Origin of the sequence: Lentzea albidocapillata (assembly GCF_000719115.1) — a bacterium.
In the GTDB taxonomy this organism is placed as follows: domain Bacteria; phylum Actinomycetota; class Actinomycetes; order Mycobacteriales; family Pseudonocardiaceae; genus Lentzea; species Lentzea albidocapillata.
In genome coordinates this window covers 56,640-114,310 of the sequence record NZ_JOEA01000030.1, presented here as the reverse complement: position 1 = coordinate 114,310, position 57,671 = coordinate 56,640, and the positions used below count along the sequence as shown (strand labels likewise).

Genomic DNA, 57,671 nt, shown 5'->3' with positions numbered 1-57,671 from the left:
CCGTCCGGATCCAGCGCCTCGACGTGCCGCACCCCGTTGGAGTACGTCTCGACGGGCTCGTGCCGGACCCCGTGAGCGCCGAGCCGTTCCAGTGCCTCGTCGAACTCGCTCAGCGCCACCCCGAACGTGACCATCGAGCCGCCCACGCGGGACGACCGCACGGCACGGGCGTCGAGCACGATGTACGCGTTCTCCCCCACCTGCCACAGGTGCTCTTCGCCGATGACCTCGTCCGCCTCGCGGCCGAAGAACACCCCGTACCACTCCAGCGACCTCGCCAGGTCGCTCACACACATCACGCTGTGCAGATCCACGCGGTCCACCCTCCCGAATCGTCTTGGAGGGGTGGACCAGCGCCGCGCTCCGAACTCATCGCTGTTCTCCCGGCACGAAGGTCGATTCGTCCGATTGGTCCAAGCAACTGGTTCAACCAATTGTTTACACTCGTGAACCAGGGCCGCCGACCCGTCACGCGAACCACCTCCCTCGCGGAGGTGTTCGCCACCTCCGCCTGCCAGGAGGCGTTGTGAAGACACGTACCCGGCTTGCCCTAGCAAGCCTGTCCGCCACCACCGCGGTCGTCGTCGCGTTCATCGTCCCCACGACGCCCGCGATCGCCCACGGCACGATGTCCGATCCGGCCAGCCGGGTCTACACGTGCAAGAACGAGGGTCCGGAGACCCCGAAGTCCGACGCGTGCAAGGCGGCCGTGGCCGCCGGTGGCACGCAGGCTTACTACGACTGGAACGAGGTCTCGCTGCTCGAGGCCGGCGGGCGCCACCGCCAGCTCATCCCGGACGGCAAGCTCTGCAGCGCGGGCCGCGACAAGTACCGCGGTCTCGACCTGCAACGCGCCGACTGGCCCGCCAAGCGGGTCTCGCCCGGTCCGCTGACCGTGACCTACCACGCGTCGGCACCCCACTCGAACAGCAACTTCGAGTTCTACATCACCAGGGACGGCTGGCACCCGACGCAGCCGCTGCGCTGGTCGGACCTCGTGCACATCCAGACGTTCAACGGCCAGAACCCCAGCACGTTCACGAACTGGACGCTGAACATCCCGAACCGCTCGGGCCGTCACATCATCTACTCGATCTGGCAGCGCGTGGTCGGCAGCAACGAGGCGTTCTACACGTGCTCGGACGTCGACTTCGGCGGCGGCACCACCAACCCGCCGACGACCACCACGACGACGACCCGGCCGCCGGTGACCACGACCACCACGACCCAGCCGCCGGTGGGCGGGACGTGGGCCGCGGGCACGACCTACTCGGTCGGCAACCGCGTCACCTACAACGGTGTGAACTACGAGTGCCAGCTCGCGCACACCGCCATCTCCGGCTGGGAACCGCCGGCCACGCCCGCCCTGTGGCGACGCCTCTGATGCGGTTCTTCTTGCTGGCGCTCGCCTTCGTGGTGTCCGGCTGCGCGGCCACGCAGCCGGACGCCGTGTTGCGCGGCGATCCGCTGGACGTGATGTTCCTGCAGATGATGCTGCCCCATCACCAGCAGGGAGTGGAGATGGTCGCCCTCGCGCGGGACCGGGCGCAGAACGAGGAACTGCGCATGCTGGCGGCCGCGATCGCGCAGACGCAGGCGACCGAGGCCGAGACGATGAAGGGCTGGCTGACGTCGTGGGGTGAACCGCTGACGGCACCGCCGGACTCGCACACGGGTCACGGCGGCATGCGGCAGTCCGATCCCGAGGAGGTCGCGAGGCTGACCGCGTTGCGCGGCGCGGAGTTCGACCAGCGCCTGCTCAACGTCATGATCGCCCACCAGGACGACGCCGTGCAGATGGCGCGGTGGGAGACCGGCAGTGGTGCCGACCCGGAGGTGAAGGACCTCGCGGACCGGATCGACAAGTCCCGCACCGCGCAGATCGGCATGATGAAGAAGTTCCTCGACCGGGCGTAACGGGGTACCCCATGGCGGACCGAAGGAGGCCGACATGCAACCCGTCCCGTTCGTTCCCTGGGTGTGGCGCGATCCGTCGTGGACCGGTGAGCCGGACCGCGAGCAGGACCTCGCGAATCGTCCCGACACCGGCCTGATCGGCTACGAGGTCGAGGCCACCGACGGCGGTATCGGCAAGATCGACCAGGACAACGCCAAGGTGCCGCACGACTGCCTGATGGTCGACACCGGCCCGTGGATCTTCGGCCGCAAGGTCGTGCTCCCGGTCGGCACCGTGCGGCACGTGGACCACGAGGAACGCAAGGTCCACGTCGACCGCACGAAGGAGCAGATCAAGAACGCGCCGGAGTACGACCCGGACGACCACGAGAGCTACCGCAAGCGCACCGACGAGTACTACGCCGAGAGCTATCGGCTGATGCCGCCCATGCTCTAGACCCGGTCCTCTGTGGACGCGGCAGGCAGGCCTGTCGCGTCCACAGCACGGATGGATACGCGGGCGATATGGACTTTGTTCTAACCTCGGGGCCGTGGACAGGGCACCGGGTTTGAGCGTCCGCCTCAAACTCACCATCAGCTACGCGGGCTTCCTCCTGGTCACCGGCATCCTGCTGATGGCCGCGGTGCTCCTCTACTACCTCTATTTCCTGCCCGACGGCTGGCTCCACACTCCCACCGGCAACTTCTGGATCCGCCGCGACCGTCTGCTGGCCTCCTTCGGGCCCTTCATCGCCGGGGTGCTGTGCTTCCTGCTGGTGTTCGGGCTCATCGGCGGCTGGTTCCTGGCGGGACGCGTGCTCGCCCCGCTCCACCGCATCACGCACGCCACGCGCGTCGCCGCGGGCGGCTCGCTCTCCCACCGCATCGAGTTGCCGGGGCGCGCGGACGAGTTCCACGAACTCGCCGACACGTTCGACGCCATGCTCGCGCGGCTCGAGACACACGTCGCCGCGCAGCAGCGGTTCGCGGCCAACGCCTCCCACGAGCTGCGCACGCCGCTGGCCATCACCCAGACGCTGCTCGACGTGGCGCGCAAGGACCGCGACGCCGACGAGCTCGTCGACCGGCTGCACTTCGTCAACGCACGGGCGATCGACCTGACCGAGGCGTTGCTCCTGCTCAGTCGCGCCGATCAGCGGACGTTCACCCGCGGCCGCGTCGACCTGTCGCTGCTGGCCGAGGAGTCCGTCGAGACGTTGCTGCCCCTGGCTGAGAAGCACGGCGTCGCCGTCGAGACGTCCGGCGACATCGCCTTCGCCGCTGGTTCTCCGGCGCTGTTGCTGCAGATCACGACGAACCTCCTGCACAACGCGATCGTGCACAACGACCGCGGCACCGTGTGGATCAGCACGACCGTCGGGCCCGCGTTCGTCACGCTCACCGTGGAGAACACCGGTGAACGGCTCACGCAGCGGCTGGTGTCGACGCTGACCGAGCCGTTCCAGCGCGGCACCGAACGCGTCCGTCGTGACCACGCGGGAGTCGGCCTCGGCCTGGCGATCGTCAAGAGCATCACGCAAGCGCACGACGGCACCCTCACGCTCACGCCTCGGGCCGAAGGTGGACTGCGTGTCACGGTGCGGCTGCCCGCCGCACCGTGACACGACCGCTCAGCCGATCGGGAAGTCGAAGTAGGTGTCCGGATAGGGCTCGTCGACCAGCGTGTAGTGCCACCACTCGCTGTCGTAGCGGCGGAGCCCGCAGGCCTCCATGATCGAGCACAGGTGCTGCCGGTTCGCCGTCTCGACCTCGCCGACCGCCGCACCGTGGTGCGAGATCGGGTCCATCAGGTCGTGACCGCCGCCCATCGACGCGAGCTCACCGGTGTCCAGGTGGTAGAGCGTCAGGTCGACGGTGCTGCCGCGGCTGTGGCCCGACTTCGCGGCCACATAACCCTGTTCGAACATCTCGGCCCTGGTGATGCGCGGGTGGTAACGGGCCTTGGTCCGGCCGTCCTCGGGCTGCTCGGCCCAGCGCAGGAAGCAGTCGACGGCGCGTTGCGGGCGATAGCCGTCCCACAGCAGCAGGCCGAAACCGAGCGACTCGGCCTTCTCGTGCGCCATCGTCAGGGCCGCGACCAGCGCCTTCGTGCCGACGATCCGGTTGACCAGGTAGCCGTCGACGGGTTTGCCGGTGAAGTTGTCCCACGTGGCGTACTTGGCGTCCCAGCGGATTCCGGGCACGTCCACGAAGACGAAGCCGGCGTTCACCGGAGTTTCCCCGTCAGCGCCAGCGACACCAGCCGGTCGATCACGTCGCCGAGCGACAGTCCCGCGGCCGCCATCATTCTCGGGTAACGGCTGTAGGAGGTGAGGCCGGGCATCGTGTTGACCTCGTTGAGAACCACCTTCCCGTCCGGTGTCAGGAACATGTCCACCCGTGCGAGGCCCGAGCAGCCCAGCGCGCGGTAGACGACCTTCGCCGTCTCCTGGACGAGAGCACGCGACTCCGCCGGGATGTCCGCGGGCACGATGAACGTCGAGTTCTCCGAACCGGTCTCGGGAGTGCTCTCCTGGTGGATCCGGAAGAAGCCGTGGGTCAGCGCGACCCGGTCCAGCTCGCCGACGACCAGGTCGTCCCCCGCGCCCAGGATCGAGCAGCCGATCTCGCTGCCCGTCACGGCCTCCTCGATCACGACCTTGGAGTCGTACTGCCGGGCGACCTCCAGCGCGACCTGCAGTTCGTCCTCAGTGGACACCTTGGTGACGCCGAACGACGATCCGGAGCGGGCCGGTTTGACGAAGACCGGATAGGCGGGCGAGTCCGGTGTGCCGGTCCAGAACGTCGGCGTCGCGACTCCTGCGCTTCGTGCGACGACATAGGTGAGCGACTTGTCCATGCACAGCGCGGAACTCTGGACGTCGCACCCGATGTAGGGGATGCCCGTCACCTCCAGCAGGCCCTGCACCGCGCCGTCCTCCCCCAGCCTGCCGTGCAGCACGGGGAACACGACGTCCAGCCCCAGCGCCTCGAACCTCCCGTCGCCCAGGACGAGCAGGCCGTCGGGCGAGAGCACGACCGGGCGGCCGTCCTCCGCGTCCGGGCCCGCGCAGAGCTTCCAGTCGCCGCTGCGCGTGATCTTGATCCAGAACGGGTCGTACTTCGCGAGGTCGAGGCTCCGCGCGACCTCCCCCGCGGACTTCACCGAGACGGGATGCTCCTCGAACGTCCCGCCGAAGATGATTCCGATCTTCACCTTGGTCACTGCATTCCCCCGTTTGCAAAGCTCAGGCAGTTGATGAGACTGTTTTCGACGGTGTCGCTCAGGGCGTGGTCCGTGTAATAGGCGGTGTGCGGAGTGATCAGCACGTTCGGCATTCTCCGTAGTCGCAGCAGCGCCTCGCTGTCGATGTCGCGAGCCCGGCAGTCGGTGTAGAAGATTCCTTCCTCACCTTCGACGACGTCCAGTGCCGCGCCGCCGAGACTGCCGCTTTCCAATGCCTCGACCAGGGCCTTGGTGTCGACGATCGGGCCACGTCCGGTGTTGACGACGATCGCGCCGGGTTTCATCAGCGCGATTCGGTCACGGTCGAGGAGGTGATGTGTTCCCGGGTTCAGCGGGGTGTGCAGCGTGACGATGTCGCTCACCCGCAGCAGTTCGTCCAGCGGCACGTAGTCGGCCGAGTTGCGGGGCCGGCTGTCATGGGCCAGCACGCCGCAGCCGAAACCGCGCAGCCGGTCCATCACCGCCACGCCGATGCGGCCGGTGCCGATCACGCCGATCGTCAGGTCGCGCAACTCCCTGCCGCGCACCGCGTTCAAGCGGTAGTCATGCAGGTCAGCGCGCCGGAGGACGGATCTCACGTCGCGCACGGCCATCAGCATCAACATCACCGTGAAGTCGGCGACGCTGTCGGGCGAGTAGGCGATGTTCCCGACGGTGATGCCCAGGCTCTCGGCGTACTCCACGTCGATGTGGTCGAAGCCGACGCTCCTGGTGGAGATGTACCGGACGCCCACGCGGCCGAGCGCCAGAAGGGTGGAATCGGTGACGCGGGTTTTGTGGCCGACGCTGACGCACTGGTTTCCGCGGGCCAGTTCGGCATTGGCCTCGGACACCGCCGACTCGGTGATGGTCGGCGTCACGCCGCAGCGGGGTGCCATTCTCCGGAACAGGACGGCCTCGTCCGGCTCGCACCCGTAAATCGTGATGCCTGTTGCCATGTCTCCCAGTCAAGAAGACGTGGCGTTGCCGGTCCGTATGCGGTTTTCGATATGTTCGCGATACGGCCGCTATTCGGCCTTGGTCACCAGCAGGTCGATCACGGCGGGCAGCTCGGTGCGCAACTGCGCAACGGTGCCGGCGTTTCCGGTGAAATGGTGCAGCAGCGCCCGCTGGAAGATGCCGTCGAGCGTCAAGTAAGTGGTGCCCGGCGACGCCGAGGGCGTGCCTCCGACCAGTTCGGCGTAGCGGCTGACGACCCGCCACACCATGTCCTCGCGGTGGCCGTCGATCTCCAGCACGTCGGCGCGGAACGACTCGTCGAACAGGCTCTGGTTGCGCAGGTCGTACCAGAGGCGGTGCAGCGGCGCGTCCTGACCGAGGGTGTCGAAGAACATCGCCACGAACTCGGCGCGCAACTGCTCCGCCGTCGTCGACGTGGCCACGACCTCGTCGTAGCGCGTCACGCAGACGACCTCGTACTGGCGGACCGCCTCGGTGAGCAGGTCGCGCTTGTCCGCGAAGTAGTAGTGCAGGACTCCGTGGGAGAACTCGGAGTTCTGCGCGATCTCCCGCAGACTCGTGCGGGCGTAGCCCAGCTCGGCGAGCGTGTGCAGCGTCGCCACGGCGAGCTCCGTCCGCCGGGCGTCGAACTTGTCGACCTGCCGGCGGGCGATCCGGTCCTGCTTGCGCGAAGCGACCTCTGTCACCCCCAGATCCTATCGCCCGCTGCGACAAACCTTGACCATTCGTCCAGAAAATCTTGGACAGTTGTCAAAGAAAAACTTGACGACTGTCAAGGAATAGCTAGTGTGTGGGCCATCTCACCGAGGAGGCGACTCAATGACGAGCTATCAGCTGAGCGGACGGAAAGCACTGGTCACAGGCGGCGCACGAGGGCTGGGCGCCGGCATGGCGCAGGCTCTCGCGGCGGCCGGGGCGTCGGTTCTGATCGGCGACATCCTGGAGGACGAGGGCAAGCAGACCGCCCAGGCGTTGCGTGACTCGGGGGCGACGGCGGAGTTCGTGCCGCTGGACGTCACCGACGACGCGAGCTGGGCCTCAGCGGTGGCCACGGCCGTCGACGCGATCGGCGGCCTCGACATCCTCGTGAACAACGCGGGCATCGAGATCACCAGCCTGATCACCGAACTCGACTCCGCCGACGTCCGCAGGATGCTGGACGTGAACGTGCTGGGCACCGCGCTCGGCATGAAGCACGGCCTGCGCGCCATGCGTCCGGGAGGAGCCGCGGGCAACGGCGGCTCGATCATCAGCATCGCGTCCGTCGCGGCGACCATCGCCTTCCCCGGCATCAGCGTCTACTCGGCGACCAAGTCGGCGATCGACCGCCTGACCAGGGTCGCGGCCGCGGAGTCCGGCAAGCTCGGTTACGGCGTGCGGGTCAACTGCATCTACCCCGGCCTCACGCCCACCGCGATGGGCAACCAGCTGGCCGTCGACTGCGCCCAGCTGGGCCTCTTCCCCTCGGTCGAGGCCGCCGTCGGCGCGGTCGTGGAGCTCACGCCACTCGGCCGGCTCGGGCAGGTCGACGACATGGCCGACGCCGTGGTGTTCCTCGCGTCGGACGCTTCGAAGTTCATCACCGGGGCGGGTCTCCCGGTCGATGGCGGAATGGGGATGTGACCATGCCTACCGACAAGCCTGTCGTCGTCTACGGTGCCTCCGGCTACACCGGTCGCCTGATCTGCGAGTACCTGCGTGAGTACGGCATCCCGTTCCTCGCCGTCGGCCGCGACGGCAAGAGGGTCAAGGAGGCCGTCGACGCCGTGCCCGGCATCGACACGGTCTGCTACGACGTCGTGGAGGTCGAGCACACCGAGGAGGCGCTGACCGAGGCGTTCACCGGTGCCAAGGTCGTGCTCAACACCGTCGGGCCGTTCTCCCGCTACGGCCACGAAGCCGTGCGGGCAAGCCTGAACGTCGGCGCGCACTACACCGACACCAACGGCGAGCAGGACTGGATGATCGACGCCGAAGCGCAGTACGGCGCCGAGTTCGCGAAGCAGGGCCTGCTGATCTCCCCCGGCATCGCGCAGATGTACACGGTCGGCGAGATCGCCGCGCAGATCTGCCTGGAGCAGCCCGGACTGGACACTTTGGACATCGGGGTGTTCTGGAAGGGTTACCCCACCGTCGCCTCCACCAACACCATCCTCACGAACGCCGCGTTCTCGAAGGCGTACTTCCTGGAGCAGAACGAGTACGTGGAATGGCCCGCGGACGCGGGGCTCTACGAGCTCACCGTTCCCGGCCAGCACGAACTGGGCCTGGCGCTGCCGTGGGGCGGCACCGCGCATCCGGTGTGGTTCAAGAAGGACCCGCGCGTCGCGTCGGTGCGGGCGCTCGGCGGTGTGTTCAACCGGCCGTTGATGCTCGGCGTGCCGCAGATCGTCGCGGCGGCGCTGGAGCAGATGGAGGGCAAGTCGGACGCGGAGAAGTACGAGATCGTCGACGCGTTCTCCGCGCAGGTGCGCAGTGAGATGCCGCCCCGCGAGAACCCGCGGATCAACATCTCCCTCGACTCCGTGCACGCCTCTGGTCCGCTGGGCCGCGCGCACTGCGTGATCCACGGCAACTGCAACTACAAGCAGACGGCGCTGCTGAACGTGCACGCCGCCGTGCACCTGCTGCAGGACGCGCCGCGCCGGACCGGGTTCGCGTCGGCCTGCCAGGCGTTCGGGCACCGGGAGCTGCTGGGCGCGCTGCGGTCGTTCGGCCTGGTCCTCGACCCGATCCTCGAAGTGCACCGCTGATGCAGCTCTGCGACTACCTGGACAAGGGGGCGTCGCTCGGAGGCGACGCCCCCTGTCTGACCATCGACGGCTCCTCGCAGAGCTACGCCGAGGTCCAGCAACGCTCCCGAGCCATCGCGGGAGCGTTGCAGGGCAGCGGAATCGGGCCGGGCGACCGGGTCGCGGTGCTGTCGGCGAACGACCCGCTGGCACTCACCTGCGTGTTCGGCATCTCGCGGGCCGGGGCGGTGTGGTGCCCGGTCAACCCCCGCAACGAGGCGGCGGAGAACCGCGAGCTGCTCGACCTGTTCGGGTGCCGCTGCCTGTTCTTCCAGGCGAAGTTCGCTCCGCTGGTCGACCGCATCCGCGGCGACCTGCCCGCGCTGACCACGCTGGTGTGCCTGGACGGCGAGGTGGAGGGCGCGGTCACGTTCACCGACTGGCTCTCGCGCTTCGGACGTGAGCCGGAACCGGTGACCGTGGCCGACGACGACCTCTGCGTGCTGGCGGGCACCGGTGGCACGACCGGGCGGCCCAAGGGCGTGCGGCTGACCGGGCACAACCTGGAGACCGCGACCGCGCTGACCCTGATGAGCTACCCGTTCGGCGACCGGCCGCGGTACCTGGCGCTCGCCCCGCTCACGCACTCGGCGGGCGTGCTCACGTTCCCGATCATGTCGCTGGGCGGCGAGACGGTGATCATGCCGGCGCCGGACCTCGGCGAGTTCCTGCGGCTGATCGAGCACCACCGGATCACGCACGCGTTCCTGCCGCCGACGGTGATCTACGGCCTGCTCGACCACCCCGCGCTCGACTCGACGGAACTCGGTTCGCTGCAATGCCTCTGGTACGGCGCGGCACCGATGTCCCCGGTGCGGCTGACCGAGGCGCTGCACCGGATCGGGCCCGTGATGGGGCAGCTGTTCGGGCAGACCGAGGCGCCGAACATGATCGCCACGCTGGCCCCCGCGGACCACTTCCTGCCCGACGGCTCGATCGCGCACGAGCGGTTGTCGTCGGCGGGCAGGCCGACACCGCTGACCCAGGTGGCGATCATGGCCGCGGACGGCGCGCTGCTGCCCGCCGGCGAACGCGGCGAGATCGTGGTGCGCGGCCCGCTGGTGATGGCCGGGTACCACGAGAACCCGGCGGCCACGGCCGAGGTGAGCACGCACGGCTGGCACCACACCGGTGACATCGGGTACCTCGACGCCGACAACTACCTGTTCATCGTCGACCGCGCCAAGGACATGATCATCACCGGCGGGTTCAACGTCTACTCGGCCGAGGTCGAGCAGACGTTGCGGGCGCACCCGGCGGTCCAGGACAGCGCGGTGGTCGGGCTGCCCGACGAGAAGTGGGGCGAGCGGGTGACGGCGGTCGTGCAGCTGCGTGCCGCCGGCCACGCCGATCCCGCCGAGCTGATCGCGTTCGTGAAGGAGCAACTGGGCGGCGTGAAGGCGCCCAAGCAGGTGGAGATCTGGCCCGACCTGCCGCGGTCCAAGGTGGGCAAGGTGCTGAAGGCCGAGATCAGGCAGCGACTCGCAGCACTCGAGGTCCCTTGACCTCACTGCCGAGCGGAGATCGACGGGTAGCGTTCGGGCAGTGGAACCTGCCGCGCTGCCGCTGGGCCGTCCTCGCGAGGAGCGGGCCGATGCCGCGCGCAACCGTGCTCACCTGATCGAGGTCGCCCGGGAGATGGTCGCGGAACTGGGCGCGGACAGGGTCACGATGGACGGCCTCGCCGAACGTGCCGGACTCGGCAAGGGCACGGTGTTCCGGCGCTTCCGCACCCGTGCGGGCATCTTCCACACGTTGCTGGACGAGGAGGAGAAGCTCTTCCAGCAACGGGTGATGGCCGGTCCGCCGCCGCTCGGGCCAGGGGCCTCGGCGACCGAACGGCTGGTCGCGTTCGGACGCGCACGGCTCGAGTTCCTCGTCGAGCACACGGTCCTGGCGCGCGCGTCCCTGGACCCCGGCCAGCCAGTGCCCGCCGGCGACAGTCCCTCGCTGTTCCACGTCCACATGCTGCTCACCGAGGCGTGTCCGGACGACGCCGCCAGCGGCACCCTCGCGTTGCAGCTCGTGGCGGCGCTGGAAGGGCCGATCCTGCTCTACCTGCGGGCTCAGGACGAGGACGCGCCCGACCCGGAAGCCGTGGTGAACAACCTGATCACCAGCTGGCAGGTCCTGGTCGAGCGCGTCTGCGGTTAGGCCTTGGTGCGCACGGTGAAGCGGTCGATCGTCAGCGCACCCGCGTCCAGGCGCAGGCCGAGAGCAGGCGCCCATCCCGCGACCACCGATGGATCCACCACGGACCCGATCGGCGCGGAGCGCAGCAACGTCCACCGGCCGGCGTGCTCCTGCCAGCTGGTCAGCTGACCGTTCTCGACCACGACGGCGAGCCGGTCGCCCGGTGCCCAGGTCAGGGTCGCGCAGCAGCCGCCGGTGGCCTCGTCGCCGCGGCGAACGCCCGCCACGGTCACGTCCACGCCCGAAGCCCTGCCCGCGTTGTTGAACCAGGCCAGGGCGAAGTCGCGGTTCCCGGCGATCTGGCCGAGGAACAGGCTGTCCTCGGGCGCCGAGCCCGCGAACGACCGGGGTTCGACGACGACCGCCGTGCCTCGGGCGGCACCGGTGACCGGCGCGGCGAGCACCGCACCGGCACGCGTCCCGGCGCTCGCGGTCAGCACGCCGTCCGCGACCTTCAACGCCGGTGGCGGCTCGCCGAACGGACCGTCCACGCGGTACGAGACGAGACGGTCCGTCTCGTAGGTGTCGTCCCAGACGATGGTGGAGTAGGCGGCGGGATCGAAGACGGTCTGCGCGGAGCTCAGTGCCGACGTGACACCGCTGTCGCCGGAAGCCGTTGCCAGCAAACGGATCGGCGCCCGCTCACCCAGTCCCAGGCCGGTAGGTGCCGTAACGCGCCACCGGGTGACGAGACTCCGGCCCGTCCCGAGCTGTGCGGCGTAGGCCGACGACAGTGGCACCGCCGTCCACCCCGGCGGTACGGCGAGCGTCGCCCGGACACCGCGCAACGGTTGCTGTGCCTGCAAGGTCGTGGTCGTCTCGACCGTTCCGGCGCGGACCGCGAGATCGTCCGGGATGGAGGCCCGCAGCCCTCGCACCGGCGACCGCCACGACGAGAACGACGTGATGCCGACGGCCCCGCCATCCGCGCGGCGCGGCAGGATCCGCACCCGGCTGGTGGTCACCGCCGGTTCCACCAGGACGCGGTTCAGCTGACGTGCCACCGGTTGCGCGGGAGTTCTTCGCTGGCCGGGGATGTCCCGCCACTGGCCGTCCCAGTACTGCAGGTCGAACGTCGCCGGCACGCGCACTCCCCCGCCGTCGTCGTAGAACACGACGCGCAGATCCGAGATCGGTGCCGGCACGCCGAGGTCGACCTCCAGCCAGTCCGCGGAGTTCGGGCTGCCGTACGACGTCCAGCGCGTGCCGGGCACGTCGAGGTGGAAGTCCTGGCCGTCGATCGCCTTGGCAGGCGGGTCGGCGCTGTAGCTGTGGGACGCGCGGGCGGTGGGGAACCCGGTGCGGCTGACGTTCGCGAAGTCGTCGACGAGCTCCGGGACGTCCGCCGAGGTCCGTGCCGGGATCGTCAGGCGCACCGGTGCGAGGCCGGCCTGGGTGTGCGTGAGCCGACCGTCGAGCCAGACCCGCAGGCCCGCGCCCTTGCCGTAGCGGCTGCCGTCCCTGTCCCACAGCACGGTGAGGTTGTGCCCGTGGTACGGCACGTTCTCGGCGGCGAAGTGGTTCCAGGAGTCCGGGACCAGCGGAGCGATCGACACCGCGGTCCCGAGCTGCGGCCGGATGCCGAGCAGGCCGGACAGCACGTTGTCGTTGAACGTCGAGTGGTTGTAGTCCTCGCTGTGGCCCTTGCCGTCGTACAGCCAGCGGTTCTCGTCGGGGTGGTGCGCCTCGGCGACGTAGGGTTCGCCGTTCTTGCGCTGTGTCAGCGCATAGCCGCGCAGCACCGCGAGGTAGTCGTCGCGGTCGACGTAGGACTGCGCCGGGTAGTCGATCAGCAGGTTCGCCAGCGCGGTCAGGGTCTGGCTGGTCGCGAACGGCCAGCTGGGGCCGTTCCAGCGGCAGCAGCCGTTCAGCGCGTCCCGCATGAACCACGGGCTGCGGCGCTCGGCGGTGGTCGGCCCGTACGGCGCCGCGAACCCCTGCGGGTCGGTCAGTTGCGCCCACGCAGCGCTGTTCGCCGCGGGCGGCATGTGGAAGTACCACGGCACGAAGCCGATCGCCTCGCGGTCGGCGAGCTTGGTGCGGCCGGGGTTGTCGTCGCGCATGACGTGCTTGTAGAACTTGCCCGCGTCGTCCCAGAGCCACCGCTCCTGGCTCGCCCGCAACGCGTCCGCGGCCTGGTCGAAGGGGCGCGCGCCCGCTGCGTCTCCCCGCGCCTTGAACAGCTGCGCGATCGCCCGCGCGTCGCCGTACTGGTAGGCGTTGAGGGTCGGCCGGAAGCCGTCACCACCGTGGTACGGATCGGGGCTCTGGTACGAACTGGCCGTGTACTCCATCGCGTCCCACACCGGCGTCTGCCAGTAGAGCCCCAGGTCCTGGTCGAACTGCGGTGACCAGCGCTGCCACTGCCGCACGAGCTCGGGCAGCCGATCGGTGGCGAACCGGGAGCGGCCGTCGACCGCGGCACGTGCCGCCACGGCGTCGGCGGCCCAGAACGAGTACTGGTGGGCCCAGTCGGTGGTGTTCTTGTTGAGGAAGTCGGTCGCGGGCTTCGGACCGGCGCCGGAGCCGCGCAGCCAGTAGTCGACGTAGTCGTCCAGATAGCGGTGGTCACGCAGCCAGCGGCCCTCGTAGACGTGGTGGCCCGCCGCCGCGACGATGCCGCCGTTCGGGGCCGAGTAACCGACCGGGCCGAGGAACTCGGAGACGATCCAGCCGTCCTTCGGGCCGGTGTACTTGAGCGCCTCGCGGTAGGTGCGCCAGCGGTAGTAGTAGGTGTCGCGGATCTCCCGGTCCGGGAGGTCGACGAACGGGATGTTCGCCTCGTACCAGGCCGGCTCCGGGACGTTCCCCAGCAGCCCGGCGTGGTCGAGGAAGTTCGTGCCCGCACCCACCGAGGGGTACGGGTCAGGTGCCGCCGCGCGGTCCTGCCGTGCCACCGCCGGCCCTGCCGTCGAGATCGTCAACACCGCCACCACGAGCATCGTCATTGACACGCGCATGGGTCCATTGAAGTGGGAGCGCTCTCAACGCGCAAGACTCAACGCAGTCCGACATACCTCCACAGGATCTCGAACATCGTCGATCGTCGCCGCCGCCCGGGCCGCCGCGGCGGCGAAGCCCGGATCGCCCAGGACCCGCGTCACGGCGTCCCCCAGACCCTCCACAGTGGACGGACGCACAACGAGCCCGCTCCCCTGCCGCGCGATCCGGCACGCCATCTCCCACTGGTCACCGCCACCGGGCACCACCACGACGGGAACGGCGGCCCGCAACGCCTTGACCAGCATCCCGTGCCCGCCACCGCACACCAGCACCGCGGCCTGGCGCAGCAGCGCGTCCTGATCACCCGGCCCGGACCGCGCCCACGACGGCAGATCGGCCGGCGCGGGCGCGAACGTCGACACCACGGCCCGTACACCCTTGTCCCGCAACGCTTCCAGCGTCATCTCCGCCATGCCCCGCGTCCCGGTCCACGCCGTCGAGGGGGCGATCATCACCAGCGGAGCGTCACCCGGTGGCGGGGTCAGCGTCTCCTTGCTCGCCTCCCACAGCAGCGGCCCCACGACGTGCGCGTCCCGCGGCCAGTCCGGCCGCGGCACCTCCAGCGCGGGCAACGTCGCGATCAACCGCGCCGCCGGTCCCGTTCCCTGGGCGTCGAGCCCGATCCGCTGCCGCACAACGGCACGCTGGCGTTCGCCCTGCCTCAGCGACCTGGCCGTCAGCGCCCGCAGCACCGAGTCGCGCAGCTTTCCGCGCACGCCGGTTCCGGCCGCCAGCCCGCTGCCCATCGGCGGCAGCCACTTCGACGGTTCGTAGAGCGGATGCGGCGACAGCTGCACCCACGGCACGCCGGCCAGTTCGGCGGCCATGCTCGCGCCCAGCGCGAGAACGTCGCACACCACCAGATCCGGTTCCAGCGCGGCGAGTTGAGGGGCGAGGGCCAACGCCAGCGTCGCGGCCTGGTCGTGCAGCGCCCGCCCGAGATCCGGCACGTCCTTCAGGTCGTCCAGCGACAGGCCGGGCACTCGCGAGGCCGCGATCCCCTCGGCGATCGCGGGTTCGACCCAGCGTTCACCGGTCAGCAGGACCGGGGTGTCGCCGGCCTCCGTGAACCGCAGGCACAACGCGATGGCCGGCACCACATGACCGGGATCGCCCCCGGAGACAACCACGACTCGCACCGGGCAGATCTAGCCTTCTTCGCCCGGCCTGTCCAGTGTTCGCGCCGGCTGGACGGCATGGATCTCACCGGCCAGCATGAATCCAACCGTGCAGCCGGAGCTGAACAGTTCAGCGCACGCGGTCCGTAGCGCAGCCGACGAGGAGCATCACCAGGACGGCCGCGAGCGCGTGGTCACCGCTGAGCGCGAACACGCCCGCGAGTGTGAGCCAGAGCACAAGCCTCATGGGTCGAGGTTAGGGACCGTACGACGAGGTCCGCATCTCATTTGGGCAAGGCTTGATGGTCCCTTAGGCAAAACTGAACTGTGACGACACGTGAGTTCTGGGACCAGCACGCAGCGACGTTCGACGACGAGCCAGACCACGGGTTGCGCGATCCACGGGTGCGTGACGCCTGGGCTCGGCTCCTCCTGCCGCTCGTACCCGAGGCGTCCTGCGTCGTGGACCTCGGATGCGGCACCGGCAGCCTGTCCGTGCTGCTCGCCGAAGCCGGCCACGACGTGCACGGCCTGGACCTGTCCGAGGAGATGGTGAGGGCCGCACGGGCCAAGGCGTCGGCGGCGGGCGTGGCCGTCGAGTTCGGCACCGGCGACGCGGCTCACCCGCCGCACCCGAAGGCGTCCTTCGACGTCGTGCTGGCGCGGCACGTGCTGTGGGCGTTGCCGGATCCGGCCGCGGCGCTGGAGGAGTGGGTGTCGTTGCTGGCGCCGGACGGCGTTCTCCTGCTGGTGGAGGGCCGGTGGTCGACCGGCGCCGGACTGACCTCCGCGCAGACCCGCGAACTGGTGCTCGGCGTGCGCGCGGAAGCCGTCGTCACCCCGTTGACGAGCGAGGACCTGTGGGGCCGTTCGATCGACGACGAGCGCTACCTCCTCGTGAGCCGGCGGTAGGGCAGCAAGCTGCGCACTAGGCCGAATTACTCCAGAAAGTTCTTGCAACGCTTTGCCGGGTGTGCCTGCGGATGCTACGACCTTCAGTGAACCCCTGCAGCAAGGAGACAACGTGGTTTCCTCGGCTTCGCGCACCCTGCTAGCGGTGCTGCTGATCGTCGGACTGTCCACACCGGTGCAAAGTCTTGCGGCGCCACCGGGCGCCAAGGACATCACCGTCACCCTGTTCCAATGGCCGTTCGCCCGCGTGGCGGCGGAATGCACGAACGTTCTCGGCCCCAAGGGCTACGGCTACGTCGAGGTCTCGCCCGCGACCGAGCACGTCCAGGGTCCGCAGTGGTGGACCAGCTACCAGCCCGTCAGCTACCGGATCGCCGGGCGTCTCGGCGACGAGAACGCCTTCCGGAACATGGTCGGCACCTGCCACAACGCGGGTGTGAAGGTCATCGCCGACGCGGTGATCAACCACATGAGCGCCGGATCGGGCACGGGTACCGGCGGCACCGGCTATTCCAAGTACAACTACCCCGGTGTCTACAGCGACTGGGACTTCCACCCGTGCCGCTCGCCGATCAACAACTACCAGGACCGCTACAACGTCCAGAACTGCGAGCTCGTGAGTCTGTCCGATCTGGACACCGGCAGCGACTACGTGCGCGGGGCGATCGCCGCGTACCTGAACCGGTTGATCTCGATGGGCGTCGACGGGTTCCGCATTGACGCGGCCAAGCACATGGCCGCCGGTGACCTCGCCGCGATCAAGGGCAAGCTGAGCAACCCCAACGTGTTCTGGGTGCACGAGGTGATCTACGGCGCGGGCGAGGCCGTGCAGCCCGGCGAGTACACGGGGTCGGGTGACGTGGACGAGTTCCGCTACGCCTACGACCTCAAGCGGATCTTCCAGAACGAGAACCTGGCCTACCTGAAGACGTTCGGGCAGCCGTGGGGCTTCTTGCCCAGCGGTCAGGCACGGCCGTTCGTCGACAACTGGGACACCGAGCGCAACAACTCCACCTTGACGTACAAGGACGGCTCGACCTACACGCTGGCGAACGTCTTCATGCTGGCGTGGAACTACGGTGCGCCACAGGTGTATTCGGGTTACGAGTTCAGCGACAAGGACGCCGGTCCGCCCGGCAACTCCGTCTGTTACAGCGGCTGGAAGTGCCAGCACGCCTGGACGCAGATCGCGAACATGGTGGCGTTCCGCAACACCGTCGCGGGCACGGACGTGAACAACTGGCAGGACAACGGGTTCGACCTGATCGCGTTCGGCCGCGGCAGCAAGGGCTTCGTCGCGATCAACCGCGAGACCTTCGCGGTGACCCGCACGTTCCAGACCGCGCTGCCCGCCGGGAGCTACTGCAACGTCCAGGAGAACGGCTGCGTCCGCGTGACCGTCGACTCCTCCGGCCGGTTCACGACGACGCTCGGCGCCGGGACCGCCCTGGCACTGCACGTCAACGCACGCTGAAAGAGTCACCGGCTGTCCACCGCTTCACGCGGTGGACAGCCGGGAGTTCTCATCAGGCGGTGTGCAGCCTCAAGCCGTAGACGTTGAGGATCTCGTTGATCGGCTGGAACCACGTGCGACCGCCGCTGGTGCAGTTGCCGTAGCCGCCGGACGTGACGCCCTGGGCCTGGTCACCGGTGATGAACGAACCACCGGAGTCGCCACCCTGGGCGCAGACGCTCGTGCCCGCCATCTGGTGCACGTCGCCCTGCGCGTAGCGGATCGTCTCGTTGCGGCTCTGGATCACGCCGCAGTGCCACTGGGTCGTCGAACCCGAGCGGCAGACCGAGGTGCCGACCGGCGCCTCCCACGAACCGCGCACCAGCGCGTCGGGAACGCGGCCCCAGCCGAGCACGACGGGCACGGTCCACCAGCCGCCGCCGATGCGCACCCACGCGTAGTCGTTGCCGGGGAACGAGGAACCGGCGAAGTTGCCCTGGTAGGAGCGGTCCCAGCCGTAGACGGCCGCGCCGTTCCCGCCACAGTGGCCCGCCGTGACGTAGCCGCCGTGCACCGAGAAACCGATGGAGCAGCGGACGTTGCCGGTGTAGTACGGGTCGCCGCCGACCGTGCCGGCCGCGAACGGCTGCGGCTGCTGCACACCATCGGTGCGCACGGTGATGGAGCCGAGCTGACGTGCCTTGTCCAGGAACGAGGCCACCTCAGCGGTCTGCTTGCCCGCCTCGACGTTCACCACCACGGTTCCGGTGCGCGGGTCGGGGTGCCAGCTCGCGACGGCGGACGGCACCGAACCGGACGCGGACAGGGCGTCGAGGCGGTTCTTCTGCGCCGTCATCGACCCGGCCGAACGACCGACGACCACGGCTTCGGCACCGGTGGCCTCGACCTTTCGTGCGGCCGTCCGGTCCGTCACGGCCACGACCAGGCGGTTCTTCGCCTCGTCGAACCAGCTGCCGGCGAGTGCGGCACCGGCCTCGCTTTCGGCGCGCGGCGCGATGACCGACGCGCGTTGTTCCTTCTCCAGACGCAGCCGCGCCTGGGCCTCGGTCAGCCCGAACGCCGAGCTCATCGCGGTGAGCAGGCCGGGTGACATCTCCTTCTCCGACGCCTGGGCAGGCACGGTGAAAGTGGATCCGACCAGCACGAGTGCCAGCGCGGGCACGATTCTTGGCATGGTGAAGCGCATGCTCTTCTCCTTGTCCGTGCAGGGATCGCTACCCGCCCCGTTGCGGAGAGCGACGAACATGAGAGCGCTCCCACCGTGGCGCAGACAGCCCTCGGTGGTCAACAGCTGACACCGGAACTGTCCTGCCCGATTCGTGCCCGGACGGACTGAATCGGGCATCACCGCATGACGACGACCTGTCGGACGGCCTCTCCGGAGGCGAGCTTCGCGAACCCGTCGTTGATCTCGTGGAGGCCCAGCCGCCCGGACAGCAGGCCGTCGACGGGCAGCCGTCCCGCGCGGTAGAGGTCCACGAACCGCGGCACGTCACGGCGGGGCACGCACGAGCCGAGGTAGCTGCCCTTGAGCGTGCGTTCCTCGGCGACCAGGTTCAGCGCGGGCAGCGACACGGTGCGGTCGGGGTGCGGCAGGCCGACGGTGACGGTGGTGCCACCGACGGCCGTTGCGGCGTAGGCCTGTTCGAGCACCGCCGCCACACCGGTCGTGTCGATGACCTTGTCCGCGCCGCCACCGGTCAGATCCCGGACATGCGCGACGACGTCCGGGCCTCCCGCGGCCTCGTGCGTCGCGCCGAGCGTGAGGGCCAGCTTGCGCTTGTGTTCGACCACGTCCACCGCCACGACCTGCGTCGCGCCCGCCGTCACGGCCGCGAGCACCGCCGCCAGGCCGACACCGCCGAGACCGAACACCGCGACCTTCTCCCCCGGCTTCACCTCGGCGCTGTAGAACGCGGCGCCCGCACCGGTCAGCACGGCGCAGCCGAACAGCGCGGCGACGTCGAACGGCAGGTCCTCCGGAACTCGGGTGGCCGACCGGTCGGAGATCACCGTGTACTCGGCGAACCCGGACACACCGAGGTGGTGGTGCGGACGCGTACCGTCCGGGAGGGTCCAGCGGCGCTGACCGCTGAGCAGCGTGCCGTCGCGGTTCGCCGCGGCACCGGGCTCGCACAACGCCTGGCGGCCCGACGCGCACCGGCGGCAGGCACCGCACGCGGGCACGAACGACAGCACGACGTGGTCGCCTGCCCCGAACTCGGCGTTCGGGCCGGCCTCCACGACCTCACCCGCCGCCTCGTGGCCGAGCACCATGGGCAACGGCCGGATGCGCGAGCCGTCGATCACGGACAGGTCGGAGTGGCACAGGCCGGTGGCGTGCACGCGCACCAGCAGTTCACCGGGACCGGGCGGGTCGAGTTCGAGGTCCACGATCTCGAGCGGCCCGCCGACTCCGGTCAGCACCGCACCTCGCGTCTTCACGCCACCACCAGACCTTCCATCGCCGAGCGCAGGTGTGCGGGGATCTCCACCGGTTTGCGGGTCTCGCGGTCCACGAACACGTGCACGAAGTGGCCCTCCGCCACGACGTCCTCGCGTCCCTCGAAGAAGAACCCGACCTCGTAGCGCACGCTCGACCGGCCGAGGTGCCCCACCCGCAGCCCGGCGTCGAGCGCCTCCGGGAACGACACCGAGGCGCGGTAGTTGCAGTGGGACTCCACGCACAGCCCGATCTGCTGCCCGGCCTGGATGTCCAGCCCGGCGCCGATCAGCCACGTGTTGATCACCGTGTCCATGAACGCGTAGTGGACGACGTTGTTCACGTGGCCGTAGACGTCGTTGTCCGCCCACCGGGTCGGGATCCGCTGCCAGTGCCGGTACTGCTCGCGCACACAACCTCCATCGTCAGTCGAGTCTCCTGGTGAGCTCGACCCTCGACCGCACACCGAGCCGCGCGAAGATGTTGCGCAGGTGGTGCTCGACGGTGCGGTGGCTCAGGAACAACCGCGCGGCGACCTCGCGGTTCGTGGCGCCCTCGGCGACCAGCCTGGCGATCTGCGCCTGCTGCGGCGTCAGGCCGGGGTGGTCCCTGGGCTCGCTCGTGGAGTCGCCGGCCGCGCGCAGTTCGGCGCGGGCCCGCTCGATCCAGTGATCAGCCTGGTAGGACTGGAAGATGCGCACGGCGTCGCGCAGGTGTTCGCGCGCTGCCTTGGGTCTGCGTCCGCGGCGCAGCCGGTTCCCGTACAGCAGCTCGGTCTTGGCGAGTTCGAGAGCCGTGCCGCTGGCGCGGTGCAACCGGATCGCCTCCTCGAAGTGCTCGTCGGCGGTGCCGCTCTCCAGCAGGCCGCGGCAGCGGTGGGAGAGCGCGAGGCGGGCCGAGCTTCCCGTTGTGCCCGCCCACTTCTCGAACGGAAGCAACGCTCTGTCCGCTGTGGACGGTCTGCCGCAGGCCACGGCCGCCTCGACCACGTGCGGCGCGGCCATCACCTTGATACCGGCGTGTCCTGGCTGCAGCCGGAGCCGGTCCAGCGCGTCGGCGGGCCGGTCGCGCGCCAGGTCGACGCACGCGAACGCCCAGGCGCCGAACGTGCCGGGCCGGGTGAGGCCGCGCTGGGTGATCTGCTCGGTAGCGGTGTCGATGCGGTGCAGCGCCGTGTCCGCGTCGCCTCTCAGTGCCGCCAGCAGCGCGAGGATCGTCAGGTGGTCGACCACGGCGTTGTGCTGCCCGATCGCCGTCGCCGCGTGCACGCCCTCGGTCGCCGCGGTCAGCGCCGCCGCGTGCTGGTCCAGCAGCAACGCCGACAACGCCCGGTACACCAGCGCCCACGGGACCAGCGCGGTGAACCCGCTCTCCCGCGCCGCCGTGACCGCGCTGGTCGCCATCTCGTGCGACCTCGTGGCGTCCCCGAGCACGTAGGCGGCCTGGCTTGCCCAGATCCGCGCCTGCGGCCCGGGGACCTGGTCGGCGAGGTCCACGACCGTGCGCAACGCGGGCAGCGCCTCGTCATGCCTGCCGTCGAACGTCGCCAGCATCCCGGTGAGGTGGTCGAGCGTGAGCCGGGTGGCCGGTGGCTCGTCGCCCCGGCGGATCTCCTTCGCGAACTCGGCGACGGCGGTGTAGCGGCGGTGGTCCCCGGCGATGCTGGCCGCCTCGCCCGCGAACCCCAGCGCGGCCACCGCGAGCTCCCGCCGGGTGCCGACCAGGGCTTTCGCCGCGCGGATGAGCCGGTCCGCCGCGACGTCGGGCAGGCTCTCGCCGAGGTCGATGCCACCGACGACCAGGTCCATCAACGCCCTGAGCTCCGGCGTGCAGGTCATCTTCGTCGCGGTGCGCAGGACGGCCCGCGACCGGTGCGGCGCGCCGCGCGCCCAGTGGTCGGCGGCGGCCTTGAGCAGGTGGTGCGCCTTCTGTTCGGGATCGGTCGTGAGGCGGGCGGCGCGGTCGTGGTCCCGGGCGGCCGTCGCGAAGTCGCCACACCGTCGCGCGTGTTCGGCGTAGGTGGTGAGGACGTCCGCGAGCCCGGCATCCTGCGTCGTGACCGCCTGGTGCCACGCGCGGCGGGCACCAGGCGGCAGGGTCTCCGCGAGTACGGCGTGGGCGCGGCGCCTCAGCGGCAACGGCACGTCCGCCTGCAGCGCGGACCGGACCAGCCTGCGCGAGTCGAACAGCGGCCTGGCCTCGGTCACCGCGGCCAGGTCGAGCGTCTCGGCGTCGACCTCCTCGTCGACCGCCACCATCGCGACGACGTGCTGCGCTTCGGGGGACAACGCGGCGAACCGGGCTCGCCACCTCAGCCGCAGCGAGCTGTTCTCCGGCAGTACCTCCGGCGCCGGCGCGATGCCGCCGAGCTGCGCGGACGAGAGTGATCCGGCCAGCTCGACCAGCGCCAGCGGGTTCCCGCAGGCCAGCTCCACGAGGTCCGCGGCGAGGGTGGAGGGCAGGCCGGGCACGAGGTCGTGCAGCACGCGAATGCTCGTCACGGCGTCCAATGGATCGAGCGTGACGCTCGGCAGCCCACGTGGCTCACCCTCGGTGGCGATGAGCAGCGCGCCCCTCGTGCCTCCTACGTCACGCGCAAGCTGCAGGAGGTCGTCATCAAGCTCGGGGACGTCTACGCACAACAACGCGTCGTAGTCGTCCTCCACCGCGTTGAGCAGCGCAGTCTTGCCCGAACCAGCCTCACCACACAGCACAAGCACTCCGCCGCACCCAACGCGCGCACGCTCCACCAACGCGTCCACGGCGACGCGTTGCCGCTCTCGGCCACGCAGCATCGGCCCAGTCTTACGGCGGTGGCCGCTCCTCCGGAAGGGGTAGGCGGCAAATTCACCTACCACCGTTAGTTTTGCCACCGAAGCTGTTCACCGAGACCGGTGGTTGCACCGATGCGCACGTGGAGTCCGTGGTTGCAGGGTCGAGGTCGTTCCTCCCCCTGTTCCCTGCCGAATGAGGTGTACAGCGCTGTGCAACTCCGCACCCTGATCCCCATCGCGCTCTCCATGGTGCTGCTCGGCGGCACCGTGGCCCAGGCCGCCGACAACCCGTACGAACGCGGGCCGGCCCCCACCAACTCCAGCATCGAGGCCAGCCGCGGCTCGTTCGCCGTCTCGGAGACCTCCGTGTCGTCACTGGTGAGCGGCTTCGGCGGCGGCACGATCTACTACCCGACCAGCACCTCCGCCGGCACGTTCGGCGCGGTGGCCATCTCCCCCGGCTACACCGGCACCCAGTCGACCATCTCGTGGCTCGGCCCGCGCCTCGCCTCCCAGGGCTTCGTGATCTTCACGATCGACACGAACTCGCGCTACGACCAGCCCGACAGCCGGGCCTCGCAGCTGCTGGCGGCCCTCGACTACCTCACCCAGCAGAGCTCGGTCCGCACCCGGATCGACTCGTCCCGCCTGGGCGTCATGGGTCACTCGATGGGCGGCGGCGGAACTCTGCGTGCCGCCAGCCAGCGCCCGTCGCTGCAGGCGGCGATCCCGCTGACGGGCTGGCACACCACGAAGAACTGGTCGTCCGTCCGCGTCCCGACCCTGGTCGTCGGCGCCGAGAACGACTCCGTCGCCTCGGTCTCGTCCCACTCCGAGCCGTTCTACACGAGCCTGCCGTCCACTTTGGACAAGGCGTACCTGGAACTCAACAATGCCTCGCACTTCGCGCCGAACTCGCCCAACACGACGATCGCGAAGTACAGCATCTCGTGGCTCAAGCGGTTCATCGACAACGACACCCGCTACGAGCAGTTCCTCTGCCCGGCGCCGGGACGCAGCACGCTGATCGAGGAGTACCGGGACACCTGCCCGCACTCCTGATCATCTGAACACGGGTCGCGGCGCTGACCGAGCGCGGGGCGCCGCGACCCGACCCACGAAGTCAGCCCACGCCGTCTCTTGGGGCATGATTGGTGTCCGAACGGATACCGAGGAGACGTGCGTGGCGCAGGAGCCAGGCGTCGCCGTGCGAGCGACCAGCAAGTTCCGCATCGACGTCCCCGTCACGCGGAGCGCCTATCTGCATCAGGTGGTCCAGATCGCGCCCGCCGACCTGATCGGACGCGAGCACGAACTGGCCGAACTCGCCGAGTTCTGCACCGCGCCGACCACCTCGGGCCGATACCTCTGGTGGCGAGCGGAGGCGTGGTCCGGCAAAACCGCCCTTCTGTCGTCGTTCGTGCTGGATCCCCCCGCCGGCGTCCGGGTCGTCTCGTTCTTCATCACCGGACGGCTGAGCGGCCAGAACGACCAGACGGCGTTCCTCGACAACGTCCTGGAGCAACTCGTCACCCTGATGGGGGCCGAGATCCCGGATCTGCTCACGGAGACCACCAAACATGCTCACGTGCTGCGCTTGCTGGACGCCGCGACCGCCGGCTGCCGATCCCGCGACGAGTCCTTCGTGCTCGTGGTCGACGGCCTGGACGAGGACAACGGCGCCGGCGGGCACAGCATCGCGTCCCTGCTGCCGGCGCGACTCCCAGACGGCATGCGGGTCGTCGTGGCCGGCCGTCCCAACCCACCCGCAGACGCCCCGGACGACCACCCACTGCGATCGGGTGCGGCGGAGATCCGTGCGCTCGTTCCGTCCCCAGCCGCGGTTGCGATGCGGCGGGAGGCGGAACGCGAACTCAAAGCCCTGCTGCACTCCAACGACTTGGAAAAGGACCTGCTCGGCCTGATCTGCGCGGCAGGTGGTGGCCTCACCGCAGCAGACCTGGCCGAGCTGACCGAAACCTCGCCGTACGAAACCGAAGGCCGCCTGCGCTCTGTCGCGGGACGCAGCTTCGCCCGCCGCGACAACGCCTATCTCCTGGCGCACGAAGAGCTGCGGGTGATCGCGACAGAGATGCTCGGGCCGCGTCTCACCGGATACCGCGACCGACTGCACGCCTGGGCCGACGGATACCAGGACAACGGGTGGCCCGAGACGACTCCCGACTACCTCCTGCACCAGTACCCGCCCATGCTGCGCTCGCTCCCAGATCCTGCGCGCCTGGTCGAACTGGCGACAGATCGGGCACGTCAGGCACGGCTGCTACGGCGGACCGGTGGTGACGCGGCCGCACACGCGGAGATCCTCGCCACCCAGCAGGTGATGACCGATCACGACTCCGCGAACCTGCTTGCCATCACGAGACTCGCCGCGACACGCGGGGACCTCGACGCTCACAACGGAAGCCTTCCCGTCGAGCTGCCCGCCGTCTGGGAACTGCTCGGACAGAGACGGCGTGCCGAGGCACTCGCTCACGGCTTCGTCAACCCGCTCACTCGATCAGAGGCGTTGTCGCTGTTGACCGCCGCCATCACGGACTCAGGAGATCTCGACCGAGCGCACAACACGGCCAACAGCATCACCGTGCCACTGTGGCGAGCGCTGACGTTCACCGACCTCGCACTGACCGTCGTCGGCACCGGTGACGACCAGCGCGCCGGCGACGTGCTCAGGGAAGCCGAGAAGTCGGTGAGCAAGATCCAGGACGACGACAGTCGAGCTCGCGCCCTGATCGGCCTCGCCGGTGTCTGCGACCGGCTCGGACAGCACGACCGGGCGCAGACGTTGCTCGACGAGGCCGAACCGGAGACCGTGGGTGAATTCACCCTGCTGACGAGCGAACTCACCAGGTGCTCCGAGATGATCGGTGACTCCCGAAGAGCCGACCGCTTGGTGGCCGCCGCCTCCGAGCCGCTCGAGCGGGCCATACTGCTCGCTGAGATGTCCTCGTGCGCACTGGCTCGCGGCAATTCCGGGCGCGCCACGAAATTGCTCGACGACGCGGAGGCTCTCGCAGCGCACCTCACCCACTTCGACGACCAGCTCACCGCAACGGCTGCGATCACCAGGTCCGCGGCCGACTTCCCGGATCGCTCATCCATATTGCCCGATCTGGATCTCGAGGTGCCGGAAGACGTGGAGGATGCCGGTGAGCGGGACAGTTTCCTGCTCGCGCTCGTGGACTGCACTGTGGCGCGCGGAGATCTGAAGAACAGTGAGCGCGCTGCTCGCCTGATCAGCCCATCAGTGGACGCCGCTGCGGCACTGGTCGAGGTGGCTCAGCTCGCACTCACCCAGGGCGAGCGCGAGCGCGCTGACGCCGTGATCGCGACCCTCACCAGCTCTCACAAGTACGAAAGTCTGTTGGGCGATCTCGCGTTGCACGCGGCCAAGCTGGGCGAAACCGCGGACGCCGAGGTGTTGGCCGAACTCGCCGAGACGATTTCCCGACGAGGTGGCGCGCCCTACCGCGAGAAGGTCGCGACTGACGCGGTGTCAGCCCTGTGCTCGCTGGGCTGGTACGACGACGCAGAAGACTTCGCCGCCACAACGTCTGTGACTGTGCACGTAGCGCTTCTCACCGTGATGCTCGCGTCAGTCGACCCGGTGAGTGAGCAGGAGCGGTTCTGCCGTATTGCCGACGCTGCCGTCTCCCTCTGGCGGAAAACGACGAAGGCGGATTCCGACAAGCTCTCTCAGAAGCTCGCGGGCGCCTTGGCCGCAGCAGGAGATGCCGGCAGAACGACAGCAGTCATCAATTCGATTTCTGACTCGGTCACACAGGCGACAGCGACAGCGAGCGCCGCCCTCGCGGCCGCACCCGTCCACGTGAAACTGGCCGTCGAACTCGCCCTGCGCGCCTTCAGACAGATCTCACGACTCGATTTCATGGACCAGCTCTGGCCGATGTCTGACGCCTCCTCCGCCCTCATGATCGCCGACGACTCACCTCGCACGAGGATGATGATCAGCAACATGCTGACAGGGGGATGGAACTTCCTCGACCGGTCGACGTACGAGATCGCCAAGGCCTCGGCGTTGGCCGGCCACTACGAACGTGCGATGAAGCTGGCCGAGGACATGGGCGAGTCCGACCGCGAATCCGTGCTCGGGCACTCGGCAGCGGCCATGGCGACAGCCGGCCTGATCACCGACGCCCAGCGCATAGCCAACACCCTCGAAGGCCAGTCAGGTCGGGACAAAGCGATGTTCGCGATCACGATCGCGGTCGCCAAGACACGTGAGTGGTCACTCGCGCGGAGCCACGTCGGCTCCTTGCACGACGGTGATACCCAGGCCCACCTGCTCGGCGAACTCGCGATCGTGGCAGCGGACACCGGGGAAACCGCCATGGCGAAGAGGTTCGTCGCGGAGGCCGTCACGACGGCACGCTGGTCCGTGCCCTTGAGGGCACTCGGCCGAGTCGACCCCGATGCCTTGCGAGCGATGGTCGCCTGTATAAGGGCAGGTTGGAGCCAGCCGGATCACTCGAGCACGCTCATCCGCACGTCGCCGGACAGCCGATAGGGCCGCGTCTCCACCAAGGCCCCCAGCAACCGCCGCAACCGCGACACCTCCGCCCGCACCGTCACCACGTGCTCGGCGTCCCCGTACAGCGCGTTGCTCAACGCCTCCGCGGACAGCCCCTCCCGACCGGCCCGGTGCAGCAGCACCAGGATCTCCGCGTGGCGCCGCGTGACCGTGCGGCGCCAGTCCGCGTCACCGCCGGAGAGCCGGACCTGCGGAGTCCGCGTCAGATCGAGTTCAAGGCTGACCGTCCGGTCCACAGAGGACGGACGGATCAGCCACCCTCCAGCGAGGCGTTCCGGCACGCAGGCCCCGAGGCCCGGCACCGCGACGGGCTGCCCGGCCACCGGCACGGCGATGCGCGAGCCCACTGCCACACCGTGCGCGGCCGCCACCCAGCCGTGGTCGTCCACGATGAGCGACGGCCCGGACAGCAGGGCCGCGGCGCGCAGGCGTTCGAGACGTTCCTGGTGGTACCGCCACAGCCGCGACTCGGCCAGCATGCGGCCGGTCTCGACCAGCGCGCCGATCGCCGGATGCAGGGTCAGCGCGGGCCCGCTCACGTCGATCACCCCGAGCAACGCACCGGTGCGCGGGTCGTGGACGGGTGTCGCCGTGCAGTACCAGGGGTGCTGGCCCTGCTCGAAGTGCTCACCCGCGAGCAGTTCGACGGGGGCGGCCTCGGCGAGAGCGGTGCCGATGGCGTTGGTGCCGACGCGGCGTTCGGTCCAGTCGGCGCCCTCGAAGAAGCCCAGCGAGTCGGCACGCCGGCGAACGGCCGGGGTGCCGGAGCGCCACAGGATGACACCCTCGTCGTCGGTGACGACCAGCAGCAACTGCGACGCGTCGGCGAGGGAGCCGACGACAGCGCGCAGGTCCGGCACCACCTCGCGCAACGGCGAAGCCTCCTGGCGGCGGCCGATCTCGGACGGGCCCAGCCAGTCGCGGGTGTTGACGTCGTCGGCTCGCAGGCCCAGGTCGAGGACGCGGTTCCAGGAGCGGGAGACGAGGGCGCGCGGGCGCAGGGCGGAGTGACTGCCGGCGATGACCGCGTCGTGCATGCGCACGAGTTCGCGGGCATACGTGGGCAGGTGCTGACCGGGCGGCACTGCCCTGGGCACGCTCACCGGTCGAGCATGGACCAGGGATGCAATCCGGTGCAACGGTTTCACCGAAGCGCGGGAAGGGGGTGAATGCAACCACGACGAGCGACGAGGAGTGGCGATGACGCAGACCATGGATCGCACGGCACAAGCTCGCGTGGACGCCTGGCTCGAGCAGTTCGAGGGCGCGCTCAAGGCACGGGACGTCGACGCCGCCGCCGGGATGTTCGCCACCGACAGCTACTGGCGCGACCTGGTCGCCTTCACCTGGAACATCAAGACCGTCGAAGGCCGTGAGGGCATCGCGGACCTGCTCAGCGCGTGTCTCGACGGCACCGATCCGGAGAACTTCCGCACCACCGAGACGCCGACGGAAGCGGACGGGGTCGTGGAGGCGTGGCTCGAGTTCGAGACGGCGGCCGGGCGGGCGCGCGGACACCTGCGGCTCAACGACGAGGGCGCCTGGACGTTCCTGACGAGCCTCTACGAGCTGAAGGGCTTCGAGGAGAACAAGAAGGAAACGCGGTCCAAGGGCGTGCGGCACGGTGTGATCGAGGATCGCCTCTCCTGGGCCGAGGAACGCGAGCGCGAGCAGGCCGAACTCGGGTACGCGCAGCAGCCCTACGTCGTGGTCATCGGCGGCGGCCAGGGCGGCATCGCACTCGGCGCACGGCTGCGGCAGCTCGGCGTGCCCGCACTGGTGCTGGAGCGCAACGACCGGCCAGGCGACTCGTGGCGCAAGCGGTACAAGAGCCTCTGCCTGCACGACCCCGTCTGGTACGACCACCTGCCCTACCTGCCGTTCCCGGACAACTGGCCGGTGTTCGCGCCCAAGGACAAGATCGCGGACTGGCTGGAGATGTACACGCGCGTGATGGAGGTGCCGTACTGGACCCGTTCGGAGGTCAAGTCGGCGTCCTACGACGGTGCACAGTGGACGGTCGTGGTCGACAGGGACGGCGAGACCGTGACGCTGCACCCGAAGCAGCTCGTGTTCGCGACCGGCATGTCCGGCAAGGCGAACGTGCCGTCGTTCCCCGGCGCGGAACTCTTCGAGGGCGACCAGCACCACTCCTCGAAGCACCCCGGCCCGGAGGCCTACGCGGGACGCAAGGCCGTCGTGATCGGCTCGAACAACTCCGCGCACGACATCTGCGCGGCGTTGTGGGAGCACGGCGCGGACGTCACGATGGTGCAGCGCTCCTCGACGCACATCGTGCGTTCGGACTCGTTGATGGACATCGCCCTGGGCGACCTCTACTCGGAACGGGCCGTCGCCGCCGGCGTGACGACCGACCGCGCCGACACGATCTTCGCCTCACTGCCCTACCGGATCCTGCCGCAGTTCCAGATCCCGGTGTACCAGCGGATCAGGGAACGGGACGCGGACTTCTACGCGCGGCTGGAGAAGGCCGGCTTCGACCTCGACTGGGGCGACGACGACTCCGGGCTGTTCCTCAAGTACCTGCGGCGTGGCTCCGGTTACTACATCGACGTGGGCGCCTCCGAGCTCGTGGCGGACGGCAAGATCAAGCTCGTCCGCGGCCAGGTCGACCGCCTGACCAGGAACGCCGTCGTGCTCTCCGACGGCACCGAACTGGAGGCCGGCCTCGTCGTCTACGCCACCGGCTACGGCTCCATGAACGGCTGGGTCGCCGACCTCGCCGGGCAGGAGATGGCCGACCGGGTCGGCAAGTGCTGGGGCCTCGGTTCCGGCACGACCAAGGACCCCGGCCCGTGGGAGGGCGAGCAGCGCAACATGTGGAAGCCCACCCGGCAGCCGGGGCTGTGGTTCCAGGGCGGCAACCTGCACCAGTCGCGCTACTACTCGCTCTTCCTGGCACTGCAGCTGAAGGCGCGGTTCGAAGGGGTGCCGACGCCGGTCTACGGCCTGCAGGAGGTACACCACCTCAGCTGAGCAAGCCGACCTTCACAGTCATGCGTCGGTCACGCCGACCAGCGCCTCCTCGACCACGTCGGACAAGGAACGCAGGTAGGTGGCGCTCACGTGGTTGTCGTCGAAGTTGACCAGCAGGTCGCCGATGACGGGCGGGCACTGGTCCTCGGTGCAGAGGTGGTCACTGAAGTCGAGGAACGACACGTTGGCCGGCACGTCGAGGTAGGCGTAGGGCGGCACGGGTGCGAGCAGGTCTGCACGGGGCGCGCCGCACCGGGGCACCGGACCGTGCACCTGCACGCAGTCGAGCACCGAGAAGCCGTACCGGGGGTTGTCGCGCACCGCGACGACCGGGATCTGCTCGGCGTCGAGCTGGCGCCAGCGTTCGACGAACCCCTGCGGCGTCACCTCGGTCAGTCCCACCTGGACGTCGCGGGTGGCGAGGGTGAAGACGAAGTCGGGGCGCAGCTTGATGATCTCGTTCGCCGCGCTGTCGTTCCACCGCACGCAGCTCTGGTCGCCGGTATTCTTCTCCGACCTCGTGGAGAACGGGCACGCGCCCTTGAGCATGGAGATCAGCTGCCAGTTCCGGCGTTGCGCTATCGGGGCGAAGGCGGCCAGGTACTGCTGGACGTGCGAGTCGCCGACGAGCACGACGCGCTTGGCCGGTGTGCCCTCGGCCGGGCCGTAGCAGACGTCGAGTTCCTCGACTGGCACCGGTTTCTCGCAGTGCTGGCCGTCGAGCGCGGCGAAATCCGTGGCCGGGAGGTGCGCGGCCACCACCTCGCGCGGTCCGACGGGCTGCAGGACCGCGGCTGCCGCCAGGAGCGGAACGAGCAGCGCCGCGGTGAGCGTGCGTGCTCTCCACCGAGACCTGCGCACGGGTTCCTCGACCAGCAGATGCGTGGCGGCCGCGAGCACGAATGACGCGCCGATGACCGCCACTCCGCCGAGCAGGCCGACCTCGCCACGGCCGCGCAGGACGAGCCAGCCGACCAGCACGGGCCAATGCCACAGGTAGAGGGCGTAGCTGAGGTCTCCCAGGTAACGCAGTGGCTCACTGGCCAGCAGGCGGTCCGCGCCGAACCGGCTGCCGGTCGCGCCGGCGACGATCACCGCGGCGGCGCAGGTCGTCGGCCACAGCGCCAGGTAGCCGGGGAACCCGGCGCCCACGTCGAGCACCATCCCGCAGACCAGGAGTCCCAGCAGGCCCACCCACCCGAGCACCGTCCTGAATGGACCGGCGAGGTCCACACGCGACACGACCAGCGCGAGCAGGCCGCCGAAGGCGAACTCCCAGATCCGCGTCGCCGTGTGGAAGTAGGCCAGCGGCTGGTCGACGGCGGTGAGCCACACCGAGAAGCCCAGTGACACAACGAAAACTCCGAGCAGCACGCGGAAGAGCGAGCGGCGCAGCAGCGTGACCGCCAGGACGAGCAGGGGCCAGAGGAGGTAGAACTGGCCCTGGATCGACAACGACCAGAAGTGCTGCACGACGCTCGCCTGGTCGTGCTGGGCGTAGTAGTCGGTGGAATCCGAGGCCAGCTGCCAGTTCTCGACGAACAACGCCGAGGCGATCACCTCGCGTACCGTCTGCGGCCAGCGGTTCTCCGGCAGCAGCACCGCCGCGGCCACCAGCGTCACGCCGAGCACGACGAACGCGGCGGGCAACAGCCGCTTGGCCATCCTGCTCCACAACGCGCGCAGGTCGAGCCGTCCCCGCGCGGTCGCCCGCACGAGCTGGCCCGTCACCAGGAACCCGGAGATCAGGAAGAAGACGTCGACGCCACCGGACACGCGGCCCAGCCACACGTGGTAGACGACCACGAGCAGTGCCGCCACCGCCCGCAGGCCCTGCAGTTCCGGACGATAAGGCCGCTCTGGTGATGGCGAACTGTGATCACTTCCCGACACGCCTGCGAGGGTGACGCCCGGCCGCGCACCTGTATATCCGTGGCAACACCCATCTTCACCCGGGACCAGCCCTCCTGACGGCCGGTAGTTGAGTGACAGAACGGATCGTCAGAGCGACGGCGACCAGGAATCGTGGGCGGCACACCACCTCCGACCGCTGCCGGGAGGCGCCGTGGTCCGCACCGACCGACCTGCCCGCACCCGACGGCCGCTGAACTGGGTCCTGCTCGGGGTCGCATTGGCGCTGCTGATCGCCGGAATCGCCGCGCCGCACGCACTTCTGGTCGCCGCCGGACTGATCGTGGCGGGCCTGATCGGCCTGGGTCACCAACGCTGACCACACGTCCTCACCACACCAGGCCGGAAAGGGAGGCGACCATGTCCACAGTGGCTCAACCGGCCGGACGCACCGAACGGGCTGATCCCATGCAGGCACGCGACATCGCCATCAACGTTCCGACCGTGACGGTCGACGACCCGGTCACCAAGGCGGTGCGGGTGATGGCGGTCAACCGGCTGCCGGGACTGATCGTGGTGGACGACCGCGCCCGCCCGTGGACGGTGCTGCCCGGCACCCAGGTGCTGCGGCTCGCGGTGCCGCAGTCCTACCAGGACGATCCGGCGCTCGCCCGCGTCGTCGACGAGGGTCACGCCGACCTGTTCTGGATGGAACTGGGCGACCGCACAGTAGGTGACGTGGCGCCGCATCACCGCGCCAAACCCGCGACCGTTCGCGCCGACGCGACCCTGCTGGAGGTCGCCGCGCTGATGGCCCGCCAGCACAGCCCGCTCGTCGCCGTGGTCGACGACGCCGGAGTGCTCGTCGGCGCCATCACCCTCGACCGTCTCATCACCTCGCTCGCGGTCTACACCGCCGAGGACTGACCCCGGACCATCTGTCCCCGTCACCGCCGGCGTGCTGAACTCGCGCCGGCGGTGACAGCCATCGGGTTGGGAGATCCGTGAGCGCCGCACTCGCCCTGACGATCTTCCTGATCGCGTACTTCCTCATCGCCACCGAGAAGGCGGACAAGGTCAAGGTCGTGCTCGTCGCCGCCGGGCTGATGGCCGTGTTCGGCCTGGTCCCCGGCTCCGAGGTGTTCTTCTCCGAACACGCGGGCATCGACTGGAACGTCATCTTCCTGCTGTTCGGCATGATGATCATCGTCGGCATCGTCAAGCGGACCGGCGTGTTCGACTACCTCGCCATCTGGGCCGCCAAGAAGGCCCGCGGCCGCCCGTACCGGCTGATGGTGATGCTGATGATCATCACGGCCGTCGCGTCGCCGTTCCTGGACAACGTCACCACGATCATGCTCGTCGCGCCGGTCACGATCGTGGTGTGCAACCGGCTGCGGATCGCCGCCCAGCCGTACCTGATCGCGGAGGTGCTCGCGTCCAACATCGGGGGCGCGGCGACGTTGATCGGTGATCCACCGAACATCATCATCGGCAGCCGGGCCGGTCTGAGCTTCACCGACTTCCTCGTGCACATGGCCCCGGTCGTCACGGTCGTGTTCGTGGTGTTCGTGCTGCTCACGAAAGTCCTGTTCCGCAGGTCGTTCCAGTACCACGCCGAACACGTCGAGGCCGTGATGGCACTGCAGGAACGGCGCGCCATCACCGACCCGGCGATGCTGCGCCGCTGCCTGATCGTGTTCACCGGAGTGGTGATCGGGTTCAGCCTGCACGCCGTGCTGCACCTCGATCCCGCGATCGTGGCACTCGTCGGCGCGGGCGTGATGCTGCTCGTGACTCGGGCCGACGCGAACGACGTGCTGGCCGAGGTGGAGTGGCCGACGCTCACGTTCTTCATGGGCCTGTTCGTGATGGTGGCGGGCCTCGTCCACACCGGGGTCATCGAGACCGTGGGCACGTGGGCGGTCTCGGCCTTCGGCGACAACTACTTCGCAGCCGCCACCGCGTTGCTGTTCGGCTCCAGCGTGCTCGGCGCGTTCTTCGACAACATCCCGTACGTCGCCACGATGACGCCGGTGGTCGAGGGCATGGTCGCCGAGATCCCCGACGCCGCGACCGGTCGGTCGCTGTGGTGGGCGTTCGCCCTGGGCGCGGACTTCGGCGGCAACGGCACCGCGGTCGCCGCCAGCGCCAACGTCGTCGCGCTCGGCATCGCCGCCCGCGCCGGGCACCGGATCAGCTTCTGGCAGTTCACCCGCTACGGCATCGTCGTGACGCTGGTCAGCACCGCGATGGCGTGGGGTTACGTGTGGTTGCGGTACTTCTGACCGCGCAGCACGGACGACGCCCACGCCATCGCGGCGCTCATTGGCTGTACCGGGCGGCGACCGCGGCGGCCCGATCCCTCAACGCGGCACGCAACCACTGCGGTTCAAGGGCTTCGGCGCTCGTGGAGAGCTGCCACAACGCCCACTCCGCGTGCCGCGAGTCCTGGAACGTGACCTCCATCCGCAGCCAGCCGTCGTCGAGTTCCTCGGCGAGCACGGCCAGTGCGGTGCCCACCAGTTCCTCCCGTCGTGCGGGATGCATCCTCAGCACCACGGCGACCTGGTCACCACCGGTCCGGAACCGCGTGCTGCGTTCCTGCCAGGCCCGGTCCAGGTCGACGCGGTCCGGTCGCTGCGCGGGTTCGTCGAGCTCCTCGGCGGCCAGGATCCGCGACAGCCGGTAGGTCCGGTCCTCCCCCGCCTTCTTGGCCAGGAGATATCCCTGTTCCCGCACGGTGACCAGGCCGATCGGGTCCACCGTGCGCCACTCCGCGGCTTGCCCCTTGGCCTCGTAGTGAATCCGCAGCCGGTGACCCGCGAACACCGCGCGCCGGACCTCCGCCACCACCGCGTCGGGCAACTCCTCCTCCACGGCACGCCGCGAGAGAAGGTCGATCTCCGGATCGATGAGCAACCGTTCCGCCGCACCGGCCGCCGTCTGCCGATAGCTCTCGGGCAGCGCGTCGACCACCTTGAGCATCGCCGAGGCGAGCGACGATCCGAGGCCGAACACCTGCGCGCCTCGTCGTGAGCCGGCGACCAGCAGTGCGAGCGCCTCGTCGTGGTTCAGGCCGGTGAGCTCCGTCTGGAAACCAGGCAGCAGCGCGAACCCGCCGTGCCGGCCGCGTTCGGCGTAGACCGGGACGCCGGCCGCCGACAACGCCTCGATGTCGCGCAGGACCGTCCGGGTGGACACCTCGAGTTCGCGGGCGAGGGTGGCCGCCGACAACTGGCCGTGCCGCCGCAGCAGCAGGACCAGCGAGACCAACCGGTCGGCACGCATGCGAAAACCGTACGGGAATACGTGACAGAGGGTGTCGTGTATTGCTTGCGAGGCTGACGGCACTGTCGAAGAGATCGAATGGAGCTGTCGTGGCTGTCGAACGAACGCCGGTCAACCCGTGGACGTGGTCGGCGGAGCTGGGCTACCACCAGGGCGAGGTGGTCACCGGGCAGACCCGCACGCTGTACTGCGCCGGCCAGACGTCGATGAACGGGGACGGCAAGCCCGAGCACGCCGGTGACATGGGGGCGCAGCTGGCGCTGAGCCTCGACAACCTGGAGGCGGTGCTGGCCGGGGCGGGGATGTCGCTCGCGAACCTCGTGCGGCTCAACGTCCACACGACCGACGTCGACCTGCTGTTCCAGCACTACGGAGTGCTGGCGGCGCGGCTCGGCCAGGCGCGGGTGGCGCCGCCCACGACGATGCTCGGCGTGAGCAGGCTGGCGCTGCCGGAGCTGCTGGTGGAGCTGGAAGGGACGGCCGTGGCGTGACGCTCCGGGTGGTGACGATCGGCGTGTACGGCTTCGGCGAGGAGTCGTTCCTGCGACGGCTGCTGGGCGCGGACATCCGGCTGCTGCTCGACGTGCGGCAACGGCGCGGTGTCCGCGGGCCCGAGTACGCCTGGGCGAACTCGCTGCGGTTGCAGGCGGCGCTCGCCCGTGCCGGGATCGCCTACGAGCACCACCCCGAGCTCGCCCCGACCACCGAGTTGCGCCAAGTCCAGTACGCGGAGGATGACCGCCTCGGCGTGGGCAAGCGCAGCCGTCGCGTGCTGGCCGCGGAGTACGTCCGCCGGTACGAGGCGGAGATCCTCGGCAGCGCCGACCTGGCTCCCGTCAGGTCGGCGCTGCCGAGAGGCGCGGCACTGTTCTGCTCAGCAGGGCACCTCGCGGCGCCGCCCCCACGCCCCCGTACAACCAGTACGAGAACGTGGGGGCGACACCACGATGCACCCGTCTGACCCCGAATTCCCCCGGCAACCTTCCAGGCCGCGCCACTAGATAGCAGACACCTCGATCGACTCGATGGCGGCGGCCGCGAGCGGGGTCGCCGTCCCGGCGTAGCGGGTGGCGAGCGACTGGAACAACTGCTCCGCCTCGATCGCGGGCCAGTCATCAGCCAGTAGCTCGGCCGGCAGGTGGGGGTCCTGGCGCACGAGGTCGAGCCAGTCGCCGTGCAGCACCAGCTGGCGGGCCAGATCGTCCGGCAACGAGGTGTCCGGCTCGCGCCACCTGGCGAGAAAGTCCTGGTAGCGGGTGGCGATCGCGGCCGTGTCGAACGCGCGGCGGGCCAGGTCCGCCGCCTCGGTCGGCTTGGCGTGCTGGGCGGTGAAGACCGTGACGTTCTCCGCGAGCCCGTCGACCAGCCCGCTCACGTCGTGGGCGCCGGGCGCGATCCACAGACCGTTCTGCACCGGGCCGAAGCCCGCCCACTGCAGCTGCGAGCGCAGGTCGTGCCGTTCGCCGCGGCGGCCCTCCGGCAGGGAGAAGCCGACCAGGGTCCAGGTGCCGTCCCAGTCCCGGTTCACCGCGCCGCGCTGCCAGATGCGGCGCTCGCCGTCCTGCAGCACGTCCGTGGCGCGGGCGGTGAGTCCGAAGTAGACCTTGCGGCCGTTGCGGTGTTTGGCGAGCAGACCGCGCGATGTCATGCGGGTCAACGTGGAGCGCACCGCCTCCTCCGAGACGTCCACGCGCCCGAAGACGTCGATCACGCTGCCCGAGTAGACCGCGATGTCGCGGCCCAGCACGTACAGGCCGAGGAAGTTCAGCATCAGGGACTGGGGCGTCACGCCGTTCACGATACATGTTGGGCAGCATCTAGACGAGCGTCATGAATATGCCCTACTTTGGGTCCGACCCCCACGGAGAGGACTCGCCTGATGGAGCTGTCGGGAAAGGTCGCGATCGTCACCGGCGCCGGCCGCGGGCTGGGCCGGGCGTACGCGGAGGCGTTGGCGCGCAACGGGGCCCAGGTCGTGGTCAACGACGTGGACGAGGTCGTCCACGAGGTCGCGGCGAGCATCGGCGGACGCGCGGTGATCGCTCCGGTCGGGACGGCCGAGACCGCCCAGTCGCTCGTCGACGCCGCCGTCGAGGAGTTCGGCCGGCTCGACGTGCTGGTCACCAACGCGGGCATCCTGCGCGACCGCGTGCTGTGGAAGATGAGCGACGACGACTTCGACGCCGTGATCAACGTGCATCTGCGCGGCACCTTCACCTGCGCACGCGCCGCGGCCGTGCGGATGCGGGAGCAGGGAACGGGCGGCAGTCTCGTGCTGGTCTCGTCGCCCGCCGGCCAGCGTGGCAACTTCGGCCAGACCAACTACGCCGCCGCCAAGGCCGGGATCGCCGCCATGGCACGGACCTGGGCGCTGGAACTCGCCCGGTCCGGCATCGCCGTCAACGCGGTCGTCCCCGTCGCCGCCACCGAGATGACGCGCACGATCCCGGCCTTCGCGCCGTTGATCGAGGAGTCGGAACGCACCGGCGCGCCACTGCCGGAGTGGGTGCGGCGCGACGAGGGCCTGGGCACCGTCGAGGACGTCGCGGAACTGATCGTGTACCTCGCCTCCGACGCGGCGAAAGGCGTTACCGGGCAGGCGATCGGCATCGGCGGCGACCGGCTCGCGCTCTGGTCGCACCCCGCCGAGAAGCAGGTCCTGTTCGCGGACGGCGGGTGGCAGGCGGGCTCGATCGCCGAGCGGTTCGGCGAGTTCGAACCCGAGACCTACGGAATCCCGCAGCCGGTGGCACCGTGAACATTCCCAAAATGGATGTGGACAGCCTGGTCGCCATCGACGTCCACACGCACGCCGAAATCTCCGGCGACGGCCACAGTTCACTCAGCCCGGCACTGCTCGAGGCGTCCGCCAAGTACTTCAAGGCCGCCCACCGCCAGCCGACGATCGCCGAGACCGCCGGGATCTACCGCGAGCGGAGGATGGCCGCGGTGATCTTCACCGTCGACGCGGAGCACGCCACCGGACACCCGCGCATCTCCAACGAGGAGATCGCCGCGTCCTGCGCCGAACACGCCGACGTGCTGATCCCGTTCGCGAGCGTCGACCCGTGGAAGGGCCGCACGGCCGTCCGCGAGGCCCGCAGGCTCGTCGAGGAGCACGGCGTGCGGGGCTTCAAGTTCCACCCGAGCCTCCAGGACTTCTCGCCGGATGACCGGATGGCGTACCCGCTCTACGAGGTGATCGAGGAGCTCGGCGTGCCCGTACTGTTCCACAGTGGACAGACAGGCATCGGCGCCGGCGTGCCCGGCGGTGGCGGGATCAGGCTCAAGCACTCCAACCCGATGCTCGTGGACGACGTCGCCGTGGACTTCCCGCACCTGCGGATCGTGCTCGCGCACCCGTCGTTCCCGTGGCAGGACGAGGCTCTCGCGGTGGCCACGCACAAGCCGTTCGTGTACATCGACCTGTCCGGCTGGTCGCCGAAGTACTTCCCGCCGCAGCTCGTCCGCTACGCCAACACCGTGCTGCAGGACAGGGTCCTGTTCGGCTCGGACCACCCCGTCATCACCCCCGACCGCTGGCTGGCCGACTTCGCGAAACTCGAGATCAAGGACGACGTACGTCCCAAGATCCTCAAGCACAACGCCGCCCGCCTGCTCGGACTCGTGAAGGAGGACGCGTGACCATCTCCGTCCAAGGAATCGCAGAACTCAGGGCCCTGGCGGGGAAAGGCCTCGGGCACACCGACTGGCTGCAGATCGACCAGAGCCGCGTCGACACGTTCGCCACCGCCACCGACGACCACCAGTGGATCCACGTCGACCCGGAACGTGCCGCCTCCGGCCCGTTCGGCGGCACGATCGCGCACGGCTACCTGACGCTGGCGCTGCTCATCCCGCTGATGAGCGAACTCCTCGAGGTCTCGGGCGTGCGGATGAGCCTGAACTACGGACTGGACAAGGTGCGGTTCCCCGCGCCCGTACCGGTCGGCGCCAAGATCCGGCTGCTCGGCCAGGTCGCGTCCGCCGAGGACGTGCCGGGCGACGGCGTGCAGCTCACCGTCGACTTCACCGTCGAGATCGAGGGCTCCGCGAAGCCCGCTTGCGTCGCACGTGCCGTCTACCGCCACTACACATGAGGTGAAGTCATGGCGCCAACAACGCAGTTACGCCGTGCCGTCGCGTCGAGCTTCCTCGGCAGCGTGATCGAGTACTACGACTTCCTGCTCTACGCCACGGCCTCCGCGGTCGTGTTCAACAAGGTCTTCTTCTCCTCGCTCGACCCGCTGGTCGGCACGATCGCGAGCTTCGGCACGTTCGCCACCGGCTACCTCGCTCGGCCGCTCGGCGGAATCCTCTTCGGACACTACGGGGACCTGCTGGGGCGCAAGAAGATGCTCGTGCTGTCCATGAGCCTGATGGGCGTGGCGAGCTTCCTGATCGGCCTGCTGCCCACCTACGCCCAGGTCGGCTGGCTCGCGCCGGCGGGGCTGATCCTGCTGCGGGTCGTGCAGGGCATCTCCGTCGGCGGTGAGTGGGGCGGCGCCGTACTCATGTCGGCCGAGCACGCCACCTCCCGGCGCGGGCTGTGGGCGAGCTTCACCAACGCCGGCGCGCCGTGCGGCATGGTGCTGTCGACGGCCGCGCTGACCGGCACCGCCGCGCTGGTCGGCGAGCAGGCGTTCCTCGACTGGGGCTGGCGGGTGCCGTTCCTGCTGAGCGTGGTGCTGCTGGGCATCGGCCTGTTCGTGCGGATGAAGGTCGAGGAGACGCCGGTCTTCAAGGCCGATCGGAAGCCGGGCTCCATGCCGTTGGCCGACGTCCTGCGCAACCACCCGCGCACGTTGCTGCTCGCCATCGGCGTCGGCCTCTCGGCGTTCGTCGCGCAGTCGACCCTGACGACGTTCGTGCTGGCGTACGGCGTGCAGGCGGGCAACAGCAGGCAGATGATCCTCAACGCGCTGACGCTGTCCTCGGCGCTCGCGGTGATCGGCATCATCGGCTGGTCGGCGATGTCGGACAGGGTCGGGCGCCGGCCCGTCGTGCTCGTCGGCGCCGTACTCATGGCGGCGTTCGGGTTCGTGCTGTTCCCGATGGTGGACAACGGGTTCATCGTCATCGCGCTCGTGCTCGGCCAGGCCGTGATCCACCCGATGATGTACGGGCCGCTGGCCGCGCTCTACAGCGAGCTGTTCAACACCGGCAGCCGCTACACCGGCGCCTCACTCGGCTACCAACTCGCGGGCTTGGGCGCGGGGCTCGCGCCGTTGCTCTTCGCGCAGGTGCAGAAGTCCTCGGGCACGGGCGCGATTCCGTTCATCCTCGCGGCGTTCTGCCTGCTCACCGTCATCTGCACGGTGACGCTGCACGAGACCAGCCGGACCAGCCTGACAGGAGACAGGAATGCGGAACGCGGGACTGGGCAGCTGGCCACACCGCCGAGCACGCATGGCACCGAAGCGTGAGGCGTTCACCTACGACGGGGTCTCGACCACGTACGAGGAGGTGGCCGTCCGCACGACCCGGCTGGCGTGGCGGTTGCGGGAACTAGGAGTCCGGCACGGTGACCGGGTCGCGTACCTCGGCCCGAACCACCCGTCGTTCGCCGAGACCATGTTCGCCGCGCACCAACTCGGCGCGATCTTCGTACCGTTGAACTTCCGCCTCGCCCCGGCGGAGATCAACTACCAGCTCGCGGACTGCGGCGCGCACGTGCTGGTGCACGCGGCGTCGCACGTCGTGGAGCATCCGCGAGCGGTGTCGCTGGCCACGTACGAGGACTGGCTCCTCCAGGGTTCCGGCGAGCCGCTGGACGAGCCGGTCGGCATCGACGACACCGCCCTGATCCTCTACACCTCCGGCACCACCGGCAGGCCCAAGGGCGCGATGCTCAGTCACGCCAACCTGCTGTGGAACACCTTCAACCTGATGATCGGCGTGGACGTCGCCTCGGACGACGTCACGCTGGTCACCGCGCCGCTGTTCCACGTCGCCGCGCTCACCCAGACGTTGCTGCCGACGTTCATCAAGGGCGGGCACAGCGTGATCACCTCGCGCTGGGACGTCGCCGAGTGCGTGTCGTTGATCGAGACCCGTCGCGTGACGTGGATGTTCGGGGTGTCCACGATGTACGCCGACCTGGCCGCTTCCCCCTCGTGGCCCGGCGCGGACCTGTCGTCGTTGCGGGTGCTGCTGTGCGGCGGGGCGGCGGTGCCGGACGCGGTGATCCACGCCTACCAGGACCGGGGACTGGTGTTCTGCCAGGGTTACGGCCTCACCGAGACCGCGCCCGGAGCCACGTTCCTGGAGGCCGCCGACAGCGTGCGGAAGGCGGGTTCGGCCGGTCCCCCGGTGTTCTTCGGCGATCTGCGGCTGGCGGAAGGCGGCGAGATCGAGGTGCAGGGCCCGAACGTCACGCCCGGCTACTGGAACGACCCGGTCGCCACCGCGGCCGCGTTCACCGCGGACGGCTGGTTCCGCACCGGCGACCTGGGACGGCTCGACGACGGGCACCTGTACGTCCTCGACCGGCTCAAGGACATGTACATCTCCGGCGGCGAGAACGTCTACCCGGCCGAGGTGGAGAACGCGATCACCTCGCACCCGGACGTGGCCGAGGTCGCCGTCGTCGGGGTGCCGGACCAGCGCTGGGGCGAGGTCGGACGGGCGTTCGTCCGGCCGCGCGACGGTGCGCTGGTGGATGCCGCCGGGTTGCGGGAGTTCCTGTTGCCCCGCCTGGCGAAGTACAAGATCCCGGTCCACGTCGAGGTGGTCGCCGAACTGCCTCGCACGGGGTCCGGGAAGGTGCTCAAGCCCGCGCTGCGCCGGTTGCCGCTGTGACCTAGCCGCGCAGTTGTTCCAGGTAACCGCTGACCGGGCCGAACGTGAACAGGCCGGTGCCCGCCGCGAGCTCGTTCGCGGCGGGCGAAAGCAACCCGTGGGCACGCTGTTTCAGTTCATCGTCCCGCAGCCTGATCGCCGCCATCGCCAGCAGGCAGGCGCGAACCTCCGCGAGCAGGTCCGCAGGTCCGCCGTGGAGTGCGCGTGCAGCTTTCAGCGCCTCGTCGTGCGGCAGTGCCAGCGGGCGGACCCAGTCCAGGTGCGGGCCCCAGTCGTCATCAAGGTCCACTGTGGACGGACCGCGCAGGCTGAGCAGGGCCAGCGGCAGGAGTCCGCGTTCCATCCCCCACATGCCGGTGCCCTTGACGCGACCGGCCGCGGCCCGATACGCGCTGTCGGCTTCGGTTGTCTTCCCGGCTGCCGCGAGCTTCAACGCCGCGTACCAGTCGGTGAAGAGGCTGACCAGCGGCAGGTCGTGGCGTTGTGCCAGTCGGTCAGCCGCAGCCGCGTGCCGGTCGGCGGTGCCGAAGTCGGCCAGCGCGGAGCAGGCCTGGACGAGGATCAGGTGGCCCAGCACCTCGTGGGTCACCAGGCGGCCGGACGCGACCTCGAGGAGTTCCCGTCCGATCGCGGCACGCTCCGGGGCCAGGCCGGTGCGGTGGAACGTGTGCATGAACCGGGCGTTCAGGGCGAACGCCAGCAGTGCGGGGTCTCCGAGCTCACGGGCGATGGCCTCGGCTTCCCGTGCCTGCTCCAGCCGGGCGCCGGTGCCGCGTTCCTCCATCGCGATCGTGGCGAGCAGACGGGCTCGGGTGGCGTCCGGGCCGGGGAAGGCGGGCAGGATCCGTTCCGCGGCGGCGACGAGTTCGGCGGAGTGCGCAGGGTCGTCGTTGGTGGTCCAGATGCCGGGGACGTCGAACGACCCGATCACCTCGGCGACCTCCTGCGGACCTTCGGCAAGCCGCAACGCCGCCGACCTCCGCTCCCTCGCCCCTTCCAGGTCCCCGCTCACCGCCAGGGCCCTCACCAGACCGGTGAGCAGGTCGAGCCGCTCCGACCCGGCCGCCGCGAGCGCCGCCCGCCACAGCCGCACCGCCTCACGCGGTGATCGATTTTCTTCCGCGGCCTCGGCGAGCGCCCTCACCGCCTCGGCACCCCGCGTACCCGCGAGGGCGTGGTGGTGCGCGAGCACCTGGACGTCGCCAGGTCGCAACACCTCTGCCACCGCCGCGTGCCAGCGTGCGCGCCTGGTCAGCGACACGTCCTCGTACAGGGTGTCGCGCACCAGCTCGTGCGTGAACCTGGCGTGGCCGGGTGCCACCTCGACGACGAAACCGGCCTCGATCGCCAGGTCCAGCGCGTCGAGCACGTCGTGGCCGGCCAGTGCGGCCAGCAGGTCCACCTCGACGTCCCTGCCCAGCACGGAGGCCTGGTGCAGCACGGTCCGCGCCTCGGGCGGCAGTCCGGCGAGGCGGCGGCGGAGCACGTCCCGCACACCGGCCGGCACCGAGCCGAGGTCGCCGCCAGAGGCGACCAGCCGGCAGAGTTCCTTGACGTAGAAGGGATTGCCACCGGTGCGTTGGTGGATCACACGCGCGTCCCGCGGTCCAACCAATGCGGCGACGGCCTCTTCGTCCAAGCCGTCGAGCTGTACGCGGACCGGTTCCGCGCGCGCCAGGGCCTCCGACGGCACCGCGGAGCGCGAGGTCGCGACGATCAGCACACGGCCGGAGAGCACACGTCCGGTGAACGCGGCCAGCACCGCGAGGGTCTCCTGGTCAGCCTGGTGCAGGTCGTCCAGCACGACCAACACCGGCGCGGCCGATTCCACAGTGGACACGATCGACAGGCGGAGCTGGAACCGGTCCATGGCAACCAGCCCTTCGCCCAGCGCCTCCACCACCTGCTGCCACGGCCATGCCACGGGCGCATCCTCCTGACAGCGCGCCCACACCGTCCTCCACCCCCGACCCGCCAGCAGCTCGGTGAACGCCGTGGCGAGGGCGGTCTTGCCCACGCCGGCCTCGCCCGTCACCAGCGCGAGCCCCAGACCGGCGGCCGGGACGGCGGTGTCCAGCAGCGCCAGTTCGTCGGCGCGTCCCACCAGTGACGACTCGGGTGAGGGCCGCAGGCGCGGCGACTGGGCCAGGATGTCCGACTCCAGCGCGCGGAGTTCCTCACCCGGATCGACCCCGAGGTTCTCCACGAGTGCGTGCCGTGCCTCGCGCACCGCTCCGAGCGCGTCGCCCTGCCTGCCCTCCCGGTACAACGCCAGCGCGAGCAGGCTCCACGCCTTCTCCCGCCACGGGTGCCCGGCCAGGTGAGCGCGCAGATCGGCGACGACCTCGGCGGAACGGCCCACGGCAAGGGCAGCGGCGGCACGGCGTTCGACCGCGACCAGCCGCAACTCCTCCAGCCGGTCGATCTCGGCCCGTGCCCAGTGGAAGCCGGCGAACTCGGCGTACGCGGGACCGCGCCACAACGCGAGCGCACCGTCGAGCACGGACAGGTCGCCGCCGAGCATCTCCTCGAACCGCCACGCGTCCACGTCCGACGCGAGCAACGCGTACCCCGCGCCCTCGGTCACCAGCAGCGTCGACGGAGTCCGGGGTGGACGGTCGGGCTCCAATGCCTTGCGCAGTGCGCCGACGAACGTCTGCACCGTGCCGAGAGCACCGTCGGGCGGGTCCTCCCACAGGTCGTCGACGAGTGTGCGCACCGGGACGACCCGGCGCCGGGCGACCAGCAGGCGTGCCAGCACGGCGCGTTGCTTCGGGCCGCCGAGGCGGGCGGATCCCGCGGTCAGCGGGCCCAGCACCCCGAACGTCACCACCCGCTGACCCTAACGCTGATTCGTTGCTGATCGGGCACCCGCACAGTGGGCTCGTGAACCACACCGCATTCGACTACCAGCGCGTTCAGGTCTCCGACGGCGTCGAGCTCAACGTCGCCACCACCGGATCGGGGAGCCCGGTCGTGCTGCTGCACGGCTTCCCGCAGACCCACCTCATGTGGCGGCACGTCGCCGCCGGCCTGGCCGCCGACCACACCGTGATCATGCCCGACCTGCGGGGCTACGGCGACAGCGACAAGCCCGCCGACACCGGCCTCACCTACGCCAAGCGCACGATGGCCGCCGACGTCGTGCAGGTCGCCCAAGCGCTCGGGCACGACACGTTCGCCCTGGCCGGGCACGACCGGGGCGCGCTCGTGGCGTTCCGCACCGGGCTCGACCACCCGCGGCACGTCACGCACCTCGCGTCACTCGACGTGCTGCCGACGCTGGACATGTGGGACGTCATGCGCGGCACGTCCGCCGCCGTCGGCTTCCACCTGTTCCTGATGGCCCAGCCGCCCGGCCTCGCCGAGCAGATGATCAGCGCGACCCCGGACGCCTTCTTCGGCCACTTCCTCGACAGCTGGGGCACCGGGCCGTTCCCCGAGGACGTCCGCGCCGAGTACCTGCGCGCGAGCCGTGGGGCCGTCACGTCGATCGTGGCGGACTACCGGGCGTCGGCGACGATCGACGTCGAACACGACACCGCCGATCGCGAGGCGGGCAACCAGCTGGAGATGCCGGTCACCGTGCTGCAGCAGGACTGGGGCGCGGCGCTCGGGTTCGACGCTCGGCAGCTGTGGCAGGCCTGGGCACCCGACCTCGACCACCGCACGGTCTCCTGTGGACACTTCATGGCCGAGGAGGCACCGGACGTCATCGCGGCGGCGATCCGCGACCTGCTGAAGCGTTGATTCCTGGTGTTACCTCAAACCCTGACGCGGGCCTTGGTGCTCCACATCCGGTAGCCGGCCGACACGGCGTCGGTCTCCGAGGCGAACGCCATGTCGCCCTTCATCCGCCGGTAGTACGGGGAGTCGGGAGTGTGGTAGACCATCGTCCTCGAATTGCCCTTGACCGGCAACGACTCCTGCCTCGGCGGCTTCGGTGCCGGCGGCTGTTCGGCGATCACCACCTGCTCGGCCGCCGGGCGGGGCGCGGGCAGGGCGAGGCGCGTCTTCGGGCGTTCGGGCTGCAGGCGAGCGCGGACCGACAGCCACGTCACCAACGAGCCGACGGCGAACGACACCAGGCACAGCAGGAACATCTGCGAGAACAACCAGAGCACAGCGAACTCCTAGCGGACTACGACGTCGACCTGGCGCGTAACCGGGTCGTACTCGCCGTCGGGGGCGGGACGGGTCTCGATGGCGATCAACGCGGGCGCCACGCCCTGGCCGACGAGAACGTCGCGGACCAGCTCGCCGCGTTTCGTCGCCACCGCCTGGTCGGTGCCGTGCGCCACCAGCGTGATCGAGGCGCGCGGGGCGACCAGCAGCATGCGGCCGACGCGCTCGATGAGCACAGGGCCGTGGCCTTCGTACGCCGTGGTGCCCTGCACGAACCGGATCGCGCCGTTGCCGTTGACCAGGCGGGAGATCGAGTCGTGCAGCGCCTGGACGTTCAGGTCGCCGGCCGGCGCGGACGAGCCGATCTCGATGCGGTCGGTGACCTGCAGGCCGTTCGCCGCCTCCCGGACGGCGTCGCGGACCGCGCTCGCCCTGGCCTCGTCGGGCACTCGGGCGGCGATCACGACCTGTCCGTTGTGGATGGTCGTGGTCACGTCCGGCACCTTCGCGGACAGCGCGGCGGAGAGCACCCGCCCGATCACGACCGGTGGGATCGGCAGCAGGCCGCCGAGCCGGAGCGCGGCCGTGACGCGGTGGCCGTCGGACCGCACGGCTTCCAGCAGCGCACGGCGTTCCGCGTCGTCGGCGACCGCGCCGGACACCAGGATCTCGCCGCCGCGCACCGCCACGAGCAACTGCTCGGGTTCGGCCGCGCGCACGTGGGTGCCGCCGACGCCGTTCACGTCGGACACCACGGCGCGCACCGCGTCGACCGCGCGCGGCGAGACCTCGCTGACCACGACCGACCGGCCGTCCACCGCGACCACGCCGTGGTAGCCGGCCTTTCCCAGCGCGGTACGCACATCGGAGTGCAGCGTCCGTTCGACGCCACCGCCGTAGACGAACACGCCGGTGGTGGCGAGCAACGCGGGCACCAAGAGCCCGCCGATCCAAACAGCGTGAGGCAAGCGCACGGCGAACTGGGTATCGAACATCGTCACCGAAAAGCCAGCCAGTCCAGCCTTTCGGACCGAACTTCACCCGGTCAGGTTGCCGGGTGAAGCTCGGACCTCATCTGCTATTCAACCGTGGCGCGCGTCCGCCGCCAGGCGACCACGATCAACGCGATCAGGCCGAACAACGGGATCGTGCTGATCGCCCAGGACAGGCCCATCGGCGGCCCCGGCTGCTCCATCACCTGGAGGTTCTTCAGCTCCCCCGTGCCCGCGCCCGCCGGTCCGTCGACGTCGAAGCGCATCGTCCATGTCCCCGGCTCGGGCAGGGCGAAGATGTCCAGGCCCCACACCTCGCGCTTGCGGGGGTGCCGTGCCAGCGGGCTGTCGTCGCTCTCCACGGACCCGCGGAACAGGGTCAGCGTGCCCTTCTTGCCGTCGATGCCGTTCTCCGGCGCGAAGGTGAAGTCGAGCGACTGCATGGCCTTCACCGGCCACGTGCTGAAGCCGATGGTCAGGTCGTACGGTCCCGCCTTCACCTTCTCCGTGTGCACGACGTTGACCGGTTCGAAGGCCAGCGCGGGGGTGGTCAGCCCGAACAGCAGGGCGGCCGTGCCCAGCAGGCCCAGCAACGTCTTACTCATGGCTGTCGTCCTTTGCTGGTGCGAGGTGGCGGAGCATGAGACCGAACCGCCGGCCGAGCATTCCGGCGAGGGCGCCGAGCACCGCGCCCGCCGCGACGGTGGCCACGTACCGTTCGAGGGCTGGGAAGTTGCTGCCCTGCACGAGCATCCGCTGCAGGGGCGCGCAGGCCGTGATGATCACGCCGCCGACCGCGCCGGGGATCCAGGCGGGCAGTCCCCGCAGCAGTTCCACGGCGACCGCGACGAGGATCAGGCTCATCGGGATCATGTTGGGCAGTCCGGGGATGCCGTCGGCGTAGTCGCGCAACGGCAGGCCGGTGGCGTCCGCGTAGACCTCGGTGGCCCACGGGGAGAACCACCAGAACACGGCTTGCAGTACCGCGACGACGACTCCGACGGCGAGCGCGCCGCCGCGTCGGTTCAGGACGTACGCGCCCATGAACAGGATCATCACCGAGAAGAACGCACTACCCACGTTGACCGTGTTGACGAGCCCGCCGGGCAACGCGCGCAGGCCGAGCACGGTCACCATGCTGAACGCGAGCAACGTGCCCGCCGCGGCGGCGACGCCGTAGGTTCCCCAGCGCTGGTCACGGGCGACGGCGAAGATCATGACCGCGCCGACCATCGTGATCGAGATCGACAGCAGCAGCCCGATGTGCGGCGGCGAGTCGATCACGGCGTCGAAGCCGTACAGGCCGTGCCACCACTGGTCCCACAGTCCGTAGATCAGGAACAGCGCCGCGCCGATGCCGGAGATCAGGTAGCCGACCGGGGCGGCGAACGCGCGGCCGAACACACCGACCGAGCGGCCGCCGATCATCGGGTCGACCGCCCTGCCGCGCTTGGAGCTCGCCGTCGTCAGCAACACGACGGCGAGGCTCGCGAGGCCCGAGATCGCACTGCCCGCGTACAGGAACAGGTGCGGCAGGGTGAAGAACGTGTCCGGCCCGACATCGGAGTGCCACTGGATGTCCCAGGTCAGTCCGATCAACGAGATCAGGGTGCCGCCGACCACGACGCTCGCCGGGACCAGCCCCCTCGGGACCGTCCTCGCCGACGACGCTGCCGTCGCCGTGATGTGCACAGTCATTCCTCCCCCTTCTAGGTGAGCAGCAGCGGGATGACGACCCGCTCGCCGCGCAGTGACAAGGTGATTTCCCATTGACCGGCCATGAACAGGTCGACGCCCGCGACCTGGTACCGGCCGGGAGCCCGCGGTGCCGCCGTGATCGGGGCGAGCGCGTGGCCCATCTGCGGCATGGCCGGTTCGACCGTCACGTCACCGTCGGCGGCGTTGCCGGACCGGTCGGTGATCAGCAGGTCGAACGAGTTGCTGCCGGACCGCGTGCTGGCGGGCGTGAGCTCGAACCGGAGCTGGGCGCTCTCCGCGAGGTGTGGCTGGGCCTCGATTCCGCGCGGCCACAGCACAACCAGCGCCGCCACCACCGCGATCACCCCGGCCATGACGGCCACCGCCGAACGCTTCACTTCGAGGCCACCTTCCCGGCCGGGACGTCGACGACCTTCGGCACGGTGACGACCGAGTAGTCCCGTTCGACCTGGATCCACACGAGGTACCTGCCCGGCAACGGGAACGAGTAGGTGAACGGCACGTCCGGCCCGTAGGCGGCGACGCTCTCGTCGGGCCTGTCGGGCAGGCCGGGGGTCTGCGGGAGCATGGAGTGCACGTGCGCCCAGATCGGGGCGTTCACGGCGGTGCCGGTGATCGGACCGACGACGATCATGTGCCCGAGCATGCCCAGCCACGGCTGCAGATCGCGCTCGCCGAACTTCGCGGTGATCGTGCTCGGCCTGCCCGCGTCGCGGATCTCCATCGCCGTCTCGGCCGTCGCGTCGTGCCGGGGTGCGGCCGTGCCGGAGACCTCGACGCTCGACCGCAGGAGCTGAACTCCCCCGCCGCGCCGGGCGATCTCGGCGGCGACGGCGTGCGTGCCCTGTTCGGCATCGCTCAGCCGGGCGCGGAACTCACCGGGCGCCGTGCGGACCGGGTGCAGGTGGCGCAGGTGCCCGGACGGCGACACCACGACCAGGTGGATGAACGCGCTGTCGTGCACGAGCAGGTCGTCCACCGGCCGTCCCGACGAGCCGTCGGTCAGGCTCAGCACGAGGTCCTTGCCGTCCATGCCGGGCACCATGTTCACCGGCGGCCGCGAGAATTCCACTATGGACGTTCGCTCGTAGGGGTTCATGACGTTGTCGTACGTCGGGTCGAGCTGTGTGCCGGGCGCCGCGACCGGTGGGATGCTCGGTGCCAGCAACGCCGCCGTCACCCCGGCCGCCACCGCGGCGACCATGCCCGCCGTGGGCACGAGCGCGAGGCCGACCTTGCCGAACACCGCCAGCAGGAGCGCCGCCAGCAACAGCACTCCGGCCGCGATGAACCCTCCGTAGGTCGCGTTCTCCCACGGCGACGGCACGAGCGCCGGCACGACGAACGGAATGGTCGCCTCGTCGACCGCGAGCTCCCACGGACCGGGCCGGTCCACGTGCAGCAGCCCGGAGTGGAAACCGGGCGTGGCACCGAGAACCACCTTGGCGGTGCTGCTGGGCGCACCCGCCGCGCGCAACGTCAGCGTCAGCTCGCCGGGCGGCGTACCGGCGTGCGTCACCACGTCCACGTGCACCGGTCCCGGCACCTCCGCGACCCGCCGGATGATCACCGTGAGCTCGCGGTCGCCGAGGCTCTGCGCGACGTGGATGTCGGCACCGGACTGGGCGCCGTCGGCCAGCGCGGGGGCCGCGATCCCCAGGAGCGCCGCCAGCGCGAGCAACAAGGTCACACCACGTCGTTTCATCGCGACCGAACGTATCGATCATGGCCTCGCCGCCGCGTCACTGGCGAGGCGGAAACCGCATCCCCCGCGCGGGGGATCTCCGACCCCTGCGGAGCGGGAGGTTCTCAGGGACGCCATGGGGCAGGATTGCGCTCGATGGATCTGATCAAGCTGCCCCTCAGGCACCAGTCGTGGCTGGTCGCGACCGTGTGCATGGTCGTGGACGGCGGGTTCGTGCTGCTCGACCGCGAACCGTTGCCGCAGACCGTGGTCGTGCTCCTGCTGACGCTGGCCGTGGACGCGATGCTGGCTGGTCCGGCGCGGCTGTCGCTGTGGGTGGCGGCGGCGCAGGCGGCCGTTCCGGTGATCGTCCTCGTGTCGATGCGCAACGGGGTCGACGCCAACGACGCCGGTCTGCTGATCGCCGGGTACCGGGCGGGTGCGTGGCTGCGCGGCGCACCGGCGTACACGTCGCTCGGGTTGCTCTCGGCCAGCCTGATGGCCTGCATGGTCCTCAATGGCCACGGCCCCCTGCACGCGGTGCTCGTGGCCGCCAAGGGCGCGCTGCTGCCGTGGCTCGTCGGCCGCTACACGACGGCGCGCCGCGCGTACCTGGCCGAGCTGGAGAAGCGGTCGGCGATGGCAGAGAAGGACGCGAAGGCGGCGGTCACCAAGGCGATCACCGAGGAACGCGGCTCGATCGCCCGCGACCTGCACGACGTGATCATCCACCACGTGAGCGCGATCAACCTGCACGCCGGCGCCGCCCGCCTCGGTCTGCCGGAAGGCAATCCGAAGCTCACGAACTCGTTGCGCGCGGTCGAGACGTCCAGTCGCGCGGCCATGGTCGACCTGCGGCACCTGCTCGACCTGTTGCACGGCGACAAGTCCGAGGGCGCGCGGCAGCCCGGGCTCGACAACCTAGACGAACTGCTCGACGGCGTGCGCGCGGCAGGCCGGCCGGCCCGGCTGGAGGTGCGCGGGCAACGGCGGGACATTCCGGAGTCGTTGGACATCACGGTCTACCGGATCATCCAGGAGATGCTGACCAACGCCCTGCGGCACGGCGACGCGTGCGGGGTGACGGTCATCCTGGAGTACGCGCCGGACTCGCTGACCGTCACCGCGCAGAACGCCACGGGACCCGGCGACGACTCCGCTTCGGTGCGCCGCGGTCTCGTCGGCATCCGCAACCGCGCCGGCATGTTCACCGGCACCACCCGGTCCGGGCTCGACCCGGACGGCCGGACCTGGCGCACCGTCGTCACGTTCCCCCTGGAGGCGTCATGACGTTGACCGTGCTGCTGGCCGACGACCACGCGATGCTGCGCTCCGGCATGCGCGCGATCTTCGACACGCAGGAGGACCTCCGGTGCGTCGCGGAGGTCGCGGACGGCAGGGCGGCGGTGGCCGAGGTCGCGCGGCTGCGCCCGGACGTGGCCGTGCTCGACATCAGGATGCCGAAGCTGGACGGGCTCGGCGCGACGGAGATGATCCTGGCCGACCCGGCGAACCGCACGAAGGTCCTGCTGCTGACGACCTACGACACCGACGAGTACGTGTACCGCGCGCTCAAGGCGGGGGCCAGCGGGTTCCTGCTGAAGTCGCTGCCGCCCGAGGAGCTGATCTCGGCGGTCCGGGTGGCGGCGCGCGGGGACGCGTTGATCGACCCGTCGGTGACGCAACGGCTGATCGCGCGGTTCGCCGTCAGCCTCGCCCCTCCCCCGGCGCCGCCGGAGCTCGCGCTGCTCACCGCGCGCGAACGGGAGGTGCTGCAGCTCGTCGCGGCGGCCTGCAGCAACGCCGAGATCGCCGCGCGGCTGCACGTCGGGGACGAGACGGTGAAGACGCACGTCTCACGGGTGCTGGCCAAGCTCGGGTTGCGCGACCGGGTGCACGCCGTGGCGTACGCGCACGTCAACGGGTTGGTGCAGAGCGGCCGCTGAGCCGCGGGGACCCCTCGTTACCCCGCGGACCAGCGACTCAGCTCTGCCAGACGACCGGCGACTTGACGTAGTCGTCGCCTCGGTTGTACTCGGCCGCCGCGACCTTCAGACCGTCCTGAGCCGCGCTCAGGACGCACGTCTCGTACGTCTCGCCGACAGCCTTGAACGTCTTCGGCGCGCTGGTGGAGTCGCACTTCGGCGTGTCACCGCTGATGATCACGCCGGTGCCCTTGCCGTCCTCGCCGAGGCCGCGCAGGCCGATCGAGGTGAAGCTCAGGTCCGTGCCGCTGAGGTTCTCGACCTTGGCCCGCAGGTAGAACGGCGTGAGGTGCTTGGCCTTGTCGCCGAACTTCGCCAGATCCGCCTTCGCGCCCGCCTCGATAGTGACGGTGATGGCGATGGTGCCGGTCTTGTCGCCGGTGGCGACGGGGATCACCGCGCGGGCGCCGACCTTGAGCTTCGAGCCGGGAGCGGTGACGTCCCCACCGGCCGGGACCGGCGGCGCCTCCTTCGAGGCGGAGGTCTTCTCGGTGCTCGTGGCGGTGGCCGTCGTCGTGTCCGTGGCGGGCGTCGGGGTACCGCCGGTCTCGGAGCCGCAGGCCGACAGGAGCAGGCCCGCTGATGCGAGGGCGGCGATGAACAGGGGGCCACGGGCGTGCGTCACTGCGGAACTCCTCGGACTGCGGAACCTGGGTTGCCCAGCACGTTAGGCCGGATGCCGGAGTGATGGTATCGGTCGTTCACACCACACGCGCGCTCAGAGGTCGTCGAGACCGATCAGTCCGTCCTGGATCGCCCGCGCGACGAGTGCCGCCTTGGTCGGTGCCTGCCTGCCGATCGCCGCGTACTTGACCCTGATCCGTTCCAGGTGGGAGTTCACCGTGCTGAGCGTGATGTTCAGGCGTTGCGCCACGAACTCCTTGGACTCCGACTGGAACCACTCGACCAGGACCTCGGTCTCGCGGGGCGAGAGGGCGGGCCTCGTGTCCGACCGGTCGCCCGCCAGCGCGCCCGCGAGAGCCGGTGGCGTGTACGACTGCCCCGCGGCCGCCGCCTTGACGGCCTGCACGAGGTGGTCGGCGCCCTCGGCCTTGGTCAGGTAGCTGAGCGCGCCGATCTCCAGGCACTGCAGGACGATCTCGTCGTCGGCGCGCATCGAGTACACGATGACCTTGCGACCGTCCTCGACGAGCTTGCGCAGTTCCGACATGGCGGGCGCGACGCCGCCGAGGTGCAGGTCGAGCACGACGACCGCCGCGCTCGCGCCGGGACCGGTCCAGGCCACCCCGGGGTCCTCGCCGCTCGCCACGAGCTCGATGTCCGCTGTGGACAGCCAGTGCGCGACCCCCGCGCGCACGACGGGATGGTCGTCGACCACGACCGCCGTCACGTCGTCCGCCATCGCGCCTCGCTCCTCACCAGTCCACTGTGGACGTTCGTCTCGACGGTGACCGTTCCTGTCCTGCCCGGTGCCGGCAGCGTTTCGGGCGCGTCCGCCACCACCGCCACGCGCACCTCCGTCGCGGTGCGCAGCAGGCTCACCTTCGCACGTCCGTTCGCGGCGGCGAGCGCCTGGGCCATCGGCGCGACCAGGTCACGACGCACCTCCGTCGGAACTGGCGTGGCCGTGCCGCTGACAGCGAGCGAGACGACGACACCGCGCCGTTCGGCGACATCCACACACGCCGTCAGTTCGTGCAGCAACGGGTCGGGCACGTCGTCGTTCTCCGCGAACAACCTGCGCAGCTGCACGGCCGCGACCGAGCAGCGCAGCCTGGTCGTCTGGTCGGCCACGCTCGCGCGTTCGTCGGCGAGGTCGGCGAGCAGCGGCAGCAACGCGCCCAGCTGGCCCTCGAACCCGGCTCGCAGGTCCTGTTCCCGCTGGCGGGCGAGCTCTTCGCGGGTGCGGGCGGCGTCGTGCTCGGCGGCGGCCTCCGCGGCCAGCCCGGCGTCGCGGTGCAGGACTCGGTTGATCACCAGGACACCGAGCTGGAAACTCGTGCCGCTGAGGATGACGACCCCGACCGTGCCGACGTCACCGCCTCCCTCGCGCGCGAGCCACGCGATGCTGAAGCAGATGTGCGCCGTCAGGGCCGCCACCAGCGCGGCCGGCCTCTCGACCAGCACCAGCAGCAGGTACCAGCCGACCAGTCCGAACCCCCAGTCCGCCGGGCTGAACGACGCGCCCGCGGGCAGCCCGGTCGTCGCCAGGACCGACGAGACGAGGGGTACGACAGCGAGGTAGCCCGGTGTCGGCACCCCGGCCGCGACATACCCGGCCACGACCGCCAGCACGGCCGTGAGCAGCCCGTACGCGATCCACGCCGCCGGGCCGTGCGGATGTGCGACGAGCGGGGGCAGCATGAGGACGAGCTGGACGGCGAAGACGACGACCAGCAGGACCTGCCGGGTGGTGGTGGCGACGGTGTGGTCAGTCATCGGCGGTCCACTCCAGCCGCGCGGTGGTCCCCGCCGGTCCCGACTCGACCACCGCCGTACCGCCGGCCGCTTCGAGGCGCCCGACCACCGATCCGCGCAGGCCACGCCGGTGCTCGGGCACGTCGGCGGGCACGAAGCCTCTGCCGCCGTCCCTGATGACGACCACCGCGCCTCGCGCCCGCGTCACCGTCAGATCCGCTTCAGTCGTGCCCGCGTGACGTTCCACGTTCGTGAGCAGTTCACGCGCGGCCCGCACGAACTGCAGCGCGACCCCGGCCGGCACCGGCACGACCTCGGCCTCCACCCGCACGTGCACGGCACTGTCCCGCGCCACCGCCGTGAGCGCGGCCCCGAGGTCCACGGTCCCTTGCGCGTTGCCACGCTCGGCCAGCACGACCAGGTCGCGGCGCGCCTGGGCCGCGACCTCCTCCGGATCACCACCGTGCGCGGCCATCAGGAACGTCGCGGCAGCCGTGTCGTGCAGCAGTGCGAGGTACTCCCGCTCCCGCCTGCCCTGGTCGAGGGCGATGGCCGCGGCCCGGCTCCGCTCGGCGGCGCGTTCCCGGAGCAGGTCCACCTTCCGGCTCGATCTGCGCAACAGCTCGTACGACAGCCGGGCGAGCACGGACTCCAGCACTGCCCGCACGAGCACGCCGGGCCCGGTCGTGACGACCTGCACCGCGAGCAACGCGGCCGTCGCGGGCACGCTGACCTTAGGCGGCCACTGCCACTGCCACGTGATCAGTGTCGTCGTGAGCACCGTCAGCACCCACTGGTCGGCACCGGCCCCCAGCACCACCGACAGCACCACGACGCGAAGGAACGCCACCGGCAGCGCCACGCGGGGCAGCCGGAAGTCGGCGACCGTGCTCACCGCGACCGCCGCGAACAGCGACCAGCCGAGCGGCGAGTTGAGCGAGAAGGCGCCGAAGAGGCTGATCAGGACGACGCCGGCGCCGCGGATCGGACCCGCGAGACGGGACACCGTCGCAAGCAGCCTCGCCTCCAGCACGTCAGGCATTCTCCGCGAGGCCCTTCCGGACCGCCTGGCCGGGCCACATATCGTCCGCGTATCGAAAACCGCGTACGCCCTCGCAACGGTCGTACGTCTTCACTTGGAGCGTGCTCAACACCTGGCAGGAGTGGGTCGGTACGGAGACCGGGGTCGTGGTCGGCGCGGTGCTCGGGATTCCGGTGGCCGTGCTCGTGATGCTGCTCCTGGCGCTCTACCGGAAACTCGGCAGGAACCCGCACCCGTGGCGGACGGCGCTGGCCGACGTCGGCATGGTCTACGGGACGCTGCCGTGGGTGTGGATCATCATGCTGCCCGGCGCGGAGCCGGGCGGCGTGGGCGAGCTGAGCCTGGTGCCGTTCGCGGACCTGATCGATCTCGTCGAGCACCGGGACGCGGGCCAGATCGTCGGCAACATGCTGGTGTTCGCGGCGCTCGGGTTCTTCGCCCCGCTGAGGTTCGCGGCGCTGCGGTCGGCGTGGCGGGTGCTGGCGTTCGCGGCGGCCTGCTCCGCGTTCCTGGAGATCGCGCAGTTCGTGCTGCGACTGGATCGGGTGTCCTCTGTGGACGACGTGCTGCTCAACGCCGCCGGCGCGGCGCTGGCCTCGCTCGCGTCGCGTTGGTGGTGGCGCCCCAAGCCCGCGCCGGCGGAGGAACGGCACCTGGTCGCGGTGTGAACATGCGGGCGATACAGACCCTATTTCCCTAGGCTGGCGGCATGCGTGTGCTGATCGTGGAGGACGAGCCGTACCTGGCCGAGGCCGTCCGGGACGGGCTCCGGCTGGAGGCGATCGCCGCGGACATCGCCGGGGACGGCGACACGGCGCTGGAGATGCTCAGCGTCAACTCCTACGACCTCGCGGTGCTCGACCGCGACATCCCCGGCCCGTCCGGGGACGAGATCGCGCGGCGGATCGTCGCGTCCGGCAGCGGCATGCCGATCCTCATGCTCACCGCCGCCGACCGGATCGACGACAAGGCGTCGGGGTTCGGGCTCGGCGCCGACGACTACCTGACCAAGCCGTTCGAGCTCCGGGAACTGGTGCTGCGGCTCAGGGCGCTCGCCCGCAGGCGTGCCTACGCGCGGCCGCCGATCAGTGAGATCGGTGGCCTGCGGCTCGACCCGTTCCGGCGTGAGGTCTTCCGCGACGGGCAGTACGTCGCGCTGACCCGCAAGCAGTTCGCGGTGCTCGAGGTGCTGGTCGGCGCCCAGGGCGGCGTCGTCAGTGCCGAGGAGCTGCTGGAGCAGGCCTGGGACGAGAACGCCGACCCGTTCACGAACGCCGTCCGCATCACGGTCTCGGCACTGCGCAAGCGACTCGGCGAACCGTGGCTCATCGCGACCGTGCCCGGCGTCGGCTACCGCATCGACGCGGATGGCGAGTCCCTGTCCTGCAAGTCCGTTCGATGAGAGTCACGGACGAGACTTGCA

At 70.1% G+C, this 57,671-nt stretch carries 55 protein-coding genes (2 of these 55 cut by a window edge); 29 read left to right on the top strand and 26 right to left on the bottom strand.

Annotated features, from left to right (window positions below):
• A protein-coding gene (locus IG04_RS0138315; RefSeq protein ID WP_051771672.1) for a VOC family protein crosses the window boundary here: on the bottom strand, positions 1–314 show its 5' portion. 31 nt of this gene lie to the left of the window's left edge; only the first 314 of its 345 coding nucleotides appear in the window; the start codon lies at positions 312–314; its stop codon lies off the left edge, out of view.
• Positions 315–526: 212 nt separating this feature from the next.
• Here IG04_RS0138315 and IG04_RS0138310 point away from each other — a divergent pair, with 212 nt between their 5' ends.
• The 4 genes from IG04_RS0138310 (at position 527) to IG04_RS0138295 (ending at position 3,518) form a co-directional block, all read left to right on the top strand.
• Positions 527–1,384: a lytic polysaccharide monooxygenase gene (locus IG04_RS0138310; RefSeq protein ID WP_051771633.1), complete on the top strand. Its 858-nt coding sequence runs from the start codon at positions 527–529 to the stop codon at positions 1,382–1,384.
• A complete protein-coding gene (locus IG04_RS0138305; protein ID WP_036016722.1) occupies positions 1,384–1,917 on the top strand; it encodes a DUF305 domain-containing protein in 534 nt (177 codons plus the stop codon). The genes IG04_RS0138310 and IG04_RS0138305 overlap by 1 nt, the downstream gene beginning before the upstream one ends.
• A gap of 34 nt (positions 1,918–1,951) precedes the next feature.
• Positions 1,952–2,353: a hypothetical protein gene (locus tag IG04_RS0138300; protein WP_030481651.1), complete on the top strand. Its 402-nt coding sequence runs from the start codon at positions 1,952–1,954 to the stop codon at positions 2,351–2,353.
• Positions 2,354–2,447: 94 nt separating this feature from the next.
• Complete coding sequence (locus tag IG04_RS0138295; protein WP_030481650.1) at positions 2,448–3,518, top strand: sensor histidine kinase; 1,071 nt, start codon at positions 2,448–2,450, stop codon at positions 3,516–3,518.
• Between the two features lie 9 nt (positions 3,519–3,527).
• Here the strand turns inward: IG04_RS0138295 and vanX are convergent, their stop codons facing one another.
• The 4 genes from vanX to IG04_RS0138275 all read right to left on the bottom strand — a co-directional run bounded on the left by vanX (position 3,528) and on the right by IG04_RS0138275 (position 6,789).
• Positions 3,528–4,127, bottom strand: a complete 600-nt coding sequence (gene vanX, locus IG04_RS0138290; RefSeq protein WP_030481649.1) for a D-Ala-D-Ala dipeptidase VanX — start codon at positions 4,125–4,127, stop codon at positions 3,528–3,530.
• Entirely contained in the window at positions 4,124–5,122 is a 999-nt protein-coding gene (locus tag IG04_RS0138285; RefSeq protein WP_030481648.1) for a D-alanine--D-alanine ligase family protein, read from the bottom strand. Before IG04_RS0138285 ends, vanX begins: the two co-directional genes overlap by 4 nt.
• Complete coding sequence (locus tag IG04_RS0138280) at positions 5,119–6,081, bottom strand: D-isomer specific 2-hydroxyacid dehydrogenase family protein (RefSeq protein ID WP_063758368.1); 963 nt, start codon at positions 6,079–6,081, stop codon at positions 5,119–5,121. Before IG04_RS0138280 ends, IG04_RS0138285 begins: the two co-directional genes overlap by 4 nt.
• 69 nt (positions 6,082–6,150) lie before the next feature.
• On the bottom strand, positions 6,151–6,789 hold the full coding sequence (locus IG04_RS0138275) for a TetR/AcrR family transcriptional regulator (protein WP_030481646.1): 639 nt from the start codon (positions 6,787–6,789) through the stop codon (positions 6,151–6,153).
• 133 nt (positions 6,790–6,922) lie between these two features.
• Between IG04_RS0138275 and IG04_RS0138270 the strand changes: the two genes are divergently transcribed.
• The 4 genes from IG04_RS0138270 to IG04_RS0138255 are packed head-to-tail and all read left to right on the top strand — an operon-like array spanning position 6,923 to position 11,049.
• A complete protein-coding gene (locus tag IG04_RS0138270; protein WP_030481645.1) occupies positions 6,923–7,726 on the top strand; it encodes an SDR family NAD(P)-dependent oxidoreductase in 804 nt (267 codons plus the stop codon).
• 2 nt (positions 7,727–7,728) lie between these two features.
• Positions 7,729–8,856, top strand: a complete 1,128-nt coding sequence (locus tag IG04_RS0138265; protein ID WP_030481644.1) for a DUF5938 domain-containing protein — start codon at positions 7,729–7,731, stop codon at positions 8,854–8,856.
• Positions 8,856–10,400, top strand: coding sequence for an acyl-CoA synthetase (locus IG04_RS0138260; RefSeq protein WP_030481643.1), 1,545 nt, complete (start codon positions 8,856–8,858; stop codon positions 10,398–10,400). The genes IG04_RS0138265 and IG04_RS0138260 overlap by 1 nt, the downstream gene beginning before the upstream one ends.
• A 40-nt stretch (positions 10,401–10,440) precedes the next feature.
• Positions 10,441–11,049, top strand: a complete 609-nt coding sequence (locus tag IG04_RS0138255) for a TetR/AcrR family transcriptional regulator (protein ID WP_030481642.1) — start codon at positions 10,441–10,443, stop codon at positions 11,047–11,049.
• Here the strand turns inward: IG04_RS0138255 and IG04_RS0138250 are convergent.
• Both IG04_RS0138250 and IG04_RS0138245 read right to left on the bottom strand, forming a co-directional pair.
• Positions 11,046–14,048: an MGH1-like glycoside hydrolase domain-containing protein gene (locus tag IG04_RS0138250; RefSeq protein WP_030481641.1), complete on the bottom strand. Its 3,003-nt coding sequence runs from the start codon at positions 14,046–14,048 to the stop codon at positions 11,046–11,048. The genes IG04_RS0138255 and IG04_RS0138250 overlap by 4 nt on opposite strands.
• A gap of 24 nt (positions 14,049–14,072) precedes the next feature.
• Positions 14,073–15,230, bottom strand: a complete 1,158-nt coding sequence (locus IG04_RS0138245; protein WP_030481640.1) for a glycosyltransferase — start codon at positions 15,228–15,230, stop codon at positions 14,073–14,075.
• A 306-nt stretch (positions 15,231–15,536) separates the two neighbouring features.
• On the opposite strand from IG04_RS0138245, the gene IG04_RS0138235 reads away from it, so the two are divergent.
• Positions 15,537–16,121, top strand: coding sequence for a class I SAM-dependent methyltransferase (locus IG04_RS0138235; protein WP_030481639.1), 585 nt, complete (start codon positions 15,537–15,539; stop codon positions 16,119–16,121).
• A 112-nt stretch (positions 16,122–16,233) separates the two neighbouring features.
• Positions 16,234–17,595 carry an alpha-amylase gene (locus IG04_RS0138230; protein WP_030481638.1) on the top strand — a complete coding sequence of 454 codons (1,362 nt, stop codon included), beginning with the start codon at positions 16,234–16,236 and terminating at the stop codon, positions 17,593–17,595.
• A 52-nt stretch (positions 17,596–17,647) separates the two neighbouring features.
• Here the strand turns inward: IG04_RS0138230 and IG04_RS0138225 are convergent, their stop codons facing one another.
• The 4 genes from IG04_RS0138225 to IG04_RS0138210 form a co-directional block, all read right to left on the bottom strand.
• On the bottom strand, positions 17,648–18,841 hold the full coding sequence (locus IG04_RS0138225) for a S1 family peptidase (protein WP_245815984.1): 1,194 nt from the start codon (positions 18,839–18,841) through the stop codon (positions 17,648–17,650).
• A 98-nt stretch (positions 18,842–18,939) separates the two neighbouring features.
• Positions 18,940–20,040 carry a zinc-binding dehydrogenase gene (locus tag IG04_RS0138220; protein ID WP_030481636.1) on the bottom strand — a complete coding sequence of 367 codons (1,101 nt, stop codon included), beginning with the start codon at positions 20,038–20,040 and terminating at the stop codon, positions 18,940–18,942.
• Positions 20,037–20,450: an acyl-CoA thioesterase gene (locus tag IG04_RS0138215; protein WP_030481635.1), complete on the bottom strand. Its 414-nt coding sequence runs from the start codon at positions 20,448–20,450 to the stop codon at positions 20,037–20,039. The genes IG04_RS0138220 and IG04_RS0138215 overlap by 4 nt, the downstream gene beginning before the upstream one ends.
• A 13-nt stretch (positions 20,451–20,463) precedes the next feature.
• Positions 20,464–22,833, bottom strand: coding sequence for a helix-turn-helix transcriptional regulator (locus IG04_RS0138210; RefSeq protein WP_051771629.1), 2,370 nt, complete (start codon positions 22,831–22,833; stop codon positions 20,464–20,466).
• A 225-nt stretch (positions 22,834–23,058) separates the two neighbouring features.
• Between IG04_RS0138210 and bdeA the strand changes: the two genes are divergently transcribed.
• On the top strand, positions 23,059–23,874 hold the full coding sequence (gene bdeA, locus IG04_RS0138205; protein WP_030481633.1) for a bis(hydroxyethyl) terephthalate hydrolase: 816 nt from the start codon (positions 23,059–23,061) through the stop codon (positions 23,872–23,874).
• A 121-nt stretch (positions 23,875–23,995) separates the two neighbouring features.
• Positions 23,996–27,358, top strand: coding sequence for a P-loop domain-containing protein (locus tag IG04_RS0138200; RefSeq protein ID WP_030481632.1), 3,363 nt, complete (start codon positions 23,996–23,998; stop codon positions 27,356–27,358).
• On the opposite strand, the gene IG04_RS0138195 is transcribed toward IG04_RS0138200, so the two are convergent.
• Complete coding sequence (locus IG04_RS0138195) at positions 27,316–28,485, bottom strand: sigma-54-dependent transcriptional regulator family protein (protein WP_030481631.1); 1,170 nt, start codon at positions 28,483–28,485, stop codon at positions 27,316–27,318. The genes IG04_RS0138200 and IG04_RS0138195 overlap by 43 nt on opposite strands.
• 97 nt (positions 28,486–28,582) lie before the next feature.
• Between IG04_RS0138195 and IG04_RS0138190 the strand changes: the two genes are divergently transcribed.
• On the top strand, positions 28,583–30,379 hold the full coding sequence (locus IG04_RS0138190; protein ID WP_030481630.1) for an NAD(P)/FAD-dependent oxidoreductase: 1,797 nt from the start codon (positions 28,583–28,585) through the stop codon (positions 30,377–30,379).
• Positions 30,380–30,397: 18 nt separating this feature from the next.
• Here IG04_RS0138190 and IG04_RS0138185 read toward each other — a convergent pair whose 3' ends face one another.
• Entirely contained in the window at positions 30,398–32,272 is a 1,875-nt protein-coding gene (locus IG04_RS0138185; RefSeq protein ID WP_030481629.1) for an acyltransferase family protein, read from the bottom strand.
• 172 nt (positions 32,273–32,444) lie between these two features.
• On the opposite strand from IG04_RS0138185, the gene IG04_RS46960 reads away from it, so the two are divergent.
• The 3 genes from IG04_RS46960 (at position 32,445) to IG04_RS0138170 (ending at position 34,518) form a co-directional block, all read left to right on the top strand.
• A complete protein-coding gene (locus IG04_RS46960; protein ID WP_157513088.1) occupies positions 32,445–32,609 on the top strand; it encodes a hypothetical protein in 165 nt (54 codons plus the stop codon).
• 41 nt (positions 32,610–32,650) lie between these two features.
• Positions 32,651–33,157 (top strand): CBS domain-containing protein, encoded by a 507-nt coding sequence (locus IG04_RS0138175; protein WP_211257891.1) that lies wholly within the window; start codon positions 32,651–32,653, stop codon positions 33,155–33,157.
• 77 nt (positions 33,158–33,234) lie between these two features.
• A complete protein-coding gene (locus tag IG04_RS0138170; RefSeq protein WP_030481627.1) occupies positions 33,235–34,518 on the top strand; it encodes an ArsB/NhaD family transporter in 1,284 nt (427 codons plus the stop codon).
• 37 nt (positions 34,519–34,555) lie between these two features.
• Here the strand turns inward: IG04_RS0138170 and IG04_RS0138165 are convergent, their stop codons facing one another.
• On the bottom strand, positions 34,556–35,521 hold the full coding sequence (locus IG04_RS0138165) for a helix-turn-helix transcriptional regulator (RefSeq protein WP_030481626.1): 966 nt from the start codon (positions 35,519–35,521) through the stop codon (positions 34,556–34,558).
• An 89-nt stretch (positions 35,522–35,610) separates the two neighbouring features.
• Between IG04_RS0138165 and IG04_RS0138160 the strand changes: the two genes are divergently transcribed.
• Positions 35,611–36,012, top strand: coding sequence for a RidA family protein (locus IG04_RS0138160; RefSeq protein ID WP_030481625.1), 402 nt, complete (start codon positions 35,611–35,613; stop codon positions 36,010–36,012).
• Positions 36,009–36,482 carry a DUF488 family protein gene (locus IG04_RS0138155; protein WP_084590042.1) on the top strand — a complete coding sequence of 158 codons (474 nt, stop codon included), beginning with the start codon at positions 36,009–36,011 and terminating at the stop codon, positions 36,480–36,482. The genes IG04_RS0138160 and IG04_RS0138155 overlap by 4 nt, the downstream gene beginning before the upstream one ends.
• Before the next feature lie 36 nt (positions 36,483–36,518).
• On the opposite strand, the gene IG04_RS0138150 is transcribed toward IG04_RS0138155, so the two are convergent.
• The gene (locus IG04_RS0138150; RefSeq protein WP_245815982.1) at positions 36,519–37,310 is read right to left on the bottom strand and encodes a PaaX family transcriptional regulator; all 792 of its coding nucleotides are present in this window, start codon (positions 37,308–37,310) and stop codon (positions 36,519–36,521) included.
• Positions 37,311–37,400: 90 nt separating this feature from the next.
• On the opposite strand from IG04_RS0138150, the gene IG04_RS0138145 reads away from it, so the two are divergent.
• Genes IG04_RS0138145 through IG04_RS0138125 form a run of 5 tightly spaced genes read left to right on the top strand, consistent with a single transcriptional unit; the run spans position 37,401 to position 42,322 of the window.
• Positions 37,401–38,279, top strand: a complete 879-nt coding sequence (locus tag IG04_RS0138145) for an SDR family oxidoreductase (RefSeq protein WP_030481622.1) — start codon at positions 37,401–37,403, stop codon at positions 38,277–38,279.
• 11 nt (positions 38,280–38,290) lie between these two features.
• Positions 38,291–39,166, top strand: coding sequence for an amidohydrolase family protein (locus tag IG04_RS0138140; RefSeq protein WP_030481621.1), 876 nt, complete (start codon positions 38,291–38,293; stop codon positions 39,164–39,166).
• Positions 39,163–39,621: a MaoC family dehydratase gene (locus IG04_RS0138135; protein ID WP_030481620.1), complete on the top strand. Its 459-nt coding sequence runs from the start codon at positions 39,163–39,165 to the stop codon at positions 39,619–39,621. The genes IG04_RS0138140 and IG04_RS0138135 overlap by 4 nt, the downstream gene beginning before the upstream one ends.
• A gap of 9 nt (positions 39,622–39,630) precedes the next feature.
• Positions 39,631–40,947 (top strand): MFS transporter, encoded by a 1,317-nt coding sequence (locus IG04_RS0138130; RefSeq protein WP_051771620.1) that lies wholly within the window; start codon positions 39,631–39,633, stop codon positions 40,945–40,947.
• Complete coding sequence (locus IG04_RS0138125; RefSeq protein ID WP_245815981.1) at positions 40,931–42,322, top strand: acyl-CoA synthetase; 1,392 nt, start codon at positions 40,931–40,933, stop codon at positions 42,320–42,322. Before IG04_RS0138130 ends, IG04_RS0138125 begins: the two co-directional genes overlap by 17 nt.
• 1 nt (position 42,323) lies before the next feature.
• Here IG04_RS0138125 and IG04_RS0138120 read toward each other — a convergent pair whose 3' ends face one another.
• Entirely contained in the window at positions 42,324–45,155 is a 2,832-nt protein-coding gene (locus tag IG04_RS0138120) for an ATP-binding protein (RefSeq protein ID WP_051771617.1), read from the bottom strand.
• Between the two features lie 53 nt (positions 45,156–45,208).
• On the opposite strand from IG04_RS0138120, the gene IG04_RS0138115 reads away from it, so the two are divergent.
• Positions 45,209–46,072 (top strand): alpha/beta fold hydrolase, encoded by an 864-nt coding sequence (locus IG04_RS0138115; RefSeq protein ID WP_030481616.1) that lies wholly within the window; start codon positions 45,209–45,211, stop codon positions 46,070–46,072.
• A gap of 14 nt (positions 46,073–46,086) precedes the next feature.
• On the opposite strand, the gene IG04_RS0138110 is transcribed toward IG04_RS0138115, so the two are convergent.
• The 6 genes from IG04_RS0138110 to IG04_RS0138085 form a co-directional block, all read right to left on the bottom strand.
• The gene (locus tag IG04_RS0138110) at positions 46,087–46,446 is read right to left on the bottom strand and encodes a sunset domain-containing protein (protein ID WP_030481615.1); all 360 of its coding nucleotides are present in this window, start codon (positions 46,444–46,446) and stop codon (positions 46,087–46,089) included.
• A gap of 9 nt (positions 46,447–46,455) precedes the next feature.
• Positions 46,456–47,421, bottom strand: coding sequence for a hypothetical protein (locus IG04_RS0138105; RefSeq protein ID WP_144065239.1), 966 nt, complete (start codon positions 47,419–47,421; stop codon positions 46,456–46,458).
• 104 nt (positions 47,422–47,525) lie between these two features.
• Complete coding sequence (locus tag IG04_RS0138100) at positions 47,526–48,044, bottom strand: hypothetical protein (RefSeq protein WP_030481613.1); 519 nt, start codon at positions 48,042–48,044, stop codon at positions 47,526–47,528.
• On the bottom strand, positions 48,037–49,137 hold the full coding sequence (locus IG04_RS0138095; RefSeq protein ID WP_030481612.1) for a hypothetical protein: 1,101 nt from the start codon (positions 49,135–49,137) through the stop codon (positions 48,037–48,039). The genes IG04_RS0138100 and IG04_RS0138095 overlap by 8 nt, the downstream gene beginning before the upstream one ends.
• An 11-nt stretch (positions 49,138–49,148) precedes the next feature.
• Positions 49,149–49,535, bottom strand: coding sequence for a FixH family protein (locus tag IG04_RS0138090; protein WP_030481611.1), 387 nt, complete (start codon positions 49,533–49,535; stop codon positions 49,149–49,151).
• Positions 49,532–50,863, bottom strand: coding sequence for a hypothetical protein (locus IG04_RS0138085; RefSeq protein ID WP_030481610.1), 1,332 nt, complete (start codon positions 50,861–50,863; stop codon positions 49,532–49,534). The genes IG04_RS0138090 and IG04_RS0138085 overlap by 4 nt, the downstream gene beginning before the upstream one ends.
• Before the next feature lie 135 nt (positions 50,864–50,998).
• On the opposite strand from IG04_RS0138085, the gene IG04_RS0138080 reads away from it, so the two are divergent.
• Both IG04_RS0138080 and IG04_RS0138075 read left to right on the top strand, forming a co-directional pair.
• Positions 50,999–52,132, top strand: a complete 1,134-nt coding sequence (locus IG04_RS0138080; RefSeq protein ID WP_030481609.1) for a sensor histidine kinase — start codon at positions 50,999–51,001, stop codon at positions 52,130–52,132.
• On the top strand, positions 52,129–52,788 hold the full coding sequence (locus IG04_RS0138075) for a response regulator (protein WP_030481608.1): 660 nt from the start codon (positions 52,129–52,131) through the stop codon (positions 52,786–52,788). The genes IG04_RS0138080 and IG04_RS0138075 overlap by 4 nt, the downstream gene beginning before the upstream one ends.
• A gap of 37 nt (positions 52,789–52,825) precedes the next feature.
• Here the strand turns inward: IG04_RS0138075 and IG04_RS0138070 are convergent, their stop codons facing one another.
• From IG04_RS0138070 to IG04_RS0138055, 4 genes are all read right to left on the bottom strand, one after another.
• A complete protein-coding gene (locus tag IG04_RS0138070; protein ID WP_030481607.1) occupies positions 52,826–53,452 on the bottom strand; it encodes a hypothetical protein in 627 nt (208 codons plus the stop codon).
• Between the two features lie 93 nt (positions 53,453–53,545).
• A complete protein-coding gene (locus IG04_RS0138065; RefSeq protein ID WP_030481606.1) occupies positions 53,546–54,190 on the bottom strand; it encodes a response regulator transcription factor in 645 nt (214 codons plus the stop codon).
• Positions 54,175–55,227 carry a hypothetical protein gene (locus IG04_RS0138060; RefSeq protein ID WP_030481605.1) on the bottom strand — a complete coding sequence of 351 codons (1,053 nt, stop codon included), beginning with the start codon at positions 55,225–55,227 and terminating at the stop codon, positions 54,175–54,177. The genes IG04_RS0138065 and IG04_RS0138060 overlap by 16 nt, the downstream gene beginning before the upstream one ends.
• Positions 55,220–56,248: a sensor histidine kinase gene (locus IG04_RS0138055; RefSeq protein ID WP_030481604.1), complete on the bottom strand. Its 1,029-nt coding sequence runs from the start codon at positions 56,246–56,248 to the stop codon at positions 55,220–55,222. Before IG04_RS0138055 ends, IG04_RS0138060 begins: the two co-directional genes overlap by 8 nt.
• A 101-nt stretch (positions 56,249–56,349) precedes the next feature.
• Between IG04_RS0138055 and IG04_RS0138045 the strand changes: the two genes are divergently transcribed.
• The 3 genes in view from IG04_RS0138045 to IG04_RS0138035 are tightly spaced (at most 41 nt apart) and all read left to right on the top strand, a layout consistent with a single transcriptional unit that may run on beyond the window.
• Positions 56,350–56,916 carry a VanZ family protein gene (locus IG04_RS0138045; RefSeq protein WP_030481603.1) on the top strand — a complete coding sequence of 189 codons (567 nt, stop codon included), beginning with the start codon at positions 56,350–56,352 and terminating at the stop codon, positions 56,914–56,916.
• Positions 56,917–56,957: 41 nt separating this feature from the next.
• Positions 56,958–57,650: a response regulator transcription factor gene (locus IG04_RS0138040; RefSeq protein WP_030481602.1), complete on the top strand. Its 693-nt coding sequence runs from the start codon at positions 56,958–56,960 to the stop codon at positions 57,648–57,650.
• Positions 57,647–57,671, top strand: the 5' portion of a protein-coding gene (locus IG04_RS0138035; protein ID WP_051771614.1) for a sensor histidine kinase. It continues 1,082 nt past the right edge of the window; 25 of the gene's 1,107 nt are visible here — the first part of the coding sequence; the start codon lies at positions 57,647–57,649; the stop codon falls past the right edge of the window. The genes IG04_RS0138040 and IG04_RS0138035 overlap by 4 nt, the downstream gene beginning before the upstream one ends.

Coding starts and splice junctions, on each gene's coding strand:
- IG04_RS0138305 (WP_036016722.1), top strand. CDS start 1,384: ATGCGGTTCTTCTTGCTGGCGCTCGCCTTCGTGGTGTCCGGCTGCGCG.
- IG04_RS0138300 (WP_030481651.1), top strand. CDS start 1,952: ATGCAACCCGTCCCGTTCGTTCCCTGGGTGTGGCGCGATCCGTCGTGG.
- IG04_RS0138280 (WP_063758368.1), bottom strand. CDS start 6,081: ATGGCAACAGGCATCACGATTTACGGGTGCGAGCCGGACGAGGCCGTC.
- IG04_RS0138270 (WP_030481645.1), top strand. CDS start 6,923: ATGACGAGCTATCAGCTGAGCGGACGGAAAGCACTGGTCACAGGCGGC.
- IG04_RS0138265 (WP_030481644.1), top strand. CDS start 7,729: ATGCCTACCGACAAGCCTGTCGTCGTCTACGGTGCCTCCGGCTACACC.
- IG04_RS0138260 (WP_030481643.1), top strand. CDS start 8,856: ATGCAGCTCTGCGACTACCTGGACAAGGGGGCGTCGCTCGGAGGCGAC.
- IG04_RS0138250 (WP_030481641.1), bottom strand. CDS start 14,048: ATGCGCGTGTCAATGACGATGCTCGTGGTGGCGGTGTTGACGATCTCG.
- IG04_RS0138225 (WP_245815984.1), bottom strand. CDS start 18,841: ATGTTCGTCGCTCTCCGCAACGGGGCGGGTAGCGATCCCTGCACGGAC.
- IG04_RS0138210 (WP_051771629.1), bottom strand. CDS start 22,833: ATGCTGCGTGGCCGAGAGCGGCAACGCGTCGCCGTGGACGCGTTGGTG.
- bdeA (WP_030481633.1), top strand. CDS start 23,059: ATGGTGCTGCTCGGCGGCACCGTGGCCCAGGCCGCCGACAACCCGTAC.
- IG04_RS0138190 (WP_030481630.1), top strand. CDS start 28,583: ATGACGCAGACCATGGATCGCACGGCACAAGCTCGCGTGGACGCCTGG.
- IG04_RS0138175 (WP_211257891.1), top strand. CDS start 32,651: ATGTCCACAGTGGCTCAACCGGCCGGACGCACCGAACGGGCTGATCCC.
- IG04_RS0138165 (WP_030481626.1), bottom strand. CDS start 35,521: ATGCGTGCCGACCGGTTGGTCTCGCTGGTCCTGCTGCTGCGGCGGCAC.
- IG04_RS0138145 (WP_030481622.1), top strand. CDS start 37,401: ATGGAGCTGTCGGGAAAGGTCGCGATCGTCACCGGCGCCGGCCGCGGG.
- IG04_RS0138140 (WP_030481621.1), top strand. CDS start 38,291: ATGGATGTGGACAGCCTGGTCGCCATCGACGTCCACACGCACGCCGAA.
- IG04_RS0138130 (WP_051771620.1), top strand. CDS start 39,631: ATGGCGCCAACAACGCAGTTACGCCGTGCCGTCGCGTCGAGCTTCCTC.
- IG04_RS0138125 (WP_245815981.1), top strand. CDS start 40,931: ATGGCACCGAAGCGTGAGGCGTTCACCTACGACGGGGTCTCGACCACG.
- IG04_RS0138100 (WP_030481613.1), bottom strand. CDS start 48,044: ATGAGTAAGACGTTGCTGGGCCTGCTGGGCACGGCCGCCCTGCTGTTC.
- IG04_RS0138095 (WP_030481612.1), bottom strand. CDS start 49,137: ATGACTGTGCACATCACGGCGACGGCAGCGTCGTCGGCGAGGACGGTC.
- IG04_RS0138085 (WP_030481610.1), bottom strand. CDS start 50,863: ATGAAACGACGTGGTGTGACCTTGTTGCTCGCGCTGGCGGCGCTCCTG.
- IG04_RS0138080 (WP_030481609.1), top strand. CDS start 50,999: ATGGATCTGATCAAGCTGCCCCTCAGGCACCAGTCGTGGCTGGTCGCG.
- IG04_RS0138075 (WP_030481608.1), top strand. CDS start 52,129: ATGACGTTGACCGTGCTGCTGGCCGACGACCACGCGATGCTGCGCTCC.
- IG04_RS0138065 (WP_030481606.1), bottom strand. CDS start 54,190: ATGGCGGACGACGTGACGGCGGTCGTGGTCGACGACCATCCCGTCGTG.
- IG04_RS0138060 (WP_030481605.1), bottom strand. CDS start 55,227: ATGACTGACCACACCGTCGCCACCACCACCCGGCAGGTCCTGCTGGTC.
- IG04_RS0138055 (WP_030481604.1), bottom strand. CDS start 56,248: ATGCCTGACGTGCTGGAGGCGAGGCTGCTTGCGACGGTGTCCCGTCTC.
- IG04_RS0138040 (WP_030481602.1), top strand. CDS start 56,958: ATGCGTGTGCTGATCGTGGAGGACGAGCCGTACCTGGCCGAGGCCGTC.